Annotated in this window: 56 protein-coding genes and 1 riboswitch (2 of these 57 running past the window's edge); of the genes, 15 read left to right on the top strand and 41 right to left on the bottom strand. The window is 35.5% G+C overall.

The window, feature by feature from the left end; all coding sequences use genetic code 11:
* Positions 1 to 4,178, bottom strand: the 5' portion of a protein-coding gene (gltB, locus tag QN089_RS11470) for a glutamate synthase large subunit (RefSeq protein ID WP_285215342.1). 310 nt of this gene lie to the left of the window's left edge; only the first 4,178 of its 4,488 coding nucleotides appear in the window; the start codon lies at positions 4,176 to 4,178; its stop codon lies beyond the left edge, outside the window.
* A gap of 108 nt (positions 4,179 to 4,286) precedes the next feature.
* On the opposite strand from gltB, the gene gltC reads away from it, so the two are divergent.
* Positions 4,287 to 5,189 carry a glutamate biosynthesis transcriptional regulator GltC gene (gene gltC, locus QN089_RS11475; protein ID WP_068451423.1) on the top strand — a complete coding sequence of 301 codons (903 nt, stop codon included), beginning with the start codon at positions 4,287 to 4,289 and terminating at the stop codon, positions 5,187 to 5,189.
* A 169-nt stretch (positions 5,190 to 5,358) separates the two neighbouring features.
* Here the strand turns inward: gltC and QN089_RS11480 are convergent, their stop codons facing one another.
* From QN089_RS11480 to QN089_RS11530, 11 genes are all read right to left on the bottom strand, one after another.
* Positions 5,359 to 6,192: a MetQ/NlpA family ABC transporter substrate-binding protein gene (locus tag QN089_RS11480; RefSeq protein WP_087680025.1), complete on the bottom strand. Its 834-nt coding sequence runs from the start codon at positions 6,190 to 6,192 to the stop codon at positions 5,359 to 5,361.
* 24 nt (positions 6,193 to 6,216) lie between these two features.
* Positions 6,217 to 6,894: a methionine ABC transporter permease gene (locus QN089_RS11485; protein WP_068451418.1), complete on the bottom strand. Its 678-nt coding sequence runs from the start codon at positions 6,892 to 6,894 to the stop codon at positions 6,217 to 6,219.
* Positions 6,887 to 7,912, bottom strand: a complete 1,026-nt coding sequence (locus QN089_RS11490) for a methionine ABC transporter ATP-binding protein (RefSeq protein WP_068451415.1) — start codon at positions 7,910 to 7,912, stop codon at positions 6,887 to 6,889. The genes QN089_RS11485 and QN089_RS11490 overlap by 8 nt, the downstream gene beginning before the upstream one ends.
* Before the next feature lie 94 nt (positions 7,913 to 8,006).
* Positions 8,007 to 8,116: riboswitch (SAM riboswitch) on the bottom strand.
* Between the two features lie 57 nt (positions 8,117 to 8,173).
* Positions 8,174 to 8,482: a thioredoxin family protein gene (locus QN089_RS11495; RefSeq protein ID WP_285215343.1), complete on the bottom strand. Its 309-nt coding sequence runs from the start codon at positions 8,480 to 8,482 to the stop codon at positions 8,174 to 8,176.
* A 5-nt stretch (positions 8,483 to 8,487) separates the two neighbouring features.
* Positions 8,488 to 8,841 carry a toprim domain-containing protein gene (locus QN089_RS11500; protein WP_197409937.1) on the bottom strand — a complete coding sequence of 118 codons (354 nt, stop codon included), beginning with the start codon at positions 8,839 to 8,841 and terminating at the stop codon, positions 8,488 to 8,490.
* Positions 8,842 to 9,058: 217 nt separating this feature from the next.
* The gene (gene gcvH / locus QN089_RS11505; RefSeq protein ID WP_068451409.1) at positions 9,059 to 9,439 is read right to left on the bottom strand and encodes a glycine cleavage system protein GcvH; all 381 of its coding nucleotides are present in this window, start codon (positions 9,437 to 9,439) and stop codon (positions 9,059 to 9,061) included.
* Positions 9,440 to 9,521: 82 nt separating this feature from the next.
* Positions 9,522 to 9,881, bottom strand: coding sequence for an arsenate reductase family protein (locus tag QN089_RS11510; RefSeq protein WP_285215344.1), 360 nt, complete (start codon positions 9,879 to 9,881; stop codon positions 9,522 to 9,524).
* 328 nt (positions 9,882 to 10,209) lie between these two features.
* Positions 10,210 to 11,130, bottom strand: a complete 921-nt coding sequence (locus tag QN089_RS11515; RefSeq protein WP_285215345.1) for a methyl-accepting chemotaxis protein — start codon at positions 11,128 to 11,130, stop codon at positions 10,210 to 10,212.
* 244 nt (positions 11,131 to 11,374) lie between these two features.
* Entirely contained in the window at positions 11,375 to 13,162 is a 1,788-nt protein-coding gene (locus QN089_RS11520; protein WP_068451400.1) for an acyl-CoA dehydrogenase family protein, read from the bottom strand.
* 24 nt (positions 13,163 to 13,186) lie between these two features.
* Positions 13,187 to 14,359 carry an acetyl-CoA C-acetyltransferase gene (locus tag QN089_RS11525; RefSeq protein WP_068451398.1) on the bottom strand — a complete coding sequence of 391 codons (1,173 nt, stop codon included), beginning with the start codon at positions 14,357 to 14,359 and terminating at the stop codon, positions 13,187 to 13,189.
* A 17-nt stretch (positions 14,360 to 14,376) separates the two neighbouring features.
* The gene (locus QN089_RS11530; RefSeq protein ID WP_068451396.1) at positions 14,377 to 16,767 is read right to left on the bottom strand and encodes a 3-hydroxyacyl-CoA dehydrogenase/enoyl-CoA hydratase family protein; all 2,391 of its coding nucleotides are present in this window, start codon (positions 16,765 to 16,767) and stop codon (positions 14,377 to 14,379) included.
* Positions 16,768 to 17,017: 250 nt separating this feature from the next.
* Between QN089_RS11530 and QN089_RS11535 the strand changes: the two genes are divergently transcribed.
* The 5 genes from QN089_RS11535 to QN089_RS11555 all read left to right on the top strand — a co-directional run bounded on the left by QN089_RS11535 (position 17,018) and on the right by QN089_RS11555 (position 19,368).
* Positions 17,018 to 17,335, top strand: a complete 318-nt coding sequence (locus QN089_RS11535; protein ID WP_068451393.1) for a thioredoxin family protein — start codon at positions 17,018 to 17,020, stop codon at positions 17,333 to 17,335.
* 174 nt (positions 17,336 to 17,509) lie between these two features.
* Complete coding sequence (locus tag QN089_RS11540; protein ID WP_068451390.1) at positions 17,510 to 17,992, top strand: STAS domain-containing protein; 483 nt, start codon at positions 17,510 to 17,512, stop codon at positions 17,990 to 17,992.
* Positions 17,982 to 18,485: a C39 family peptidase gene (locus QN089_RS11545; protein WP_068451387.1), complete on the top strand. Its 504-nt coding sequence runs from the start codon at positions 17,982 to 17,984 to the stop codon at positions 18,483 to 18,485. The genes QN089_RS11540 and QN089_RS11545 overlap by 11 nt, the downstream gene beginning before the upstream one ends.
* Before the next feature lie 62 nt (positions 18,486 to 18,547).
* Positions 18,548 to 18,949, top strand: coding sequence for a PH domain-containing protein (locus tag QN089_RS11550; RefSeq protein WP_068451384.1), 402 nt, complete (start codon positions 18,548 to 18,550; stop codon positions 18,947 to 18,949).
* A gap of 89 nt (positions 18,950 to 19,038) precedes the next feature.
* Positions 19,039 to 19,368 (top strand): PH domain-containing protein, encoded by a 330-nt coding sequence (locus tag QN089_RS11555; RefSeq protein ID WP_068451381.1) that lies wholly within the window; start codon positions 19,039 to 19,041, stop codon positions 19,366 to 19,368.
* Positions 19,369 to 19,429: 61 nt separating this feature from the next.
* Here the strand turns inward: QN089_RS11555 and QN089_RS11560 are convergent, their stop codons facing one another.
* The 8 genes from QN089_RS11560 to QN089_RS11595 form a co-directional block, all read right to left on the bottom strand.
* Positions 19,430 to 19,660: a hypothetical protein gene (locus QN089_RS11560; RefSeq protein ID WP_068451378.1), complete on the bottom strand. Its 231-nt coding sequence runs from the start codon at positions 19,658 to 19,660 to the stop codon at positions 19,430 to 19,432.
* 15 nt (positions 19,661 to 19,675) lie between these two features.
* On the bottom strand, positions 19,676 to 20,554 hold the full coding sequence (locus QN089_RS11565) for a 5'-3' exonuclease (protein ID WP_068451375.1): 879 nt from the start codon (positions 20,552 to 20,554) through the stop codon (positions 19,676 to 19,678).
* A 76-nt stretch (positions 20,555 to 20,630) separates the two neighbouring features.
* The gene (locus QN089_RS11570) at positions 20,631 to 21,083 is read right to left on the bottom strand and encodes an OsmC family protein (RefSeq protein ID WP_087680018.1); all 453 of its coding nucleotides are present in this window, start codon (positions 21,081 to 21,083) and stop codon (positions 20,631 to 20,633) included.
* Positions 21,084 to 21,095: 12 nt separating this feature from the next.
* Positions 21,096 to 21,593: a hypothetical protein gene (locus QN089_RS11575; RefSeq protein WP_231726977.1), complete on the bottom strand. Its 498-nt coding sequence runs from the start codon at positions 21,591 to 21,593 to the stop codon at positions 21,096 to 21,098.
* 219 nt (positions 21,594 to 21,812) lie between these two features.
* Positions 21,813 to 22,280 (bottom strand): DinB family protein, encoded by a 468-nt coding sequence (locus QN089_RS11580; RefSeq protein WP_068451369.1) that lies wholly within the window; start codon positions 22,278 to 22,280, stop codon positions 21,813 to 21,815.
* Positions 22,281 to 22,351: 71 nt separating this feature from the next.
* Positions 22,352 to 23,062, bottom strand: coding sequence for an exonuclease domain-containing protein (locus tag QN089_RS11585; protein ID WP_068451367.1), 711 nt, complete (start codon positions 23,060 to 23,062; stop codon positions 22,352 to 22,354).
* Positions 23,062 to 23,889 carry a DUF294 nucleotidyltransferase-like domain-containing protein gene (locus QN089_RS11590; protein ID WP_068451364.1) on the bottom strand — a complete coding sequence of 276 codons (828 nt, stop codon included), beginning with the start codon at positions 23,887 to 23,889 and terminating at the stop codon, positions 23,062 to 23,064. Before QN089_RS11590 ends, QN089_RS11585 begins: the two co-directional genes overlap by 1 nt.
* Positions 23,867 to 25,159 (bottom strand): ammonium transporter, encoded by a 1,293-nt coding sequence (locus QN089_RS11595; RefSeq protein WP_087680017.1) that lies wholly within the window; start codon positions 25,157 to 25,159, stop codon positions 23,867 to 23,869. The genes QN089_RS11590 and QN089_RS11595 overlap by 23 nt, the downstream gene beginning before the upstream one ends.
* Positions 25,160 to 25,488: 329 nt before the next feature.
* Here QN089_RS11595 and QN089_RS11600 point away from each other — a divergent pair, with 329 nt between their 5' ends.
* Complete coding sequence (locus QN089_RS11600) at positions 25,489 to 25,830, top strand: DUF3817 domain-containing protein (protein ID WP_231726976.1); 342 nt, start codon at positions 25,489 to 25,491, stop codon at positions 25,828 to 25,830.
* Between the two features lie 49 nt (positions 25,831 to 25,879).
* Here QN089_RS11600 and QN089_RS11605 read toward each other — a convergent pair whose 3' ends face one another.
* On the bottom strand, positions 25,880 to 27,265 hold the full coding sequence (locus QN089_RS11605) for an NAD-dependent succinate-semialdehyde dehydrogenase (RefSeq protein ID WP_121176960.1): 1,386 nt from the start codon (positions 27,263 to 27,265) through the stop codon (positions 25,880 to 25,882).
* A gap of 3 nt (positions 27,266 to 27,268) precedes the next feature.
* Positions 27,269 to 28,579, bottom strand: a complete 1,311-nt coding sequence (gene gabT, locus QN089_RS11610) for a 4-aminobutyrate--2-oxoglutarate transaminase (RefSeq protein WP_068451355.1) — start codon at positions 28,577 to 28,579, stop codon at positions 27,269 to 27,271.
* 91 nt (positions 28,580 to 28,670) lie between these two features.
* Here gabT and gabR point away from each other — a divergent pair, with 91 nt between their 5' ends.
* A complete protein-coding gene (gene gabR / locus QN089_RS11615; RefSeq protein ID WP_481810436.1) occupies positions 28,671 to 30,080 on the top strand; it encodes a MocR-like transcriptional regulator GabR in 1,410 nt (469 codons plus the stop codon).
* Between the two features lie 79 nt (positions 30,081 to 30,159).
* Here gabR and QN089_RS11620 read toward each other — a convergent pair whose 3' ends face one another.
* Both QN089_RS11620 and QN089_RS11625 read right to left on the bottom strand, forming a co-directional pair.
* Positions 30,160 to 30,324: an aminotransferase class III-fold pyridoxal phosphate-dependent enzyme gene (locus tag QN089_RS11620; protein WP_156422328.1), complete on the bottom strand. Its 165-nt coding sequence runs from the start codon at positions 30,322 to 30,324 to the stop codon at positions 30,160 to 30,162.
* Between the two features lie 262 nt (positions 30,325 to 30,586).
* Entirely contained in the window at positions 30,587 to 31,462 is an 876-nt protein-coding gene (locus tag QN089_RS11625) for an alpha/beta hydrolase (protein ID WP_285215347.1), read from the bottom strand.
* A 282-nt stretch (positions 31,463 to 31,744) separates the two neighbouring features.
* On the opposite strand from QN089_RS11625, the gene QN089_RS11630 reads away from it, so the two are divergent.
* Complete coding sequence (locus QN089_RS11630; protein WP_068451347.1) at positions 31,745 to 32,722, top strand: tRNA dihydrouridine synthase; 978 nt, start codon at positions 31,745 to 31,747, stop codon at positions 32,720 to 32,722.
* 21 nt (positions 32,723 to 32,743) lie between these two features.
* On the opposite strand, the gene QN089_RS11635 is transcribed toward QN089_RS11630, so the two are convergent.
* A complete protein-coding gene (locus tag QN089_RS11635) occupies positions 32,744 to 32,911 on the bottom strand; it encodes a hypothetical protein (protein ID WP_285215348.1) in 168 nt (55 codons plus the stop codon).
* A 217-nt stretch (positions 32,912 to 33,128) separates the two neighbouring features.
* Between QN089_RS11635 and QN089_RS11640 the strand changes: the two genes are divergently transcribed.
* Positions 33,129 to 33,866 (top strand): hypothetical protein, encoded by a 738-nt coding sequence (locus QN089_RS11640; protein WP_068451344.1) that lies wholly within the window; start codon positions 33,129 to 33,131, stop codon positions 33,864 to 33,866.
* Between the two features lie 43 nt (positions 33,867 to 33,909).
* Here the strand turns inward: QN089_RS11640 and QN089_RS11645 are convergent, their stop codons facing one another.
* From QN089_RS11645 to QN089_RS11655, 3 genes are all read right to left on the bottom strand, one after another.
* Positions 33,910 to 34,215, bottom strand: coding sequence for an excinuclease (locus QN089_RS11645; protein WP_285215349.1), 306 nt, complete (start codon positions 34,213 to 34,215; stop codon positions 33,910 to 33,912).
* Positions 34,216 to 34,280: 65 nt separating this feature from the next.
* Complete coding sequence (locus QN089_RS11650) at positions 34,281 to 34,853, bottom strand: hypothetical protein (RefSeq protein WP_068451338.1); 573 nt, start codon at positions 34,851 to 34,853, stop codon at positions 34,281 to 34,283.
* A gap of 53 nt (positions 34,854 to 34,906) precedes the next feature.
* Positions 34,907 to 35,890 carry a helix-turn-helix transcriptional regulator gene (locus tag QN089_RS11655; protein WP_285215350.1) on the bottom strand — a complete coding sequence of 328 codons (984 nt, stop codon included), beginning with the start codon at positions 35,888 to 35,890 and terminating at the stop codon, positions 34,907 to 34,909.
* 375 nt (positions 35,891 to 36,265) lie between these two features.
* Here QN089_RS11655 and QN089_RS11660 point away from each other — a divergent pair, with 375 nt between their 5' ends.
* On the top strand, positions 36,266 to 36,811 hold the full coding sequence (locus QN089_RS11660) for a glutathione peroxidase (RefSeq protein ID WP_285215351.1): 546 nt from the start codon (positions 36,266 to 36,268) through the stop codon (positions 36,809 to 36,811).
* A 50-nt stretch (positions 36,812 to 36,861) separates the two neighbouring features.
* On the opposite strand, the gene QN089_RS11665 is transcribed toward QN089_RS11660, so the two are convergent.
* From QN089_RS11665 to QN089_RS11680, 4 genes are all read right to left on the bottom strand, one after another.
* Positions 36,862 to 37,467: a hypothetical protein gene (locus tag QN089_RS11665; RefSeq protein WP_141273209.1), complete on the bottom strand. Its 606-nt coding sequence runs from the start codon at positions 37,465 to 37,467 to the stop codon at positions 36,862 to 36,864.
* Positions 37,460 to 37,960 (bottom strand): SH3 domain-containing protein, encoded by a 501-nt coding sequence (locus QN089_RS11670; RefSeq protein ID WP_285215352.1) that lies wholly within the window; start codon positions 37,958 to 37,960, stop codon positions 37,460 to 37,462. Before QN089_RS11670 ends, QN089_RS11665 begins: the two co-directional genes overlap by 8 nt.
* Before the next feature lie 19 nt (positions 37,961 to 37,979).
* Positions 37,980 to 38,435 carry a hypothetical protein gene (locus QN089_RS11675; RefSeq protein ID WP_285215353.1) on the bottom strand — a complete coding sequence of 152 codons (456 nt, stop codon included), beginning with the start codon at positions 38,433 to 38,435 and terminating at the stop codon, positions 37,980 to 37,982.
* Positions 38,436 to 38,582: 147 nt separating this feature from the next.
* Positions 38,583 to 40,010: a transglutaminase domain-containing protein gene (locus QN089_RS11680; RefSeq protein WP_285215354.1), complete on the bottom strand. Its 1,428-nt coding sequence runs from the start codon at positions 40,008 to 40,010 to the stop codon at positions 38,583 to 38,585.
* Between the two features lie 129 nt (positions 40,011 to 40,139).
* Here QN089_RS11680 and QN089_RS11685 point away from each other — a divergent pair, with 129 nt between their 5' ends.
* Complete coding sequence (locus QN089_RS11685) at positions 40,140 to 40,709, top strand: hypothetical protein (protein ID WP_285215355.1); 570 nt, start codon at positions 40,140 to 40,142, stop codon at positions 40,707 to 40,709.
* 66 nt (positions 40,710 to 40,775) lie between these two features.
* Here QN089_RS11685 and QN089_RS11690 read toward each other — a convergent pair whose 3' ends face one another.
* The 6 genes from QN089_RS11690 to QN089_RS11715 form a co-directional block, all read right to left on the bottom strand.
* Positions 40,776 to 42,218, bottom strand: a complete 1,443-nt coding sequence (locus tag QN089_RS11690; protein WP_285215356.1) for a DUF6056 family protein — start codon at positions 42,216 to 42,218, stop codon at positions 40,776 to 40,778.
* A complete protein-coding gene (locus QN089_RS11695) occupies positions 42,215 to 42,733 on the bottom strand; it encodes a GtrA family protein (protein WP_285215357.1) in 519 nt (172 codons plus the stop codon). The genes QN089_RS11690 and QN089_RS11695 overlap by 4 nt, the downstream gene beginning before the upstream one ends.
* Positions 42,734 to 42,738: 5 nt before the next feature.
* Positions 42,739 to 43,731: a glycosyltransferase family 2 protein gene (locus QN089_RS11700; protein ID WP_285215358.1), complete on the bottom strand. Its 993-nt coding sequence runs from the start codon at positions 43,729 to 43,731 to the stop codon at positions 42,739 to 42,741.
* Between the two features lie 134 nt (positions 43,732 to 43,865).
* Positions 43,866 to 44,930 (bottom strand): DmpA family aminopeptidase, encoded by a 1,065-nt coding sequence (locus QN089_RS11705; RefSeq protein WP_285215359.1) that lies wholly within the window; start codon positions 44,928 to 44,930, stop codon positions 43,866 to 43,868.
* Between the two features lie 39 nt (positions 44,931 to 44,969).
* Complete coding sequence (locus tag QN089_RS11710) at positions 44,970 to 45,806, bottom strand: M23 family metallopeptidase (RefSeq protein ID WP_285215360.1); 837 nt, start codon at positions 45,804 to 45,806, stop codon at positions 44,970 to 44,972.
* The gene (locus tag QN089_RS11715) at positions 45,807 to 46,658 is read right to left on the bottom strand and encodes a LysR family transcriptional regulator (protein ID WP_285215361.1); all 852 of its coding nucleotides are present in this window, start codon (positions 46,656 to 46,658) and stop codon (positions 45,807 to 45,809) included. It abuts the gene before it with no gap.
* A gap of 121 nt (positions 46,659 to 46,779) precedes the next feature.
* Between QN089_RS11715 and QN089_RS11720 the strand changes: the two genes are divergently transcribed.
* Complete coding sequence (locus QN089_RS11720; protein ID WP_350310895.1) at positions 46,780 to 47,541, top strand: class I SAM-dependent methyltransferase; 762 nt, start codon at positions 46,780 to 46,782, stop codon at positions 47,539 to 47,541.
* A 140-nt stretch (positions 47,542 to 47,681) separates the two neighbouring features.
* Here QN089_RS11720 and QN089_RS11725 read toward each other — a convergent pair whose 3' ends face one another.
* From QN089_RS11725 to QN089_RS11735, 3 genes are all read right to left on the bottom strand, one after another.
* Positions 47,682 to 48,131, bottom strand: coding sequence for a hypothetical protein (locus QN089_RS11725; protein WP_285215363.1), 450 nt, complete (start codon positions 48,129 to 48,131; stop codon positions 47,682 to 47,684).
* 173 nt (positions 48,132 to 48,304) lie between these two features.
* Positions 48,305 to 49,501: an IS256 family transposase gene (locus QN089_RS11730; RefSeq protein ID WP_285215039.1), complete on the bottom strand. Its 1,197-nt coding sequence runs from the start codon at positions 49,499 to 49,501 to the stop codon at positions 48,305 to 48,307.
* 442 nt (positions 49,502 to 49,943) lie between these two features.
* On the bottom strand, positions 49,944 to 50,450 hold the full coding sequence (locus QN089_RS11735; protein ID WP_285215364.1) for a hypothetical protein: 507 nt from the start codon (positions 50,448 to 50,450) through the stop codon (positions 49,944 to 49,946).
* A gap of 991 nt (positions 50,451 to 51,441) precedes the next feature.
* On the opposite strand from QN089_RS11735, the gene QN089_RS11740 reads away from it, so the two are divergent.
* Together QN089_RS11740 and QN089_RS11745 are read left to right on the top strand one after the other, a co-directional pair.
* The gene (locus tag QN089_RS11740) at positions 51,442 to 54,552 is read left to right on the top strand and encodes an Eco57I restriction-modification methylase domain-containing protein (RefSeq protein ID WP_285215365.1); all 3,111 of its coding nucleotides are present in this window, start codon (positions 51,442 to 51,444) and stop codon (positions 54,550 to 54,552) included.
* Positions 54,553 to 54,570: 18 nt separating this feature from the next.
* Positions 54,571 to 57,671 carry the 5' portion of a helicase-related protein gene (locus QN089_RS11745; RefSeq protein ID WP_285215366.1) on the top strand. It continues 19 nt past the right edge of the window, so only the first 3,101 of its 3,120 coding nucleotides appear in the window; its start codon is at positions 54,571 to 54,573; its stop codon lies beyond the right edge, outside the window.

Genomic DNA, 57,671 nt, shown 5'->3' on the forward strand with positions numbered 1-57,671 from the left:
ACACCACCAGACATACCTGCTGCAAAGTTTTTACCGACATCACCTAAAATGACTACATGACCACCTGTCATATATTCACAGCCATGATCGCCTATTCCTTCTACCACGATATCAGCGCCGCTATTTCGAACTGCAAAACGTTCACCTGCTCGACCATTAATTAGCGCTTGACCACCTGTTGCACCGTAAAGACAGACATTCCCTGCAACAACATTTTCCTCGGCCTGCCCTTTCAATGGTGAGATGACAGCCGCTGTACCACCTGATAGCCCTTTTGCAAAGTAATCATTCGCATCACCTTCTACAGTCATCAACATTCCTTTTGGCATGAAAGCACCGAAACTTTGACCTGCACTTCCTTTAAAATGCAGTTGAATCAGTTGGTCTGGTAATCCTTTTGCACCGTATCTTTTTGAGATTTCGCTACCAACTATTGTCCCCACTACACGGTCTACGTTTCGAATTGGTGAAGTGACTTGGATGGCTGTTTTTGTTTGAATTGCGTAATCAACTTGTCTGAACAATGAACGCATATCAAGTGATTGATCTAAATGATGATTTTGTTCTACTTGTTTCGTACGCGGTCCTTCTACTTGCACAAGCAGTTTCGATAAATCTAAGTGGCGTGCTTTCCAATGCTCTTGCCCTTTCTTTCCTTGTTCGAGTATATCTGTACGTCCAACCATTTCGTCAAATGTACGGAAACCTAATTTCGACATCCACAAGCGAACATCTTCTGCAATAAAGTACATGAAGTTGACTACATGTTCTGGTTTTCCCATGAACTTTTCACGAAGCGCTGGATTTTGTGTAGCTACCCCTACAGGACATGTATCTAAGTGACATGCACGCATCATGACACATCCAAGTGCAATCAGAGGCGCGGTCGCAAAGCCAAATTCTTCTGCACCAAGTAATGCTGCTAGAATTACGTCTTTCCCTGTCATAAGTTTACCGTCTGTTTCCAATGTGACACGCTCACGTAAATGATTCAACATCAATGTTTGATGTGCTTCTGCTAAACCAAGCTCCCACGGTAAGCCCGTATGTTGAATACTCGTCTTAGGTGAAGCACCTGTTCCACCATCGTATCCACTAATAACAATTTTATCGGCTGCACCTTTTGCTACACCTGCTGCAATCGTCCCAACACCTGTTTTCGCTACTAGCTTCACGCTAATACTTGCTTCTCTGTTCGCATTCTTTAAGTCGTGAATCAATTCAGCCATATCTTCAATTGAATAAATATCATGATGTGGTGGAGGTGAAATTAATCCAACACCAGGTGTTGCACCGCGTACTTTCGCAACCCATGGATATACTTTATTCCCTGGTAACTGACCACCTTCACCGGGTTTTGCACCTTGCGCCATTTTAATTTGTAATTCATCTGCATTAACTAAATAATGCGAACTGACACCAAAACGTCCTGAAGCAATTTGCTTAATCGCACTTCTTCTTAATTGTCCTTTTTCATCGACTTCAAAGCGTTCTGGAGATTCTCCTCCCTCACCTGAGTTGCTGCGACCTCCAATTTGATTCATCGCAATCGCTAGTGCTTCATGTGCTTCTTCAGAAATTGAACCATAAGACATAGCACCTGTTTTAAATCGTTTGACAATCGATTGTGCTGATTCTACTTCTTCTAACGGAATTGATTGTAAGTCTTCTTTGAATGTGAATAAATGGCGTAAAAATCCGATTTGTTCTTCATTCGCCATCTCTGCATATTGATAATACAGTCCAGCATCATTCTTTCTTACTGCCCATTGTAATGTGTGAATTGTTTTCGGATTAAAGGCATGATGTTCCCCACCTGAACGCCATTGATATTCACTTCCTGATTCTAATAATAAAGAATTAACTTCAACTGCTTCATGGAATCGTTTTTCAGCTTCTAATTGAATCGTCGCTAAATCAATACCACTCAGCTGTGATTTCGTACCTGTGAAATGTTGAGCAATCACATCCGTATGAATCCCTACTGCTTCAAAAATCTGGGCACCGCGATAACTTTGTACCGTTGAAATCCCCATTTTCGCCATTACTTTAACAATTCCATCTGTCATCGCTTTTCGGTAACATGCGAAAGCTTCTGATAACGTTTGTGACAATTTTTCTGTATGCACTAGTTCCTCTACTGTTGCATAAGCCAAACTTGGATAGATTGCATCTACACCGTAACCGATAAGCGTTGCAAAATGATGAACTTCTCGCACTTCTAGCGACTGTACAACTATGCTGACACGTGTACGTCTACCTGTTCGAATTAAATGATGATGTACGCTACTTGCTGCTAATAAAATAGGTACTGTCGGTGTGATAGTGTGTAGGTCATCTGATAATATGATAATTTCAGCACCATCTTGAATTGCTTCATCTACTTGTTTTGCTAAATTTTTCAATATTTTTTCTAAATCTTCTGTCATTTTAAGAGAGATTGTCGCGATGCGGAATTGATTTTGCTTTTGTAACGCCAACCATTCTCCTGGTGTCAAAATCGGTGAGTCTAATTGAATGCGACGACTATTATTTTCCGATGGATGTAATAAGTCACCCTCTTTACCAAGCAACGTCATCGTACTTGTTACAATATGTTCTCGAATTGAATCAATTGGCGGATTCGTCACTTGCGCAAATAATTGTTTAAAGTAATGGAATAACGACTGTGGTTTTTCCGATAAAACAGCGAGTGGTGCATCATTCCCCATCGAACCAATCGGATCTTTTCCTTCTTGTAAAACAGGTAACAGATATTTTTTCGTATTTTCATATGTGTAGCCATGAATTTTTTGGCGTAATCTTATTTCATTTATTTGCACTTCATCTTCCAGTGCTGTCAATTTAACAAGGGACTCATCCAACCACTGGCCATATGGTTTTTCTGTCGCCATTTGATGTTTCAGCTCATCATCCGCAATTACGCGACCTTCTTCTAAATCAATTAATAACATCTTCCCTGGACTTAAACGCTCTTTATACAGAACATCTTCTTCTTTTACATCCACTACACCTACTTCAGAAGAAAAGATCATATAGTCATCTTTCGTTACATAATAACGCGCTGGTCGTAAACCATTTCGATCTAAAATCGCTCCAATTTGTTTTCCATCTGTAAAACAAATGGCTGTTGGACCATCCCAAGGTTCCATTAATGTACTGTGATAATTGTAAAAAGCTTTTTTCTCTTTTGAAATATGTGGATTTTCTGTCCAAGGCTCTGGAATCATCATCATCGCTGTTTGTGCTGGTGTACGTCCTGCTAAAACGAAGAACTCAAATGCATTATCTAACATAGAGGAGTCACTACCACTCTCATCAATAATCGGTAAGACTTTTTGTAAATCGTCTCCAAATGCATCTGAAATAAATTGTTGTTCACGCGCTTTCATCCAGTTAACATTTCCTTGTAATGTATTGATTTCACCGTTATGAATCAAGTAACGATTTGGATGTGCTCGTTCCCATGAAGGAAATGTATTCGTACTATAGCGTGAATGGACCATTGAAAAGGCCGAAGTAAAGTGAGGTTGTTGCAAGTCCTTATAAAAAACAGCTACTTCTTCAGGTGCTAATAGACCCTTAAAAACCATTGTTTTACTTGATAGACTCGCACAATAAAATGAGATGTTTTTTGCTTTCGCAAATCGTTCCGTCTGTTTACGAATAAGATATAGTTTACGCTCAAAAGCGAGATTGACTGTTTGTGGGTTTGCTTGAATAAATAATTGTCGAACAACTGGTGCAGTCTTTTTCGCTGTATCACTCAATGTCGACGCATCAACTGGAACTGTTCGGAATCCTAGAACAGTTTGTCCTTCTGCTTCTGCATATTTTTTCATTTGTTCTTCAACTACTTGTTGACCTTTTGCATCGTCTTGCGAAAAGAATAGCATGCCTACACCATACATACCTTCTACCGGTAATTGAAAAGCAGTTATTTCTTGACGAAAGAAATCATGTGGGATTTGTACCATCAGTCCTGAACCATCACCTGTTTTCCCGTCGCTCCCTCTACCCGCACGATGATCTAGACGACATAACATTTCCAATCCTTTTTCAACGATTTCATGTGTTTTTTTTCCTTTTAAATTAACATATAGACCGATACCGCATGCATCATGCTCGTCTCTCGGTGAATATAAACCTTGCTCTTTTGGTAATAAATGAAATGACATATCGATTCCTCCCTTGTATTTTATATTTTAAATTCACAAATTCATATAAACAATATATAATTTATATAGAATCAATCGTTTTTTTAGATGAATAGGGGATGTATAACTATGGAATTAAGACAACTACGCTACTTTGTAGCTGTTGCGGAAAGAGAACACATATCAGAGGCTGCTGAATCTTTACATGTCGCACAGTCAGCAGTCAGTCGACAAATTTCGAATTTAGAAACAGAACTTGGTACAGAATTATTCGAACGTATCGGACGAAATGTTAAACTAACACCAATCGGTAAAATCTTTTTAGAACACGCTCTCATTGCGCTTGAAGCCATCGACTTCGCTGCCAAACAAGTCGAAGAATACTTAGATCCTGAACAAGGAACAATTAAAATCGGCTTCCCAACAAGTCTTGCAAGCTTCTTATTACCAACCGTCATTTCAGCATTTAAAAAAGAGCATCCGAATGTATCTTTTCACTTGCGTCAAGGTTCATATCGCTATCTCATCAATGCGGTGAAAAATCGTGAATTGAATCTTGTTTTTTTAGGACCTGTCCCTAAAAAAGATGAAATCATTGATACAAAAATTCTGTTTACAGAAAAAATATCTGCACTTTTACCTGCTACACACCCACTTGCAACCAAAAAAGAAATTCAACTAGCAGATCTTCGTAACGAACCTTTTGTTTTATTCCCAGATGGCTTTATTCTAAATAAAGTCGTAGTGGACGCTTGTAAGTCGGTTGGGTACACACCAATCGTTAGTTCTGAAGGAGAAGATATGGATGCTCTAAAAGGGCTTGTAGCAGCTGGAATGGGTGTTACATTACTTCCTGAGAGTGCATTTTATGATTCGACACCGAGACGTACGGTGCGCTTGCCATTATCTGAGCCAAGCTTCACACGTAATGTAGGCGTTGTGTTCCCACATAACCGTGAATTAGCACCATCTGAAAAAATCTTTTTAGAATTCGTGAGCACCTTCTTCTCACGTCTTACACAATTCATCTAGTTGTATGAATACCCGAACCTCACATCATCTATACACACCTTAGAAAATGGGATATTAACCGAATGTAAAATAAAAGCTCGGAAAGCTGTGTCATTACACATGCTACTCCGAGCTTTTTCATGTAAAAAAATAAAGAGCATCGCCTAAACTGGCAATACCCTTTAGTTCATTATTGGTTCACAGGAACAACTGAACCTTTCCACTCTTTGTTGATGTAGTCTTGGATTTCTTTTGAGTGTAAAACTTTCATTAATTCTTTGATTTCTTCTTTATCTTTGTCACCTTTACGAACTGCTACTACATTTACATATGGTGAGTTTGAATCTTCAATTGCGATTGCATCTTTTGTAGGAACTAAACCTGCATCAATTGCATAGTTTGAGTTGATAATCACAGCATCACCTTCGTTATTTTTGTACATTTGTACTAATAATTCTGGTGCTGTTTTTGTATCGATTTTTAAGTTTTTAGGGTTTTTATCAATATCTTTTAATTGTGCTGTTGATTTTTTAACGCCGTCTTTTAACGTGATTAAGCCTTTTGCTTCAAGTAATGTTAAAATACGACCTTGGTCTGCTACAGAGTTTGATACTAGAATTGTCGCGCCTTTAGGAAGGTCTTCTAATTTTTTATACTTTTGAGAGTAGATACCGATTGGCTCGATGTGTACGCCACCAGCACTTTCAAAATCATAACCATTTGATTTGATTTGATCTTCTAAATACGGAATGTGCTGGAAGAAGTTCGCATCTAAATCTTTTGAATCTAAATCTTTATTCGGTAAGATGTAATCTTGGTATGGTTCGATTTCTAATTTGATGCCTTCTTTTTCAAGAATTGGTTCTGCTTGTTCAAGAATTTTAGCGTGTGGTACGTTTGAAGCACCGATTTTAATTACTTTTTCATCGCCGTCTCCTGATTTTTCTGAAGAACCACATGCTGCTAAACTAAGTGCTAGTGCTGCTGTTAAAAGACCTGCTACTAATTTTTTTGATGTTTTCATGATTCATTTCCCCTTTTCTTTGCTTTATCGTTTATCAATTTTTGCTGTAATCAAATCTCCAATGAATTGAATGATGAATACAACAACTAATACCAATACTGTTGCGACGAATGTTACGTCGTTTTGACTACGTTGGAAACCATCTTGGAAGGCTAGGTAACCTAGACCACCCGCACCAATGATGCCCGCCATCGCTGTATAACCTACTAAAGCAACTGCCGTCACTGTAATCCCTGAAATTAACGCTGGTAAAGACTCTGGAATGAGTACTTTCCAAATGATTGTTCCTGTTGTTGCTCCCATTGAACGAGCTGCTTCAATCACACCACGATCAATCTCTTTTAATGCAATCAATACCATACGTGCATAGAATGGTGCAGCACCGATAATAAGTGCTGGTAATGCTGCATTTGCACCACGCATTGTTCCCATTAAGAAAATTGTAAATGGAATTAATAAGATAACTAAAATAACGAACGGAATCGAACGGAAAATATTCACGATTGCTCCTGTTAAAAAGTTCACAACCTTATTCGCCCATAATTGGTGCGGTGCTGTTAAGAATAAAATAATCCCTAGCACTAGACCTAAAATAAATGTAATAATTGTTGAAACACCTGTCATATAAAGTGTTTCTAGCGTGGCTTGCCACATTCCTTCCCAATCAACATTTGGGAATAATCCTGTTGCCTCATTATTCATGTGACATCACCTCCGACTTAATTCCTTCAGCAGTTAAATAAGCTACTGCCTTTTCAACTTCTTCATCTGTTCCAGCAAGTTGTACGATTAACGTACCGTATGGACCACTTTTTGTCGGAGATATATTGCCATGTACAATATTTACATCGACATTAAACTGACGAATGAGTTGTGTCATAATCGGTTGCTCTGTTTTTGAGCCGACAAAGAATAATTTAATTAACTTTCCATGTTGGTATTGTTCTTTAATTTGTTCAATCGACTCTTGTTGCCCTACTGTATTCGTTACTTGTTGAACGAATCGTTGTGTAACAGGTGCTTGTGGTGCGTCGAATACTTGAAGAACATCGCCTTCTTCTACGACTTTCCCTTGCTCCATTACGGCTACACGATGACAGATTTTACGAATAACGTGCATCTCATGTGTAATTAAAATAATCGTAATACCGAGTTTTTCATTTACACTGCGTAATAAGTCTAAAATTGAATCCGTTGTTTCAGGGTCTAATGCTGATGTAGCTTCATCACAGAGTAATACTTCTGGGTCATTTGCAAGTGCACGCGCAATCCCTACACGTTGTTTTTGACCACCTGATAATTGTGATGGATAAGCCTTTTCGCGTCCTGTTAACCCAACAAGTTCAATTAATTCAGCTACTTTCTTCTTTTTCGCAGCTGAATCAATACCTGCAATTTCTAAAGGAAAAGCGATATTCTCTTCTACTGTTCTTGACCAAAGTAGATTGAAATGTTGGAATACCATACTAATTTTATGACGTGCTGCACGAAGTTTAGCGCCTTTAATTTTTGAAATATCTTCACCATTTACAATTACAGAACCACTTGTTGGTTTCTCTAAGCCATTAAATAAACGAATCATCGTACTCTTACCAGCACCACTGTAACCGATAATACCGAAGATTTCACCATCTTGGATAGTTAAGTTTACTTGATCGACAGCTGTGAGGGGACCATTTGAAGTTTTATATTGTTTTGTCACATTGCTGAGTTGAATCAAATTGTTTCCCACCTTTTTCGAACTTTATTCATAAAAAAACCCCTTCTGTCAGACAACAGAAGGGTTTAAACATCATAAAATATGCTAAACCGTTCTCTCATCTCTCAAAGACCATACAGTCCTTGCGTGAATTGGCACCTTTTCACATAATGTGATGGTTGCCGGGCTTCATAGGGCACTTCCCTCCACCTCTCTTTATAAGAGCAACGAATTAAGTTCATTTAGTTATTGTAGATACTTTATCACTTCTAAATTGAAAGGTCAATACTTCTTTAAAATTTTTTCAAATAAATGTGGTACTGACTGAAAGGCATAAATTTTCTCTACTAACTCGCCATTTTGCGTAATAAGAAGGCAAGGTACACTTTCAATTTCAAAGTCATACGCTAATTGCTCCATATAATTTAAGTTGGCTTTTCCCATTGAAACATGTTCGATTGCTTGCTCCGTTACATCCATCATTCTTAATGCAACTTGGCAAGTTCCACACATTGGTGTATAGAGGTAAAAAGCTGTTTTTTCTTGGGACTTCACTTGTTCTTCCCATTGTTCACGTGTCCATTCTTGCATTATTGTCATCCTTTATCTAATAAGTAACCTGACTTAATCTTAAATTTAGCTCCTTGTAACACTTTTGCTAAATGATAACGCGGCGTGCGTTCAACACCACCGTAACGCGGTAATGTATAAAGATGATGTGTATTGGGATATTCTTGTTGTACAAGCTTACGAAGTTTCTCGCCCATATCATCTGCATCGAAAAATGCATAAAAATCACAACTCTCATAAGGTTGTAATAGTTCATCTAAACGATGAGGACTTACAGTTCCGTTTGTACAGACAATCTCAACAGGTTCATTCAAAATAGGCTTTAACTGTAAACAATCTTGTCTACCTTCTACAATGAGGACTTTCTCAATAATCTTCATACACACCATCCCATCTGATTCCTTATTCTTTTTTCTGTTCTTTCTTACTTTATTTATACCATATTTTCGGTATATTTTTGTAGGAATAGTGCTTATAAAAAAAGCGCATAGAAAAAACTTTACATACTTTACAAAAAATAAAAAAAGAAGACAACTGAAATCAGTGTCTTCTAATCAAATCGGCATGAAAACGCGCACCTACATGAAAGGGGTGCTATTAACCTGCGACTACTTCTTCATATTGTTCAGCAGTTAATAAAGCTTCTAGTTGTGCAGCGTCAGAAGGTTTTACGACAACCATCCAAGCTTTTTCGTAAGGTGATTCGTTTACTAGCTCTGGGCTATCTTCTAACTCCTCATTTACTTCTACTACTTCACCTGAAAGTGGTGCATATAGCTCAGAAACTGTTTTTACAGACTCAACGCTACCGAATGGTTGATCGATTGTTAATTCATCGCCTACAGATGGTAGTTCAACGAATACGATGTCACCTAGTTCAGATTGTGCAAATTCTGTAATACCGATACGTACTGTACCGTCTTCTTGTAAAACCCACTCATGCTCTTTTGAATAACGTAAATTAGTTGGAATGCTCATTTTTTTACCCCTCCATGAAATATGTAATGTTAATTTCATCTATAGTGTTACATATTTTTTCTGCAAATACAAGTCATTTTAGTTATTTTTTCCAATTTTCAATAAATTTATTTTCATTGAAGCCGACTGTGACACGCTCTCCATCGTACGTAATTGGGCGTTTAATCAACATGCCATCGCTTGCTAATAACTCTAATTGTTCGGATTCTGACATTTCTGCCAAACGATCTTTTAATCCTAACTCCCGATATTTCATACCCGATGTATTAAAGAATTTTTTAAGCGGTAAACCACTTTTTTCTTGCATCTCTTTTACTTCTTCAGCTGTTGGTGTTTCTGTCACAAGATCTTTTGTATCAAATGCAACGCCTTCTGCCTTTAACCAAGCAATTGCTTTTTTACAAGTTGTACATTTTGGATAATGATACACGGTGATTGTCACGATCATTCACTCCATTCTTATTGAATATCCTTATTGTATAAATCTATTAGAAAAGGTGCAACCTATTTCATCACAGATTCATCTATAAATTCCATACTAGATGTACAATTACCAATTGTAAAGGACAAGCTATGTTTATCATTGAGTTTCTACCTATATAATATAGAAGAAATACAATTGATTAAAACGCTTTTTACTGCAAGACAACTAATTGTGAACATTCTGAATGATTTTGTCACTACGTACAACTCTTTCTTTTCTATTTTAATCTTCGAAGCAACAAAAAAGAACCACATCATACTATGCGATTCTCTTTCTAGTTAATTACTTATTTTTTAATAAATTCATCAAATGTTTCTGTTTGTTTGTTTAACAATTCTGCACGATTTTGAATAGAGTCATAATCACTCACTACTTCGCCAATAAATGCTTGATTCAAATCTACTGTCTTTGAAATGGTATCTCCGGCCTTTTCAATTACTTCGATTTGTTTGGTTACATCTTCAATCATCGTACGAATATCCACAATTGATTTATCGACACTTTGCGACAATTTTCGCACTTCCGTCGCCACAACATTAAATCCAAACCCATATTCCCCAGCACGTGCTGCTTCAATCCCAGCATTTAATGCGAGTAAATTTGTTTGTTTCGCAATATGCTGAATCACTTTTACTATCTCTTGAATAGCATCTGTCTTTTCAATTAATTGATGAACAGATTGCTGATTTTGATTTGAAATTTCAACAACTGTATGAAAATTTTCATTCAAATTAGCTACATGATCTTTACCCGCATCAGATAAAACATTCAGATCATCTGACATGTTTTTTAAGGCCGTCGCTAAATCAATCATTTGATTATTTCTCTCTGTAATATCAAATGCAATTTTCATAATGCCAATTAATTTAAAACGTTCATCACGAATTGGCATATATGTTGCTTCTAACCAGACACTTTTTCCGTTCGCATTTTTTCTTTCTACTTTATCTTGAAAGCTTTTCCCAGATAGCAAATTACGCCAAAATTTTTCATACTCAAAACTATTTGCAAACTCTGTTAAACATAACTCAGCATGTTTTTTACCGATTAATTCCTCTACCGAATACCCCATAGCTTCTGCAAATGGCTTACTTGCATATGTAACATTGCGATTCGTATCAAAGCGAATCACAGCTAAATTTGATTCTAATGCTTTCATCAATAAATCATTCATCGTCACTCGTTCACGTTCTTGTAACTCTCCCATTAAGATGAGACCCCCATTAATTGTAATACTCACATTATACTTTTCCACACAACAAAAACACAGATTTTTCAGTTCTTTTATCACAATCCATTTAAAAACATATGTCTAAAATTTCACTAATAATGATTTTTGAAGCAGTGTAAAGTATGAAAATAAGGAAAAATTGATAATTATTACTGAAAAGTTAATTAAAAAACCTTAGAGTACGACATCATACTCTAAGGTTACTATTTACGTAAGAATATTAAACAATATACTTTTCATTTTCAATTAATTTGCCTGTAGCTTCGCGTTTTTTCGCGACAATATTGTACGGTGTGTGACGTCCTAATTTACGTAGTGCCGATAATAACATACGTAACTCGTCTCCTTCAGTCGCTGTTAGCAATGTTTCTTTTGCTTCTTTTTCGATTTCAGCAAATGCTTCTTGTACAAAAATTTCTGTATATAATACTTTTTGATTTGCTTTTGCTTCACCATCACGTGCAATGGCTTTTTCGGTACGTAATACTACTGACTCCATTGCAAATAATTGATTTGCGATATTTGCGATATTCACTAATACTTCTTGCTCATTTTCAAGTTTTGGACCATATTTCATTGCCGCTGTACCTGCTGCAAGAAGAGCGATTTTCTTCGCCATCTTCACAAGATATTTTTCCTGGGCTAATGTTTCTGTGCCGATTTCTTCTGGCATCATTGAAAGTAGCTCAGCTTGTAATGCTTGTGCTTGTTGTAGAAGTGGTAATTCACCTTTCATCGCTTTCTTCATAAATGTTCCTGGTACAATCAGACGGTTAATTTCGTTTGTACCTTCGAAAATACGGTTAATACGTGAATCGCGGTAAATACGTTCTACTTCGTATTCTTGCATATAACCATATCCACCGTGTAACTGAACTGCTTCATCTACCACATAATCAAGTGTTTCTGAACCAAACACTTTATTGATTGAACATTCAATCGCATACTCTGCAATCGCAGCTGCTACTTCTTTACCGTCTTTTATTTCTGCTTCTGTTAATTGGCTCATACGATCTTCAAAGTAGCCTACTGTACGATAGATTAATGATTCAGACGCATAAATTTGTGCTGCCATTGTCGCTAATTTTTCTTTTGTTAGGTTAAATGAAGAAATAGCTGTACCAAATTGTTTACGCTCATTCGTATATTTAATTGCTAACTCTAATGCGCGTTTTGAAGCACCCACTGTACCTACCCCAAGTTTATAACGTCCAATATTTAGAATGTTGAATGCAATCACATGACCACGTCCAACTTCACCTAGTAAGTTTTCAATAGGAACTGCAACATCTTCTAAAATCAATGTACGTGTTGAAGATGATTTAATCCCCATCTTCTTCTCTTCTGCACCTGTTGAAACACCGTCATACTCACGTTCTACAATAAACGCTGAGAATTTATCACCATCGACTTTTGCATAGACAATGAAAACATCTGCAAATGCTGAATTTGTAATCCATTGTTTTTCACCATTTAGTACGTAATGTGTACCTGCTTCATTTAAACGAGCTACTGTTTTCGCACCTAGTGCATCTGATCCTGAACCTGGCTCTGTTAACGCATAAGCTGCTAATAATTCACCTGATGCTAACTTCGGTAAATATTTCGACTTTTGTTCTTCATTACCGAACAACACGATTGGTAATGAACCAATTCCGACATGCGCACCATGCGTAATCGAGAAGCCACCAGCTGGGGAAATCTTTTCAGCGATTAATGCTGAAGATACTTTATCCAGTCCAAGACCACCATATTCTTCTGGTACATCGGCAGCAAGTAGACCTAAATCGCCTGCTTTTTTCAGTAGTTTTACTGAATGTTCAAACTCATGATTTTCTAGATTTGGTACGACTGGTAACACTTCATTATGCAAATAATCTTCCGTTGTTTTCGCAATCATTAACTGTTCATCTGTAAAATCTTCTGGTGTAAAGATATGTTGGAACTCTGCATCCTCCGTTAAAAAACTACCGCCTTTTACTACGTGCTTTTGTGTGTTTTCTGTCATAATCAATTCCTCCTCATATGTTTGTTAGATCATTTCAAATACGCCTGCTGCACCCATACCGCCACCGATACACATTGTCACAACACCATATTTTTTCCCTTGTCTTTTTAGTTCATGTAATAGTTTTAATGTTAAAATCGCTCCTGTTGCGCCAAGTGGATGTCCAAGCGCAATTGCACCACCATTAACATTCACTTTTTCAAGATCAATTCCTAGCTCTTTTACTACTTGAATCGACTGTGAAGCAAACGCCTCATTTATCTCCCACAAATCAATATCTTCAATCGTTAAGCCTGCAATTTTTAAAGCTTTTGGTACCGCAACTACAGGACCAATTCCCATAATTTCAGGTGGTACACCGCCAACAGCAAACCCTAAAAACTTCGCCATTGGTTGTAACCCTTGCGCCTCTGCTTCCTCGCGGTCCATCACGAGTACAGCTGCTGCTCCGTCCGATGTTTGAGAAGCATTCCCTGCTGTAACACTCCCTTTCACATGAAAGGCTGGACGCAATTTTTGTAACGTTTCAACACTCGTTCCTTGTCTAACGCCTTCATCCATTTTGAAAGTGAATGTCTTTTCTTGTAGTTTATTTTGCTCATCTACAAAACGTTCCGTTACTTCTACTGGTACGATTTCATCATTAAATTTGCCTTCAGCAATTGCCTGTGCCGCTCTTTCGTGTGAACGTACAGCAAACGCATCTTGTTCTTCTCGCGTCACACCATACTTACTTGCAACAGCTTCTGCTGTATGCCCCATTCCGATATAATACTCAGGCGCTTCCTCTGCTAATTTCGCATTTGGTCGAATAACATTCCCCATCATTGGCACCATACTCATCGATTCAATTCCACCAGCTACAATGGCTTTTGCATGTCCGAGCATAATTTTTTCAGCTGCATATGCAATCGCTTGTAAACCTGATGAACAGAAGCGGTTCACTGTAATAGCTGAAGTTGTATCAGGCAATCCTGCCAACGCACCGATATTACGTGCTACATTTAGCCCTTGTTCTGCTTCTGGCATGGCACAACCGATAATTAAATCTTCCACTTCACCTGTATAATTTGCTCGTTTTAGAGCTTCTTTCACAACAAGTCCACCTAAATCATCTGGTCTTACTTGCTTTAACGAGCCTTTTTTTGCTTTTCCAATTGGTGTTCTAGCACCTGCTACGATGACTGCTTCACGCATAATTCAGATCCCCCCTCTTAGTTTCTTAGTGGCTTACCTTTGATTAACATATGCTGCATACGCGCCTGTGTTTTTGGCTGTGCAACAAGTGATAAAAAGGCTTCGCGCTCTAAGTCTAATAAATATTCTTCATCTACAAGAGAACCATATGGTACGAGTCCGCCTGCTAATACATGTGCAATTTTTTTCGCAATTTCTAAATCATATGGCGAGATATAACCTGATTTCAACATGGCATCTGCTCCTAGTAATAAGGCTGCATACCCTGGCGCACCCGATACAGGCACTTTTTCTCGCACTGGCGCTTGATAACCAGCTTGAACTAAACCAAGTACGGCTTGTTTGGCATCATATAATTGATGATCTGGATTCACACTGACAGCGTCTGCTTGATTTAAGAAACCTAAGTCACGTGCTTCTTCACCTGAAGTAGAGGTTTTCGCTGTTGCAATTTTTTCGAATACCGATGCTGCCACTTGTACATAGTCAACTGCTACATCTTTCGGTAAACCTTTTAAGTGCTTCATGTATAATTCTTTATTACCGCCACCGCCTGGTAGCAAGCCCACACCTGCTTCAACAAGCCCCATATACGTTTCTGTTGTCGCTTGAATATGTGCTGCTGGTAAACATACTTCTGTTCCACCACCGAGCGTCATGCCGAATGGTGCTGCAACAACAGGCTTTTTACTATATTTCATACGAAGTGTACCTTGTTGGAATTGGCGCACGATATAATCTAATTCGAATAGAGCATCGTCTTCTGCTTCCATTAAAATCATGGCAAGGTTCGCACCAACTGAGAAGTTTTTACCTTGATTCCCAATCACAAGTCCTTTGTAATCGTCTGATGTATCTAATAAATCAAGTGCATGTGTTAGCATTTGCATAATGTCTAATCCGAGTGCATTTGATTTCGAGTGGAATTCTAGTAGTAATACACCATCTCCAAAATCGATTACGCTTGCACCAGCATTCGACTTTAATACACCATGCTGTTTTTTATATGTTTTTAAATTGATTTCTTTTTCATTCTTTGGAACAGCTACATACGTTTCACCATTATAGTAGTGTAGTACATGATCAATCTCTTTATAGAAAGTTTGATGTCCTTCTGCTAATAGTTGTTGAACGAAAGTCGGAATTTTTTGTCCTTGTTCTTCCAATCTTTGAACTGCGCGTTCAACACCGATTGCATCCCACATCTCAAATGGTCCTTGCGACCAACCGAACCCCCAGCGCATTGCTTCATCAATCGCTACGATATCATCTGCAATTTCACCATGTTTTTCAGCTGCATATACAAGTGTTGGACTAATAATCTTCCATAATAATTCACCCGCACGATCCTCTGCATAAATTAAATGTTTTAAACGATTCGATAAGCCTTTTAGTTGTTTACTTTGTTCAATTGAAGGAGCTTGCAATTTAGTTGTTGGTACATATTCAAATGTTTCAATGTTCAACTCTAAAATCTCTTTTCCTTGTTTTACAAAGTATCCTTTACCTGATTTCGCTCCTAAGTGACCTGCATCGACCATCTTCTGCATATGTGCCGGTACTTCAAATACACGCTGTTCTTCACCGTCTGTTTTGTGATACACCGTATTCGCTACATGGATAAATGTATCCAGACCTACAACATCTAATGTACGAAGTGTCGCTGATTTTGGTCGTCCAATTAGTGGTCCTGTTACGGAATCCACTTCACCAACTGAATAACCGTCTTCTAGCATGACTTGTAATGTTTTTAGCAGCCCATATGTGCCAATACGATTTGCGATAAAGTTCGGTGTATCTTTTGCAATAACAACACCTTTTCCTAATACATCTTCTCCGAATGTTTTCATAAATTGAACAATCGACTCATCTGTATAAGAGGATGGTACGACTTCAAGTAATTTTAGGTAGCGAGGTGGATTGAAGAAATGTGTTCCTAAAAAATGCTTTTTGAAATCATCTGAACGTCCATCTGCCATGGTATCAATACTAATTCCCGATGTATTTGAACTAACAATCGTTCCTTCTTTTCGAACAGCATCGATTTTTGTATAGAGTGCTTTTTTAATCTCTAAATTTTCAGTTACAACTTCGATAATCCAATCAACTTCGCCTAAGCGATGAGCATCATCTTCTAAATTCCCCGTTGTAATTCTCTGTAGACTTCTCTTGGTTGTAAGTGGTGCAGGTTTTTGCTTTTGTAACTTCTGAATTGCCGTATTAGCAAATTTATTTCGAAACGCTGGATGTTCAACAGTGAACCCCTTCGCCTGATCTTCTTCTGTTAATGTCGGTGGTACGATATCGAATAAGTAGGTATCAATCCCACAATTCGCTAAGTGTGCTGCAATTCCTGAACCCATGACGCCCGAACCAAGAACAGCTGCTTTTTGAATACGTCTTACCATGAACAACTCGCCCCTTCCACATTGAATGAATAACCATTCATTTTTTGATTAAAAAAAATAGCCATTGGCTTATAAACCCATTCTATGCCAATCTAAAAATGATTGCAACGAAAAAATACGATTTTTCTAATAAAAGTATATTTTTTCTTTATTATACACATTTTCTGTCCTTTATTCCGTACTCGGTACAACATACTATGCGTTTTCTCTAAAAAATTGTAGAATAATAATACATAGGAGGGATTTCATAATGAAACCAATTACAACTGTTGAACAATTCAACGAACTTATTTCGACTGACAAAAAAGTGCTTGTTAAATTTTACGCAGGCTGGTGCCCAGACTGTACACGTATGAACATGTTCATCGATCCAATCATCGAAAAGTACACACAATTTGACTGGTATGAATTAAATCGTGATGAACTACCTGAATTAGCTGAAAAATATGATGTAATGGGTATTCCTAGTTTACTAATCTTCCAAAATGGTGAAAAACTAGCACACTTACACAGTGCAAATGCTAAATCACCTGAACAAGTAACTGAATACTTAGATGCAAATATCTAATGAGTGATGAAGTTAATCACTCCAAACTAGCGTGAATTTTCATCATGCTAGTTTTTTTCTTTCTGAACAATCCATTTTTCTACTTAAAAACTTTTATTTGTCATATTACTATATTTACCCAACTACTACTTTTCGGCTATACTTAAGAAAATCAGTTAGAGGATGTGATGATGGGTGGCACAGAATTTAGAAGATCAAATTACTTTACTACGTCATGAAATAGCGCAGTACAAATCGATTATTAAAGAAATGTCTGTTCCATTAATCGAATCCAGCTTAAACAATACATTGCTCATGCCTTTAAGTGGTCATTTATTTCAAGAGCGCATTACACAAATTGAAGCAAAGTTATTCAACTACTTACAAGAACATCGCCATGTAAAAACCGTCATTATGGACTTCACAGGAATTTCGCACAAAAATACGATTATGATGTCGACCGATGAATTATCGGATGCTTTACGTAATCTACACACGACTTTAACTGTTGTAGGAATTCGCGTTGTTTATACAGGATTTCAACCTGAAGTGATTTTCAATTTTGTTAAATCTGGTTTTAATGAGCAGTTGGAGACTTATCCAACATATCGCCTAGCTCTTGAACATCTTTATAAAGAACTACATTTTTTTACAGAGAATTTAAAAAATGAAGATTAATTTTGATTGTCCCGTCTATTCACAATATGATTCAAATGTTAAAAAATCTTATCGTTCTTCCGCTTGTGGTCCTACTGCAGTTGCTTCGATTCTACATTTTTATAAAGATGATGCTCTGTCTATTAATCAACTTTACAAAGCACTACATTGTACAAAGATTGGATTACCTGCTGCTTTTATTCATTGGTTTTTACCGAGGGCTGTGCAGGGCAACTATTCAGTTCGAACATTACGGCTCTTTGAAGCTATACATTGGATTCAACAAAAACAGCCAGTAGCTGTTAAATTCGACCGCTATTTTACTTGGAAATTAAATCGCCCTTCTTATTTTAAATATCATTGGACGGTTATGACGGGATTCTATTGGAAACGAGATGGTCTTTATTTAATCGTTGAAGATTTAGGTACACCGAATCGAGCTAGTCGAACACATGAAATTCCTTATGCACCAAATGCACATGCACTCACATTTATAGGAATTCGGCCAAAATAGTGTTTTATTTTACTTTCTTCGTGGTATAAATTTTAAAATTGAATGTAGGAAGGTGCACCTTTATGGACATATATGCACAGGAAGCGCTCTATAAAACGTTATTACCACACGAAAAGATTGAATATTCTTTAAATGGTCTTCATGCAGATGAGAAAATGAATCGTTTGTTTAAATGTTCGACTTTAGTAGCTGCTACAACCGAACATATTTACTTGTGCATGACAGATGATGAAAGCTATCAGATTCGCAGTATTTCATACGAACAGATTGAAGCTATTTATCAGCGAAATCGAGTGTTAAGCGGTCGTGAAATTATTATTTTAACCAAAAATAAAAGATACTCCATTTCACATATCGAAGAAGCGAATTTACATCATTTTATGCAATTTGTTCAATCAGCTTGGAAGAAGAAATCAGCATACCGTCTATTTCAAGAACAAGAATCTGAAGAAACAGGGGCTTAAATGTCCCTTTTCTTTTAACATATGAGGTTTACATAGACGGTATAAAAGGTATACGGATATATAATATAAAAATAAGCGAGGTGCTTCATATGGAAAATACAACATCAATCTCTACACACTTACATGCTTTTTTAAATAAAAATGAACGTGTTCAAGTGCAATTAGTTGGGAATTTCGCTTATGTCCACGCGGAGACAAAAGGGACTTTATTTGCAACAAACGAACGCATCTGTTTTTATGCGCACGATGATTCAGCATTTTTAACATTTGATTATTATGAAATTGATGCAGTCATCTTACATCCCGACGAAGTGATTTTTTATAACCAAGGTGAACGTCATATTTTATCAGATATCGAACAAGGCAATGTAGAAGAATTTAATCAATTCGTCATTGACCGCATGCAAATTAAATCATAAAAAAACCGTTCGACTACCTCTTCTATTTTTTGTAGAATCCGTAGTCAACGGTTTTTTTATTTTATAGAAATACGCCTATTGCTGTAAAAACAAAAATAATAACTGCCGCTAAGATCAAAATCCATACCGTCGTCAAATCTTTTCGCTCTTTATACTCTCGATATGCAAGCATAAGAAACACGATACACATAAAGACATTGACTAAAGGTAAATATTGAAATTGCTTTGTCAGTAGCATGAAAACACCTAGTGCTGCACTACATACACATAGAATCATGACCGAAATTCTCATGTTGCTCACTCCTATCTAACGCATTAATGATGTTATATGTCTTACTACCAAACTATACTCCTCTGCCATTAAGCGCTCAAATTTCTCTTCATTCCAAGTTGGTAAAGCTAATTCATCGACTGTTGTTTCAATCATCAAATCTGTTTTTATACGTGCTAATTGTAGCGATAGTTTCAACATTTCTTCATCTGCTTCAATTTTTTTTCGTTGTCCTGGTGTTAATTCGTCAATCGAAGCTAAAACTCCTTCTACTGTTCCATACTTTTGAATGAGTTGAAGAGCTGTTTTTGGTCCAATCCCTTTTACACCTGGATATCCATCACCCGAATCACCCATAAATGCTTTTACATCTGCAAAACGTTCTGGTGCAATCGCATACTCTTCTTCAAAACGTTCAATTGTGTAAGGATTATATTCTGAATAACCTTTTTTTGTTAAAGCAATCGTTGTATTTGGGTTTAATAGTTGCAATAAATCTTTATCACCGCTAATAACTGTAATCTTCGCATCAGACTTCCATTTTTCAACGAGCGATCCAATCGTATCGTCTGCTTCCATTCCTACTTGACCAAAACTTTTCCAACCAATTAAATCTGAAATTTGGCGCGCCAAATCAAATTGTGGTTTCATCTCCTCAGGTGGTTCCGGACGATGTGCTTTATAGCCTTCAAATAAGTCGTTACGAAATGTTTGCGACCCCATATCCCAGCAAATTGCGAGGTGGGTCGGATTCATAATCGATTGCGCACTTAGCACATGTCTCGCAAATCCTTGAACACCATTCGTTGGTGTACCATCTTTTTTTCTAAAAAATTGATTCATTGGTGCTGTCGCATGGTATGAGCGGAATAGTAATGCCATACCATCCACAAGCATAATATGTGGTTGTGTCATGTAATATCTCCTCTATTCTTTCTTCTAGTATAACAAAAAAAGTGCTCAAAGAAGATTTCTTTGAACACGCTCTTCGCTATTCATTCGCAAATTGAATCGTTACATTTAGCGCTAATTCGACATTTCCACGAATCGCCTTTGAAATCATACACGTTTTTTCGGCTTTTTCAGCTAATCGTTGTACCATTCGCTGCGTGCGCTCATCTGTATTTTTTTCTAACAAAATAGTTGGATGATGTGTGATTTTTTCATATGTGAAAACACCATTTGTCACATCGACAATTCCTTCTGATGATAGCGTTAAATCAACAGGAATAATTTTCGCGCGTTCCAACATCGCTGCATAGGAAATCAAATAACATGTAGCTGCAGCACCTAACAACATCTCATCTGGATTCGTGCCCACTCCAGGTCCATCCATCTCTTTTGGTATCGAAATTTTCGTTTGGAGCTGACCCGAAGAAATTGTTCCCACTTCATTTCTACCACCAGGCCACTGCGCTTCCAATATAAAGCGATGCGCTGTCATCTAATTCTCCCCTTACTTAGAAAAAGAATAGTATTGTTGATTATCTGGGTCAAACGCATAACGGTATACACGATCACCTTTTTCAACAGCAACTAAATACACTTCTTTTCCTTCATATGTTTTAATCACATTTGCATAATCTCGGTCTTTAATCACTTTACCACCTTCAGTTCGTACAATAAGAGCTTGTGCTTCTTCCACTTTTGTTTGTGGCATTTTTGAATGAAAAAAGAATGGCGCTGCTAATAATAACGCGTAGGCTGCAGCAAATAACATATATTTTTTTCGGAATTGATTCCCATCAATTAACACAAAATACACAACAAAAAAAGCGATATTCCCTACTATAATATAATCAATTAAATCATCTAAACCATTCACATAATTATAAGGTTTTCCCATGAAGTAGAAATAAATAATTTCGATTAACGATAAAATAATAACACCTAGTAGTAGACGTGTACGCTTATTCATTTTTTTGCGATCTTGTCTTCTCTGTTCTGCATCCATGTAAATCCTCCTTTATCATTGCTTCTATTATACATCATTTGATTTATTCAATATGACCGCATATGAGGACGGTTCACCCATCCAAATGGTTCCATTTAAGTAATACGAATGATTCGTTTAAATTGTTTCATTTATGTATACCTTTTTACCGCGCCCTCTAAATACATAACAAAATAAAAAAAGAAGCTACATCACATCGATGCAACTTCTATTTTTTAATTAAGCTTGCTCAATTGTTGGTCCCATAATTGGTGGAACAGGTAGTTCAGCTTGACGAATTAACACCGTCATCTGTCCACGGTGATGCGTTTGGTGGTCAATCATACTACGAAGCACTTGTCCAACAGGCATATTTTTTCCGAAAGCTTCTACTCTGCGCTCTAAATCGTGATCAGATAGTTTTGTTGCTTCTTCTTCTACTTTCGCTGCTTTTTTCTTATAAGCTTCTTCTAGTTCTTTTACCGTTGTTGGTTTTTCACCTTCTGGAATAGACGGTACATCAAGCCCTGCTAATCCACCGAAGAAACTCGGTGCATCTACTAAATGACTACTTAACCACCCTAATGTATTATGCCCTTCAACAATTGCTTGATCGAGTTTATCATCTTCTAATGCCTCAATCGCTTTTAAAGTTCCTGCTGCTGAATAGTTCCAATCTCGAATAAAATCATCTACTTTACGATACATACTCGCATCTCTCCTTTAGTTATAGTTCCCTTTTATCGTATACACCATAACCAAAAAACACAAATTTTAACCTACCTTTGAATATATTGACTATAGAGTTGTTCTAATGTATTGATGTCATATTCCTGTAATTGTTCGACTAAAGCAAGCCAGAGCTGCGCTGTTAACTGTGCATCTCCTAAAGCATGATGACGATTTTTAATCGGCACTTGATAATGTGTACATGCTTCATCTAATGTTATAACAGAAGACGTTACATCACATACTTGCAGTGCGATATGCGTATCAATAATGCGATGTTGGAATTTCTTTTGAAAACATTTTAAATAATACGTTTCTAAAAAATCACGTTCATGTTGGGCATGATGAGCAATCAAAGGTCGGTGTCCGATAAATCGCATAAATTGTTCCAATACATCCCTTAACGGAAATGCATTTGCAATCTCTTTATTTGTGATTCCCGTCAGTTCTTCTACCTCTTTTGAAATCCACCCTTGAATTTTCGTCAGCGCATAAAATTGCTCCGTTGTTACCTTATTTCCCCTTACTTTAATGGCACCAATCGATAAGATTTCATCTCCTCTTAATGCCTCAAAACCTGTTGTCTCGATATCCAATATGACAAATTCATTTTGATGAAAAGGTTGGTCAAAATCACGTGCTAATCGAACCGTTTTCTCTAGTCTTCGTAAATAAGCCATTTGCTCTTTCGAAGCGACTTCATTCGTTAGTCCCGTATGTCCACGCCCAACGAGCTGACGAAATAAGGTTGAAAAATTCATTATGAACACCCGATTCCAATTTTTTCTCTCACATCATTGTGTAATTTACGAACCGATTTCACAAGTTCTTTTATAGCTTTTCGATTGGATGGCTGAATTTCGACGAAAGAAGGCTCTGTCATTCGAATTTCCATAATGGCATCATATAGTTTACAATCTTGTTGCATGCCCGCCATCTTTTGTAATCTTCTACTATTGATGTAAGGTACATATACTGCATTTTTAAAATCGAAATATTTCGATTTTTCTAAAATCAATTTCCCTAATGGTGTCATACTTTTTTTCACCCACGTCGTTGTACAAATATATTTTTCAAGTTGTTCATGACTTTGAGGTTCCGTCCAGTTTTTCACCATCTGTTCATATGATTTATCCCCATAGACAATGCGTAAATCATAAAGCATTTGCAAATGACGAGTCGCTGTTATGTCATCACTGCAATACCATTCCATGAGTTGTTTTTGCCATTCATTTAGCGAACGACACCATGCACGTTCACTCGCCATAACACCGCCATCACAGTAAGAAAAGCCAATTTGGTGTAGACCATCTGCAATCTCTTGTCCTAATTGTTGAAAATAGCGCTCATGTCCATCCTCTCTATACATAATGCCGTGGTCTTGATCACTTGTTGGAACTAATTCTCTGCGTCCACCACTACCGATTACAAACCATGCGAAGTGACAAGGTGGCTCAGGGTATTTTTTTAGTGCAATTCGAATGACTTGAATCATCGCCCGATCATATAGACCATTTAAAGAACGAATGCCGAGCTCATCTTGCTGAACATCTTCTAACCATTCTTTAATTTCTGTGTAGCTTCTCATCGACTTCACTCCACACTTCTTGTTCACGACGCTTCATATGTTCTGGATAACCAAAACTACCATGTTCACTTAAATCAAGTCCCATAATTTCTTCCTCTTGTGTCACACGTAAAGTTCCCATGATTTTTTTCATGATATACAAGATGATATATGACCCGAAGAATGCAAAAGCACCACATGTCACAACACCTAATGTTTGAACCCATAATTGTTCGAAACCACCACCATAGAATAAACCCGCTTTGCCGACTACAGCTAATTCAGGTGTTGCAAAGAATCCAGTTGATAGCGTTCCCCAAATCCCTGGTACACCATGCACAGATAATGCAAAAATCGGATCATCAATACGTCGCGCTTCCAAGAAACGAGCGCTATAGAAACAAACGATTCCAGCGATAAAACCGATGATGACAGATGCATATACGTCAACGAACGCACAAGCAGCTGTAATAGCGACTAACCCAGCTAATGCTCCGTTTAAAATAGACGGAATATCCGGTTTGCCAAGTACTACCCATGAAATTAAAGTTGCAGCAACAGCACCTGCTGCGGCAGCTAAGTTCGTATTTACAGCTACAAATCCGAAGAAAGCTTCATCTACTGATACAGTTGAACCTGCATTAAAACCAAACCAACCTACCCATAAAATCAAAACAGCAAGTGCTGTATAAACTTGGTTATGACCAGTAATACGATTAGCTGAGCCATCTTTATTAAATTTACCAATACGTGGTTTTAAGAGCATTGTTGCAGCAAGTGCCGCCATCGCTCCAGTTAAATGGACGACTGTTGAACCAGCGAAATCTTGTTCACCGCGTTCTGCTAACCAGCCACCACCCCAAATCCAATGTGCGATGACAGGATAGATAAGTGCGCTAAATAGAATAGTGAAGATGACATATACAGAGAACTTTGCTCTTTCTGCAAAACCACCGAGTGCGACGGTTACAGAAATCCCTGCAAAAGCAAGTTGGAATAAAAAGAAGACGGTTGTAGAAAGGCTCGCATCTTTAATTTGCTCACCTGAAAAGAAGAAGTCGGTCATACCGACGAAGAAGTTTGCATTACTACCGAATATAAAAGCGTAACCTACTGCCCAAAATACGAGTGAAGCGAGACCAAATGTAAAGACTGTCTTACTCGCAACATGTCCTGCATTTTTCATGCGAGTTGACCCTGCTTCTAATAAGATAAAACCACCAATCATAAATACGACTAAAATTGCACCTAACATTGTCCACAAACTGTTCATTAAAAAAGAAACATCCATTGCATAACCTCCCAAATTTTATTCATGTTAGTTTTCCTCACATGAAAGTTTTATATTTCATATTTTACAGAAAAAAATGATGTAGTCAAATGTTTTTTCTGAATATTCTTTTTAATATGTCAGTTTTCCTCACATAAAAAATCTTCAAAAGCTTTATTTATTCTACATTTCTTATCTTTTTTATATTTATTAAATTTTTTTCTGGAAACGCTTCCTAATTTCTTTTTAAAACAATGTTTTTTCGCTAAATTGGTATTTTTAACCTTTTTCTGTTCATATTCTATTCATATTCACCCGACATACTAGAAGAAAAGTGGAGGTGTTCATGTTTGGAAAGAAAAGAGATTAAATTTTTACGTACAATGGGCATTTGGGATGGTATTTCATTATTAGTCTTACTCGGTATTGCGATGCCGTTAAAATATTTTGCAGATCTGCCAATCGCAGTTCGTATTACAGGTAGTGTGCATGGCGCAATCTTTATTACATATGCAATTGCAATTCTTATCGTGCAATTGCGTGTAAAATGGGCATTTTTCTACAGTGTTATTGCAGGTGCAGTAGCCTTTATTCCTTTTGGTAACTTTGTATTTGATAAGCACATCAAAAGGTATAGTGATTCATTACAAGCAAAAGAGAAAAAAGCAGTTCAAAACACAGAAGTTGTTTAAAATGAAAAGAGGTCAGGGAAAAATTCCCTTGACCTCTTTGTTATGTGGTTTATAAGCCTATTGAGATATATTTTGTTTCTAAATACGGCTCAATTCCTTCGACGCCACCTTCACGTCCAATACCTGATTCCTTCATACCACCGAATGGAATATGCGCACCAGACGGCGCACCATCATTCCAACCGACAATACCATATTGTAAGTTTTCACTGAAGTATAGTCCTGTTTTATAGCTTTCTGTGAAGAAGTATGTCGCTAAACCATATGGCGTATCATTCGCAATTTGAATCGCTTCATCAAATGACTCAAAAGTAGTAATCGGAATGACTGGCCCAAATGTTTCTTCATGCATAATTTGAGAAGATAGATCCACATTTGTTAGGACAGTTGGCTCTACGAAATAGTAACCTTTTTCATCATCAAAATCATATTGATTACCGCAAAGAACTTCCGCACCTTTTGAAGTGGCTTCTTCAATTTGTTGTTTGATTTTATCGAAGCCTTTTTTATTAATGATTGGACCTAGATCCACATCGGCCTCTAAACCATTACCCATCTTCAACTTACGAACGCGTTCTACCAACTTCTCTGTAAACGCTTCTACAACATTCTCATGTACGATGAGACGATTCGGTGAGACACATGTCTGACCTGCATTACGGAACTTTGCCATAACCGTTTGCTGTACAGCTAAATCTAAATTTGCATCTTCTGCTACAATAATTGGCGCATGACCACCTAATTCCATTGTTGCATGCTTCACTGTATCCGCACATTTTTGCATGAGTAGTTTGCCAATTGGTGTCGAACCTGTAAATGTAATTTTACGAATCGCTGGATGTGACGTAAATACGTCGCCTACCATTGGCGCATCACCTAATACGTATTGTACAGCATCTTCTGGAATCCCTGCTTTATGCGCTAATTCGATTAAACGAATCGTTGTCAGCGGTGTTTCCTCTGCTGGTTTCACAATGAATGTACAACCTGCTGCGAGTGCTGGTGCTGCTTTACGCGTCATCATCGCTGCTGGGAAGTTCCATGGCGTAATCGCTGCTACGACACCAATCGGTTCTTTCGTTACAACAATACGTTTGTTTTGTACATGCGCCGGAACCGTACGTCCATATACACGTTTCGCTTCTTCCGCATACCAATCAATATAACTCACTGCGTAGTCTACTTCACCTAGCGCTTCTGCTAATGGTTTTCCATTCTCTAATGTGATGAGTTCACCTAGTTCTTGGCGATTTGTGCGAATCATCGCTGCCCATTTCATTAAAAGAGCTGAACGTTCATGCGCACTTAACTTCTTCCATGACGTGTAAGCTTCTTTAGCACGATCTACTTTTTCAACTACTTCTGCTTCTTCACTTCGTGTTAGCGTATGAATAATTTCACCCGTTGCAGGGTTCGTTACTTGAATTGTTGTCATCGGTTACGCCTCCTTCGCTGCTGCTTCGAATGCACGATCTAAAATCGCTAAACCTTTTTCTAATTCTTCATCTGTAATAACAAGTGGTGATAAGAAGCGAATGACATTTCCTTTAATACCTGCTGTTAATAACAGTAATCCATTGTCATTTGCATATTTTGCAATTGCTGTTGCTGCTGCTTTATTTGGCGCTTTATGCTCATCTACTAATTCCACTGCTACCATCGCACCTAGACCACGAATATCGCCTACAAATGCATATTTTTCTGCATAGCCATGTAAGTGTTTTGTTAACTTGTCACCTAAAACTTGTGCTTTTTCGCATAATTTTTCATCTTCAATAATATCAATTACTGCAAGTGCCGCTTCACATGCTACTGGACTTCCTGCATATGTACCGCCTAATTCACCTGCTGTTGAAACTTCCATCATCTCTTTACGACCAACAACCCCACTAAGTGGTAGACCTGCCGCTAGTGATTTCGATACCGTCATTAAATCTGGCTCTACATCAAATTGCTCAATCGCAAATAATGTGCCTGTACGTGCAAAACCTGTTTGAATTTCATCTGCTACAAAAACAATATTGTTTTCTTTACAGAAGTTCGCAACGGCTTGTACGAATTTTTTCGGCGGTACGATAAATCCACCTTCACCTTGAATTGGTTCCATGACAACACACGCCACCATCTCCGGTGCAATTGTCGAGATAAAGAAGTCATGGAATTGCTCGATAATATGATCTACATAAGCTTCATCTGTAATGCCTTCTGGTTTACGGTACATGTATGGATAAGGCGCTTTATAAATTTCAGGCGCAAATGGTCCAAATTCATATTTATAAGGCTTCACTTTTGACGTCATACCCATTGTTAAGTTGGTACGACCGTGATAACCGTTTGTAAAAGCTACAACGGCTTGTTTTTTCGTATATTTACGTGCAATTTTCACTGCGTTTTCAACTGCTTCTGCACCTGAGTTTAATAAAACGACTTGTTTTTCAAAACTTCCTGGTGTAATTTCTGCTAATTTTTCTGCTAAACGAATATAAGAATCATACATAATGACATTGAAACCAGGGTGTAAGAATTTTTCTACTTGGTCTTTGACAGCTGATACTACTTTCGGATGACTATGACCTACGTTTAATGTACCAATGGCTGCTGCGAAATCAATCCAGTCATTACCTTCAATATCGACGATTGTTGCCCCTTTTGCTTCTTTCGCAACCGCAAGATTTCCGTTACTTACCCCTTGTACTACGTATTGCTTGCGTTTTTCAACTAATTCTTTTGTTTGATTTGTTTGTAACATTTCATTTCCTCCTTCGTTTCTTTTTTCTAATTATGCCCTTTTTTGGTACAATAAAAAGCACCAAGTTTATAAAAAAAAGGTACCAGAGGTGATGAGATTGCAGATTCAAGTAAACTCAAAAGGAAAAGGGCGCTTTATTTACCAACAAATTTACCGTCAAATTAAGGAACAAATTCTAAGTCATCAAGTACGTGCGCATCACAAATTACCACCAAAACGTGAACTCGCAAAATCACTTGCTGTTAGTACGAATTCAGTTGCGACAGCTTACGACCAGCTTTTGGCTGAAGGATATATTTATACAATTGAACGACTTGGCTATTTTGTAGAGGAAATTCAGCGCTTTGATATTAACGACCAGATTACGCCCTCATTCCCTGAAATACTAAGAGAAGAAGAAAGTTCGCGTGAGGGATGGATTTCGCTCTCTCATATGAATGCAAATCCGAAATTATTCCCTTTTCGTAAGTGGCTGAATTGTCAGGCGAAAATTTATGAGGAACATATGGATGAATTAAGTGAAATGCCACATACACAAGGACCTTACATACTACGGAAAAATATTGCGAATTTTATTTATGCGACGCGTGGTGTGAAGTGCGAACCTGAACAAATTATTATTCACGCAACAAGTCAGGGGTTAATGGAACGTCTCTTAATGTTGCAGACAACTAAAACAGCTTTTGCAGTCGAGAATCCGGGCTATGCAAGATACTATCAACTTCTACAACGACATCAGTTTAAAACACACCTCATTCCACTTGATGATCACGGGATTGATGTAAAGTATATTGAGCAGACGAATGCACAGTTTGTCATCACGACACCTTCTCATCAGTTTCCAACAGGTATTATTATGCCAATTTCAAGACGTGTTGAATTACTCAACTGGGCTTCACGCGATGAACAGCGCTATATTATAGAGGATGATTATGATAGTGAGTTTAAATACCAAACGGACAATGTTCCTTCGCTTCAAAGTTTGGATTATAACCGAAAAGTCATTTATATGGGGACGTTCTCAAAAACATTGTTACCTGGAATGCGTATTAGTTATATGGTACTTCCAACAAAACTATTGGCAGCTTATCAAGAAGCTTTTCCACTTGAGATTCAACCAGCGAATAATTTAGCACTTTATACGTTGAATGAATTTATCGAGAGTGGGCAATATGAAAAACATATTCGAAAGATGACGAAACATTATGAGGAGATTCGAACCGCATTAATTGAAGCACTCTCTAACAATTTGACGCGTGATCTTATGATTTACGATATTCCTGCTGGACTTCACTTTTTAATTGAAGTACCTACATCAAAATCTTATGAAGAAATCGAACAAGCAGCACAACAAGAGAAGTTAGAACTTTATACATTAAAACGTTTTTCATTAAATCCACTACCACTTATTCAGCGCAATCGTTTACTTGTGATTGGTTTCGCAAATATTCAAATGGAGGAAGTAGACGAAGCCATTCAACGACTGGCGCGCTGTATTTAAATATAAATCTATAGGCTTTAAAAAAACGAAATCGCTTCACACAATGCGATTTCGTTTTGATGTTATACGTGTCCTTTCATTATTTCGCCACTTCTTCAAATGCTCGACCTAAAATGACCAACCCTTTTTCACATAACTTTTCTTCATGTACATTAAACCCAGGTAATAAAAACTTCTCTGCTTGCTCTTTTACAGCAGCTACAACTTCCGGGTGATTATGCCCAACATTTAATACACCAATCATAGATACAAAATCACTCTACTGTTTACCACCTAAATCCGTAACCGTTGCGCCTTTTGACAATCGCTAAATTCCCATTACTTACACCACGTACAATATATTGTTTTCTTTTTTCAATCCATTCATTCGTTTATTCTGACTAAGACATACAATTTCCTCCTTTGATTTATAAAGATTCCTTCTACACTCATTTGCACCTATACCCTTTTTAATAATGAAAAAAGCAAACTAGACAATGTATGCACTAGTTTGCTTTAATGTTTATTTACTTGAATGTATTTAGTTGATTTGTTTGCAAGAATTTTGTCACTGCATTCGTTACTTGAATCGCTTCTGCATTTTCATTCGTTCCAATCAAACCCGTTAAGTCCGAATGAGATAATTCATGTGTTGTGAGTAAATCAACTGGTTCGCCTAGTTTTTTTGCAGCCTTTACAAATTTCGTAGTTGATGCGTCCTCTCTTGAGATAATTAACATCGGCGGAACTGCTTGCTGACCAAGATAAGTACTAGGTGAAGCTGCTTTCCATACATTCGGATTTTTTCCGTAAACTGATTTATATTTCGGGACTTCTTTAATAAAGTCGCTCATATCAAGTGGTCCTTCAATATTAATAACACCGCGTATCGTATGAAGTGGTAATCCTACTTCTTTTAAGTATTGAGGATCTAATGCAACCAATGAGGCCAAATGTCCTCCTGCTGAATGCCCCATCAATGTAATTTGATTGGCATCTAAATGATATTGATCCGCATGATCGACAATCCACTTCATCGCAGCTGCTACATCATTCGCTTGGTCTTGATAATTGCCTACCGGTGATAAGCGATAATTCATCGAAATAAAGGTGTAACCCTTTTTGTTAAAATAACCTGGTTTTTTACCTACATTCGCTTTATCTCCTGCATACCAACCACCGCCATGTATATACAGTACAACAGGCGTTTTCTCTCCTTTTTTTAACCCTTTTTGATAAATTTTTAAGTCTTGATTCGCCTGTTCTCCATATGAAAACTCGTGCTTTGCATCAAATAATTCTGCACTTGTATAGTCGGCCCTCATTGAAAATACACCTACACTAATGACAAGTAATAATAATACAAATAACGGGATAAAGATTTTTTTATTCAGTTTTCCCAAATCGAACACCTCTTTACAAAATTTATATTTTATAAAAAATGTCATTTCGTAAGATTTTTACTATCATAAATAATTGTAATTTTAAATAAAGTACCCTTTTTTATGGTTATTAATATATCACCTTTATTCAAACATCGCACGTAAGTTGTCTTGTCAGATAACAAGATAAAGAAGATTTTTAAATTCTGATTTTACGAAGATTATTTTTGTGCAGGATGCGCGAATAAATGATACTATTTAGGATAGTGAAAATTTTATAGAAGTATGCAAGGAGAAGATACGATGAGTAAGCAATCAGAAAACTTTTGGCAAGATTTACCGAAGCCATTTTTTATATTAGCACCGATGGAAGACGTAACAGACGTTGTATTCCGTCATGTAATTAGTGAAGCAGGTCGTCCTGATGTGTTCTTTACTGAGTTCACAAATACAGAGAGCTTCTGCCACCCTGAAGGTATTTATAGTGTACGCGGTCGTCTTACTTATACAGAAGATGAACAACCTCTTGTTGCACATATTTGGGGAAATAAACCAGAGATGTTCAAAGAGATGAGCATCGGTATGAAAGAGATGGGCTTTAAAGGGGTCGACTTGAATATGGGTTGTCCTGTGGCGAATGTTGCTTCACGTGGTAAAGGTTCAGGTCTGATTAATCACCCTGAAACAGCTGCGGAAATTATCCAAGCCGCAAAAGCTGGTGGATTACCAGTTAGCGTAAAAACACGTCTTGGTTATACAGATGTGAATGAATGGCGCGAATGGTTAACACATGTTTTAAAACAAGATATCGCGAACTTAACGATTCATTTACGCACACGTAAAGAGATGAGTAAAGTGCCTGCTCACTGGGATTTGATTCCTGAAATCAAACAATTACGCGATGAGATTGCACCGAATACATTATTAACGATTAATGGTGATATTCCTGATCGTAAAGTCGGCTTAGAATTAGCTGAAAAATACGGCATTGATGGTGTCATGATTGGCCGTGGAGTATTCACAAACCCATTCGCATTTAGCGAAGATCCACGCGAACGTAGTGTAGAAGAATATTTAAATCTTCTATTGCTACAACTTGAACTATATGAAAAATATGCAGAAGAAACACAACGCCCTTATAATCATCTACATCGCTTCTTTAAAATCTATGTACGTGGGTTTAGCGGCGCAGCTGAATTACGTAACAGCTTAATGCAAACCAAGTCAGTTGAAGAAGCACGCAGTATGGTGGAAGCTGTACTAGCGAGTGAAGTAATCTAATATATGAAACCCGAATGCCCATCATTCGGGTTTTTTTGTGCCTTTTATCATCGCCTTCACCTTACAAACTTTGCATTGTTGTGGAAGCAAATCACTTACTTGATGAGGCAAAATCACATCGCCCATCCGAACTTTTTTAATTTTTTTATGACATGTATCACAATAAATAACTTTGGTTTGAGACTGCATATAATCCCCTCCTATAAGACAATGTTACCATTCGTCCTGTACATTTTAATGCACACTTCAGCAATCCAATTTATTATATTTTTGATTAAAATATCATTTTTTCGCGTTAAACTACTCTTTTTTTCAATATGATTCAATGTCAAAATAGGATTTAATCCATATATTACCTTTCGTATTCATTAGGGTATAATAGGATGGATTGGAGGTTTTAGACAAAATGAAATTAAAATTAACTTGGAGTCTATTCATCATTTTAGCAGGGTCTTTATTCTTTTCCGCACAGGTCGACGCCAAATCGACTACTTATTATGCAAAGCCTGATACGTATTTATATGCAAAACAAAGCAAGTCATCTACGAAATTAACTACATTAAAACAGAACCAAAAATTCACAACAACATCGAAAGCATCTGCAACTTATTACAAAGTGAAGATTGGAACAAAAACGGGTTATATCCCAAAATCCAAAGCGTTAAAAAAGAAAACATGGTATTACTATGCAGATCGAGCGAATCTATCAGGTTACCATAAGAGAAGTTTCCAAGCGACTTCAACAACCTTAACAAATAAAAAAGGAACACTATTCACATCAAACGAAACCCCAAAAGCTACAAAAAATATTTCTTCTGCCCAAAATTTAATTCCTATTACGTATAAAGGAAAAAAATACTATGTACCTTTTATGTATTTGAATATAGGAAAGACCGAAAAACAATTGCGTTCTTATTTTACGAATATTCATAAAGGCAAAGATTACGCATTCCAAGGTTCGTATTTTGACACGTACACATTCTACGACGCAAAACGTGCCAAGACAATGCAAAACTATATTGAACGAAAAGGATTCGTAAAAGCCAGCCCAACCCTTTCTTTCTTCAATCCCTACACATACACCTATAAATTTGAACAGTTTGGTTCGTATAAATATTACACTTTGAAAGTGAATAAAAAGTAAAAAAGAGGAGGTATCGCCATCGCGATACCTCCTCTTCTTTATCCTAGCCTTCTACATATACTGCATCAAGTGCAGCCGCAATTTCTTTCATCTTTTCTTCTATGACTGGATGGGAAATTGCTACATAGAGTTCTCCATCGAAGAAACGAAATGGTACTTTCACTTGATCGACATGCCACATAAAAAAGTCACCTTTGATCCTCATCTCAACGCCTTCTTGATTGCGTGACACAAATGCATCTTCATACGTAAAATCAGATTGTGTAGAAAAGAATTGTTGGAAATCTTCCAATGTTAACATTGGCTCCTCTTGCTCATTCAAACGTGTAATTTTATAACGTGTATTCATCGTAAACTCCTTTAACATAGTCGTTACTTATATTATAAAGCTTTGAAAGCTATTCGCAAAGTAACCTATTTAATGACAATCCGATGAATCGTCTTATTCGTCTTTGTATCGACTAGACGAAGCACACCTTTCTCGATTACCGCATCATGCTCTAAATACCAAATCGCCATACCTTCCAGACGATATTTTTTTACAACTTCTTTTGGCAACTCATCTAAATTTAAAAATGTTGCTTGTTGTTTATTAAAGTAGACAGCGTGATTTTTTGTATTTTTCAATAGACCATACATGAGCTGTCCTTCGTATTCTTGATAACCTGTTAGCTTTTCGGAAGTATTTCGATCATCATGAATTTTTGTCCAAATAATACCACGTGTTTTCCAACCCCACATCCCTTTTTGAGCGTAGGTTACACCATACTTATAGTCATCCTTCACAAAAAAGTACAGTGCTTGGTTGTCTGTCTGATGAGCAGGAATCAATGTTAAATTCTTTTCAGCTGCACGAATCGCCTGCTCGGGCTTTTCATACGATGTATTCTTTAAATAAAATAACCATATCACAGCTAATACAAGCACAATAATGCCCACAATCGTGACAGACTTTTTATTAAGAATACCTTCTTTTCGCTGATGCACAGGCAACACCTCGTTTTTACAAGTTATTCCCTATTCATCATAAATAACACGCCTTACTTGACTGGTTGGTATATCTCATATAAATGTTCAAATGTTTTTAAAAACTCCTCACGGAAGGCTTTCGGCTCTAATACCTCTACATGTTCACCTTGACTCATTAACCACATTTTAATTCCTTTACCGAACACTTCTGCTTCAAAAATCCAACCATCATCAATCGCCATGACCTCTTTTGCTGTTGGTAAACGATCTAATACAGCTTGTTTAGAAGCTCCTGTGAACTTAAACTTCACTTTTAATAAATCTCCTGTATACATAAACTGCACACGTTTACGGAATTCTCCCTCTTGGAATCGTTCTGAATAAGGGATTTTGAAAGATACCTGTTCCGCTTTAATCGACTTAATACGATCAATTCGGTAAATAATTGGATAATCAATTTCTTTATTTGCAGGGTATGCAAGTAAATAGAAATAGTACTCTGAAAAAATAATGCCAACCGGTTTAACAAGATGCTCTTTTTCAGCGTCTGCTAGTTCACGCTGATATGTAATCGTCATGATGTGTTGATTCTGGATATGCTCTGATAACGTCCAGATTTTTTCAATCACTGCTTGCCCATGCGATAAATCGGTATAGAGAAGTCTTTCATTCCCTGTCATTTTCTTTAAAATTTCTTGATCCTTTTTATTTACAAGCATTAATAACTTACTTACAATGCTGTCCATCTCATCTTTTTTAAATGCCCTTGAATCCATTAAAACTTTTAAAATCGCTAAGATATGTTGACTATTCAAACGAATTTCATCTTCACCTATACTCAACTGATACACTTTTTCTTTACGATTATAGTCTAAGTATGCATTATTTTTTTCCAATTCTAAAAATCTTCGAATATGATCAATATCACGTTGAATTGATTTCTCACTCGTTTGGAATCTTTGAGATTCTTCCTTCTTTACAAGTTTTTCACCTTTTTCCAGTCGATCATACATCGATAAAATACGATGTATTTGTGTTTCTTTTTCTCGACTCATAACATCACCTCTTTACACTCTATCTTACATAGGTCAATGGTCGTTATATGACCATTCAAAAAATATATAACTAAAATAATTATAACATTTTTCCCCTCAAAAAAGGACTTTATATCTAATGATCGAACTGTTTTTGAATTAAAAACAACAAAAAAAGTTATTTTTAGTATTTATGATTCACATGAAAAATGATTTCACAAAAATTTTAGCAGTTAGATAAGTAAAACAGTATTATTTCCTCTTAAAAATAATCTTAAATAACTATTGCATACAAATCCTAATTTTTCTTTTCAAATCAAATCATTCGTTCTTTTGTTTTATTTCCTTATATAATAACAGTATAAAAACCCTATATAGAAGGAGGACTACTTACTTATGAGTATTTATAATTATTTAGTAAAGAAACCGAACGGTGAAATTTTATCGATGGAAACTTATCGTGGAAAAACAATGTTAATCGTCAATTCCGCAAGTCAATGTATGTTTACATATCAATACGAAGACTTACAAAAGCTCTATGCAAAATATAAAAATCGCGACTTCGTTGTACTCGCCTTCCCGACGAATCAGTTCGGTGAACAAAACCCTGAAGATGGTGTCACAACGATGACAACATGTAAAACTCACTTTGGCGTAGAGTATCCTGTATTTGATTTAATTGAAGTGAATGGTGAACGCACTGCTCCACTATTCAATTACTTAAAACACGAAGTCGATGTACGCGATGTCGATCAATCAAATATGCAAGAGATGATGGTCATGGAACGCGTAAAACGTGATTACCCAGACTATTTAATTGGACGTAATATTCGCTGGAACTTCACAAAATTCTTAGTCGATGCAAATGGTCAAGTGATTTCACGCTTCGAACCAACTGATTCACTACTTGATTTAGAACAAGCGATTGAAAAAGTATTATAATAAAAAAAGAACATCCTGTATGATTTACCACATACAAGATGTTTTTTTATTTATTTTTTTAAAGCTACTAATTCAGATGACTTTGTAATTTCACCTTCATTTATGTCTTCGCTTTTAATCATGCCATAGCCTTTAGCATAGTAATCTATAGACTGCATGCTTAAATCTGGTGTTGAAATCCAAATTTTCAATACATTTTTAAAAGTTTTTGCTGGTGTTCGAACTGTTGTATTTGTGGATAAAACTTTATATTTATGACGATCATTATAAGCAGCATCGCCCATATAACCTTTCGCACCCTTTTTTAAATTTCGCGGTAAAATTTGAGAACTTATAATACGTTCACCCGTTTTGTGCTTATAAACAGCTGTGCCATAGACACCTGTTGAATCGCTGCCATAATCAACATACCAGTTTTCATTATTAATTCTCCACATATCTTTGTAAGGACCTTTTAACATATAACGATATGTGACAATTTTAGCTTTTTTACCTTTTTCATAACTTTTAAAAACATATGTTTTATACGTACTTGAGCGTTTATATTTTTCATGATTATATTTTACTTTTGCTTCGACAGTTGAAATCGGACTGTTTCCACTTCCCCATATTAATAAGCCAATTAGGAAAAATAAAATGTATTTTCTTTTACCCATGAATCGCACCTGTTTTACAATTCACACGTCCGATTGTATACCATGTACCATTCCATTTGTGCTGAATGCTATAGTAACCATCTTTACCGTATTTTTTACTTTTCACAAAACGGTATGGATCGTTATCTGCGTAACTTTTTGCATATTTCTTCGCTTTTGCTTTTACGCCTGGAACCCAACTATAAGCACTTGTAAAATTTAAATTACCTTGTGCCACATAGCCCTTTTTATTTTTGTATGTGATTTTATAAAAACCAAATTGATCAGCAATCGGCCAATAGTATTGATCCGAACCTACATCTACGCCACCAATTACTTTAACTGCTTTTCCTTTTGGTACAGTGTACGCTACTTTATAAGATGTACCAGCCTTCACATACACTTTGACTGTTTTTGCTGTTTTAGCGCGTTCATACGAAGCCGCAGAAGCTTGTGTTGACCAGACACTACTAACTAACATTAAAACAAATACCATACTTAGAATTTTTTTCATTTGAATTCCCTCCTCTTATTTATAAACCAATGGATACAATAAACTGCTCATTTTGAATCGCAATTTCTTTAATATGTCCAATGGGAATAGCCTTCACCTTATCAAATGCATTAAGATCAATTTGAATCATGCGCTCATCGTATGTCACAACGGGCGGCTTATGAAAAATCTTTTTATGCACTGCACTAAAATCAAGCGGCTTCATCTTTTTCAACTCAAACTGTAGCGCACGCCCTTCTGCATGAACAGGCTTTAAAGAAAGCGTGAAGTGAATATTTTTCGATATACCAAATTTCTTCACTTTCGTATCCTCTTCTAAAATAAGAAGCCCTTCCTCAATCTTCACTTGAAGATCCTCTACCCCTTCAATAGATTGACGCTCTAAAATCTTTTCAAACACAGACGCATTTAACGGTAAATCCACTGCCTTCTTTTCTTTGAAGTCCATAAACCCTGCTTTTAATTGGTCGAACATCTAAAAACCTCACTTCATTTATTTGTAATATCTACCTTCTTTTACAGTATAGAGTTTGTATTGGACGAAATATGACCAATTTAACAAATTAAAAAATACCTTTACCGACTATTATGAAGGCAAAGATATTTTATCTATTATTAAATCTCACAACACCATTTCAAAATCTTCTTCAATTTCTAATACTTTTCGACCGACGCGTGTCGCAATATCGGGTGGCAGTGTCACGATGACAGGGTGTTCTGCTTTCAATGGCTTTTGATTCGCTGTTAGTTGAATTTGCAGTGAATCGTGACATAAGAAATCGACGGTCACTTGTTTGTAGGCATCAGCAATAAGTAGCTCCAACCCTTCATCACTAATGAAGCGAAGTGGTTTTGCCTTCCCTTTATATTCGCCAAACCAGCTATTTCCGTACCCTGTAAGTATGACTTCATGTGCTTCTGGTACGGGTTTTGGTTCGATTGTTGCACGTTCTTTTAAGTAAATGGGTTCTCCTTGATGGAAGTGAACAATCGTTTCATGAACCGTCTGATGAATCGACTGTACTTGGCGTTCTTCGACACATATTAATTGTTTCGTATCAACTTCAAAAGCGTATAAATGCCAATCTCGGTCCACACAGCTCATATAGAGTCGCCCTTGTTCAAACGTACAAAACTGCACACGTTCTTCTAAATGAAGTGTTTCAGTTCTCGATAAAACATCGAAGGACATGAGTGAAGCAGTTTTTGGTTTTGGATAGTAAATATTTTTACCATGTGATGCGACATCATAAAGGTTCGTAAAGTATTGATAACGCTCGCTCAAACATTGCGGGTAATTCGCTTCATTCCACTGATGATCTTTTTTCATAAAAGCATCTGAACGGAGCAGATAGCGATAGCGAATTTCATGATTTTTCATTTTCGAACCGACATCATTCCACGTCGCATCGATATGATACCAATCGTCATCTAATTTGACCATATTCCATGCATGTCCTAAATCACTCTCACCGTCTGCTTGACCAATAACGTAATAACAAGGAATTTTTAGCTCCTCCATCATTTTTTCGAACAGTAGTGCATACGCCATACAGACGCCCTGCTTCTCATGCATAAATGTATAGACCGTAAACGGTGAACCAGTCGTATTCATCTCATATTGGTGATTGCGTACAATATAGTCATGAACAGCAATCACTTTTTCTACATCACTCATCGTATTCGTTATGAGGTCTTTTAAAATTAATTGAATCTCTTGTATCACCCATTGTTGTTCTTCTCTCGTCATACGATAGGTCATCGAAAAATTCATCTTAATACGGTTCTTCGATACATATTTGAACGAGCTCTCCTGTCTCGCACAATGTTGCGTATAAAAAGGCTCTTGTAAGTGCAGCAGTGAAAAAGCTTCTTGTAATAAATCTGGTACAGACTTTGGTAGACGTCCTTGTAAGTAGAGTGAAAACTGACGGTCGCCACGCTTCATATGTGTAACCATCGCTGGTAGTAATTGTTTCGCTGTAATCGTTGTTTGTTTTAAACCACCATCTTTTTGAAACATCTCCATTGACTCAAAATAGATGCCCATGTGTTCCCCCTACATTCGTATTTTCATTCATTATACACTAGTTCTTTTATAAAGACTTTTTCCAATATTAGGTTGTTTTTAAAATCAACTTCAAGTAAGCTAGAAGTTAAATGGAAAGGAGCTATTACTATGAAAAAAATCATCGTTCTTTTCATCGCCATATGCTGCATCATGAATCTTACTACCCTGAATGCCGATGCAAAAACAAAAAACATCACATTACAAGAAGTTAAAAAACAAGTGAAACAAAATAAATTACCTTATGCTCTCGCAAAGATTGGTGATCCGTATAAAAAGTTTAAAGGAAAAAAACATGCGGGGTTGCCTTATTACGCTAAAGAACGTGACGCAAAATTAAATGTATACGGTTATGCGAACAATAAATATTTTAAAACGAAAGATACAATTTTTACGTATATTCTAAACGGGAAGCAAAAAACAAACAAAGCGACGGATAAAGTGCGTGGTATGCTGCTCTCGACTCCTCAAAAATTCACGAAAAAACAAGTGACACAAACTTTCGGAAAGCCTGTTGAATATGAAGCGTCAAAAAATGGAGCAAGTTATGTTTATTTTTACAATGCGAATATCTTAACAATCATTAGTGAATATGAAAAAGGAAAGCCCTATACGCGATTCTTACTTATTCCATTTAGTGAATTTTCACAAGGTGGAATCTTTGAAAGTTATCTTAAATAAACAACAAAAAGCCGAAATTGCCACAAGTGCGATTTCGACTTTTTTGTATGCTTAAGAACTATTTATCTACCTTAAATACTTCGGTTCGATTGGACCATACGGTGGTTCTGGCTCAATATGCACATAATTTGATAATCGAATGCGAATGTCTGGTGGTAAATTGTAATACTCAATTTGTCGTTGTCTTTGAAGGTTATTAAATCTTGGTGTTAAATCATGACCGATTTTTTCAAAAGGTAGTCTCGTTAATGTCGAGAACTTAGCGCCCGCTTCATATTCCTCGACTAATCGATCATAACGCGTATGATTTTCAATTTTATTTGCGCCATGCATTATAATGAATGTCATACAAACACCCATTACAGCTAAAACAACAAACTTGTTGCCTTTTCTCAGCCATTCTACGATTTTTTCATCACAAATTAGTAATAAACAAATGACTAGTAACATATAAGTTAACAGCATATTTCTTGGTCCAAATGGTGTAATTAATAAAAATGGACCTAATAAAATGATTGCATATAAAAAATATGTATAGAAATATCGTTTATTTTCATTTTTCACTTTTGATTTCCCTACTATGATTAATAGTGCAATCAAATAGATACACATTAAAATAAATTCCACTACTAGTAAGTAATAAGGTAGTGATGCGGGGCTTAATCCAACTAGATTTCTCATAATGAAATACATGGCAATTACTAGTATAGAACCTACTAAATACTTTTGCCCTTTACCGATTATTGCTAATACGATTGTAAACAATACGATGAGAATGAGATTATCTTTAAAATAAAATTCACTCCAGCTCGTGATCATCGTTGTGAATAATAACGTGAAGTCTAATCCTCCAACCTCGCGCATATTCCCTTCCGTATGATAGGCCGTATTAGAGAACATTATATAAGCGCCGACTGCTGCACCCATTAGCCACACAATGAATACAGCTTTCTTTTCTTTATAGAATAGTGCCAATAACAATCCAATCACTGCCATAACAACGCTAGCGACAGATACGTTTTCAACGAAAAATTGTCCTAAAAACGCGATGATCCCTACGAAAAACAACTCAATCATTTTCGGCTGTTTTTTCTTGGCAACATATAAAATATATAAAATTGCCAATAAGGAAGTATTGTAGTTTGCGAAGCCTGCTAACCAACCATATGTTTCACCATAAATTGAGATTGGCATAGATATAATAAGTAACATGATGAGTGGAATGCTAAATTTTCGATTTAGTAATAACCAAGTCACATATACGATTCCTGTATTGACTAAAGCATACATTGCAATTCTAAATAGTAGAGAGCGCGTAATAAAAATTTCAATTATATTCCCTAAGTAACGTCCGTTGTAATAATCGAATCTATTTTCAAGTCTTGACCATCCTTCTTCAGAACCCCATGCCCAATCATCACCTGACAGTATTAATAATGAGGCAATCACTGCATAGAATATAAAGATTGATAGCCAAATGTAACTTTTCTTAAAAGTTTTAGTAATCAATGCAACTGCTCCTTATTTACTCTTTCCGCTTTAAAAACGGCTTTTTTTGAAATAATATAGTTTATAATAATTGCTAATATTTGTACGATAAATACAAAAATAAATTCATTTAATAAAGTGGGCGAACCAATGAATCCTTTTGTTAATGCAGATGAGAAAAGAAGATTGTCGTAATTAATGGAATTCAAACCAAAGAAATAAATGATTTCTTTCGAATAGGCTACGACTGCAATATACGTAATCAGCAAGTCCAAACCAAATACGAATGCTCGACCGGCTATAAACCCTGTAAGTTGTTTTAATAAATCGATTGGCTTCCATTTTTGATCTTTAAAGACGAAAATTTTATTCGTAAAGTAAGCGAATAGAATTGCTGTAATTTGAGCTGTAATGACTGCCCACATTGAGTTTTCAGTTATGTTTACAATTAAAAATCTTGTCAAAAAATAGACTGCTGTCGTACCAATCCCAAATAGGAGATAGAGTATTTTTTCATTTTTAAATAATTTTTTCATTCTTTTTATACACTTTCTGTTTTCGCAAATCTTTGCGATAATTGAATTTTTTCTAGTTCAATTTTTTTACCTGTATATTCTTGAACAAAATAAAGCGGTCTGTTTTTCGTTTCATGAAAAATCTTCCCTAAGTATTCACCCATGATGCCTAATGAAATTAGTTGGAAACCACCAAGCAGTAAAATCAATGTGACGAGCGTTGGATAACCTGGTACACTCGTTCCGTAAATTAATGTCGTTATGAGAATATAAACCATATAAAGCATCGAACTGAATGAGAGAATTCCGCCCAATATACCTGCAATTTTAAGCGGGAATGTTGTGTTCGATGTTAAGCCATCAATACCAAGTTTTAATAAGTCCATGAATTTCCACTTCGTTTCTCCCGCAAATCTCTCCTCCGCATCGAAGTTGACTTCTTTTTTACGGAAACCAATCCACATATATAACCCTTTTGTATATCTTTGCGTTTCTTTCATTTTTCTAATACTGTCGATGCATACACGATCTAATAATCTATAATCACCTACGCCTGGCAATACTTCTACTTTTGAAAATTTAACGAGTAATTTATAGTAGATTTCGGACATTTTCTTTTTTAGAAAACTTTCGCCTTTTCGTTCATTCCTTTTTCCATATACATCAAGATAACCAGCTTCCCATTGTTCGACCATTTCAAGAATCACTTTAGGTGGATGTTGCAAATCTGCATCCATCGTAATCACTGCATCTCCTAAACAATAGTCAAAACCTGCCGCCATCGCAACTTCTTTCCCATAGTTTCTCGATAAATCGAGCAACTTCACCCTTGCATCTGCTAATGTTAAAGCTTTTACCTTTTTCACACTATGGTCGATACTTCCATCATTAATAAAAAGGAACTCAAAATCATATTTTTGAGTTAGAGGTCTAATCGTTGTTGTTAGTTGCTTATAAAATGCATCGATGTTTTCAGCTTCATTGTACATCGGCACACATATTGAAATAAGCTTTTTCACTACTTACACCCTTCCATATATTGTTATATTTTAATTCTGTACAATTTTAACATAAATTTGTTATAAATTATTATTTTTTCATTATTTAATAAAATATACATATATATGGTGTTTTATCTTATAAGTAAGTCACTTTACAGTAAGCTAATATTCCATTTCTCTAATAAGTCCTTCAAAGCAGGTCTTGAATTTCCATCGCGTCCTACGATTTCATGAGCAGTAATCATCGAGTTCAATACTGCTTCCTCAGTCGCTTCACCAACTGCTCTAAAAGCAACATCAATCACGTCTTCTGGAATTTGAGGAATCGTTATTAATTTCGTTTTTTCATCGTGTGAAATTCTTGTCGCAGTTGAAAAACCAAATACGACTTCTCCACTACCTGTTGTAATAATAGAACCTGTTCGTGATAGTCCTGTCACCGTTCTTTTCAAAATTCTTTGAAGTTGTCTTTCTGAAACGGGTAAGTCGGTCGCAACAATTGTTATGACAGAACCTTTATCTTCTTCCTTATACACTTCATCTAATTTTTGCTTTAATTGCTGACCAATTGGATTTCCTTGAATTATGAAGTCTTTCAATATGCCAAAGTTCGTCAATACGAGTACACCTAATGTATAAGAACCAAATTCAAAGTCCATTATTCTTGAAGCAGAGCCAATCCCACCTTTTAATGAATAGCAAAGCATACCCGTTCCCGCGCCGACTGCTCCCTCCTCAAATACCTCATCACAGTTATTCAATGCTTCTCGTATATGCTCGGGTTTTACAAATTTACCTCGAATATCGTTGATGATCATATCATTACACTCACCGATTACTGCATTCACCGTACCTGTCGTTCGTCCAATTTCAGGATTTTGTTCTAACATATAATCAATTAAAGTATCTGCTGCAATGCCTGTACTTAAAGTATTTGTCAAAATAATCGGTGTTTCAATCGTCCCAAGCTCCGCCAATTGAACCGTCCCCATCGACTTACCAAAACCATTAATGACATGACTTGAAGCGATTAATTTCTCCCTGAATACATTTCCACTATGCGGTAGAATTGCTGTGACACCCGTCTGCATATCCCCTTCGCTTAATGTGACATGTCCTACTTTTACCCCTTTAACATCTGTAATCGCATTTAAAGGACCTGTGCGCATTTCCCCAATCTCAATTCCGTAATCTCGCATTCTTTTTTTATGATGCATTTGAAGAACCCCTTTGGTTTATGTATTTTTGTTTCTCTTTTAAACTGTATCTCCTTGCACAGGCTCTACTCCACCTTCAAATCGAATGCGTAGCGAATTGGCTTGCTCTATATGTGGACAATCCATTACTTGAAAGTGAATATGAGCTTCAGAAGAATTCCCCGAGTTGCCACAAAGCGCAAGTAACTCACCACTCTTTACTACATCGCCTTGTTTCACTACGGTACTATATTGCTTCAAATGGGCAATCAAACTATATTCTCCTTCCGCATGTTCGAGAATGATATAGTTTCCTAAAAAATCTGCTTCATTCATCTCACCTACGGGTTGATCTGCAATATGCTGAATGACTTGAAGTACTTTTCCGTCTAATGGAGCCACTACTTTAGCTCCAAAAGCAAAATAATCTTCATTGTGTATTCCTTCATTTTTAAATGTTTGATGATCGACAACACGTATTAAATCATAGGCATAGCGCTGATGAGGATAGAGATAATGGTAGTTTTCAAATTCGTTCGTGCCACCCCAAAATACAAACCATTCGTCACAAATAGGCATGTGATATGTGTTTTTTGTCCACCGATGATCTGTGTCAAATTGATAGTAAGGACGCAATGTAAAGCCATGAATCGTCCCTTGTAAATCAGTCACGATATGAACTGCTTTTTCACACTGTTCATCAACAAAAAGAATTTGAATCGAATTCATTAGCTTTTTTTCGTATTGACGTTTTAATGTGGTGACACCTTTTAAAAAGCTGCGACACATTCTTCTAAAACGCCAATAGGAAATCTGCTTTTGAAAACTTTTTGATGTACACTTATAATATTTTTTCCATTCGCCTTGTACAAATTCCACTTCAAAGTTTGGTAACATTCACTTTCTTCCTTCCATTAAAAACTGAATAAACTTCTCTACTTCCACTGTGCTTACTTTGGTTAAAAGATAGGTCGTCGAAATCGGTGGTGAGATGGCTTGTGCTGGGATTGTCATGACTTCGTTCATTTCTTGAATCATCGAATACGGTAAATAGGCACTGCCAAGCCCTGCTTCAATGAATCGTTTTGTTACTTCAATTTGATTCACTGGCATCGTTCGAACGAGTGGATACGCGTGCTTTAGTTGCTGCAAAAATGCATCGCTACAATGCGGGTGATTATGCGTCATAATACGGTCTGTCTGCATAACTCGCTCCTCATCCCAAGTCCCTTGTCTTTTCTTCGACGTTAAAAGCATCGGTTCTTTATGTATGTGAAGTGCTTCAATACTCGGTTGAATCGGTAGAATACGTGCTAATCCAAGATCCGCTCGCCCTGAACTTACCTCTTGTCCCACGTCATAAGAAGAGACAATATTCGTTATGACCTCAATTGTTGGATTTTCAGCCATAAACTGCGCCAACCATGTCGGTAATAATGATGCCGCAATTTGAGGTGCAACTGCGATAACAAGCTTCTGTTCATATCCCTGTTTCCATGATTCAAAAGCTTCCATACCTGCTTCATATTCGGCGAGTAAATCATTCGCAAAGGTATAAAATCGCTTCCCCGCCGCTGTTAATGTGACGCGATTACTCGTGCGATGAAATAACGCTGTATGAATGACTTCTTCTAAACGCTGAATATGTTTTGTGACGGCTGGTTGCGTTAAAAATAATTGTTCCGATGCTTGCCTAAAATTTTCACACCTCGCTGTTACAACAAATGTTTGTAGCCATTTAATTTGCATAGAAACCCCTCTTTACGATAACGAATCGTTATACTAAAACGCTATTTTCTTGAATGTTCTTCGGTATATTTTTCCATTATACTCAAATGAATCACAGCGAATCAATAAGGAGATGGAAAAGATGACCAAACAAGATTATTGGAATGCGACGCGTTATGATACGCAACACGCCTTCGTTTCACACTACGGAAAAGATATTTTGTCACTATTACAACCACAGCAAGGCGAGACCATTGTAGATGTAGGTTGCGGTACAGGCGACTTAGCGCATGAACTTTCAAAACAAGGTGTTCATGTGATTGGCATTGATGCTTCACCGAATATGATTGCCACCGCAAAAGAAAAGTACCCACACATTCCATTCTATGTACAAAGCGCAACACAACTAACAGGCTTTTCAAATGTAGATGCCGTCTTTTCAAACGCGACACTACACTGGGTGAAACAACCACTCACTGCTCTACACAGTATGTACGCCATTTTAAAAACAGGTGGAAGATTCGTCGCTGAATTCGGCGGCGCACACAATGTCGAAACGATTACACATGCCATCATTGATGAAATCAGACATGCTGGATACCGATTTGACGATGCACAGTTCCCCTGGTATTACCCAAGTATCGCTGAATACACAACACTAATGGAAGCAGCAGGTTTTCACGTCACATTCGCCGAACATATCAATCGCCCGACACCACTACAAGGTGACGAAGGCTTGCGCAACTGGATGGGTATGTTTGCGGACGGATTATTTGAAGGAATTGAAGACGATGTGAAAGACAGAATTATTAAGAAGGTGGAAGAACGCTTGCGCGATGTACTGTGGCAAGACGGGAGATGGCTAGCAGATTATAAAAGGATTCGTGTGGTGGGAGTTAAGTAGATGGAGATGAAAAAAACAAGAATCGGATGAATGATTCTTATTTTTTTATGTTGGCAAAATTTGTTGTTATTTTTCTTTTAATATTATAATTATTTAAAATAATATATGGTGTTCTTCTAAAGTAAACGATTTAGCGTCTTTTATAAAACCCTATTTATTAAAAATGTATAAAAAATTCTTTTATTATTAAGGTTTTTTTCTAAATTCATAATACGAACATGTTGAACTACAAAATACATTGCAACTATTAAAAATAAAAAATTTGTTATGATAAAAGCTATATTCTTTTTATCTTCATCTCCTGAATAGATATTAGTAAAGATTGAAATACAGGTAGTTACTATTGCTAATATAAAACCTAGACTACTATACCATCCATTCATAGCTTCTTTATCTCTATTTTCACCTCTTTTAAAAGTTGAAAGCATCGCTTTAAGTTCTGTTTCTTCATAGTTAAGTCTTAATATTTCAACATAGTTATTTACTAGAATATCTTTATCTAATTCTTTAATTCCTAAATCACTTAGCTCATTGAAAATTTTCTTTTCATCATTTAATTGAAATAACCTTTTATTTAAATCATTAATCATATAAACTCCTCCTAATGGTACTGTCAATAATTTTGTGTAAATGACCATTCACCCATTCAAGGTAGCTCATCACCTGTGTATTCAATTGTACTTGTTCGAAGTGTTGATTTGAGTGTGTAGGAAAGGGCTAGCCCTTTCCTACACACTCAAATTTCGCGCTGGCGCGTTCCGGTTTAGTTTGCCGGTTCGTGCAGCTGCTCAAACATCTCTTCTAGCTCCGCACGGGCCTGATTGAAGCCAATGTGGCAGCGTGTGGCGAAACGTTGATTATAGTCCTCGAACTGCGTCACTAAAAAGCGTTCCAACGATTCTTCACTCGGGAACTGTTCCTTGCGCTTCGTGTATTTCTTGATTTGTTTATTAAACGACTCGATTAAATTCGTCGAGTAGATACTTCGCCAAATCGCCTTTGGAAAGCTGTAAAACGTCAGTAAATACGGGTTTTCTCGTACGCCTTGTGCGACCTTTATATACGATTTGCCCCATTTTTCGCAGAACGTCTCGAGCGCTTCTTTCGCTGCTTCGGCGTCCTTTGCTTGGTGAATCGTTTTAAAATCCTCGCATACTTCCTTGCGATCTTCTACGCGTACTTTATGCATGATATTGCGCGCCACATGGACAAGGCACACCTGATATTTTGCCTTTGGAAACACGTTGAACACAGCGTCTGCCATGCCTTTTAAGCCGTCTGATACGAATAACAGCACGTCTTTTACACCACGGTCCGTCAGCTCTTCTAATAGCTCCTGCCAGTTGTAAGCAGATTCCGTTGGGGCAATCGTATAACCAAGCACTTCTTTCGAGCCGTCTTCACGAATGCCGACCGCAATATAGACCGCCTCTTTTGACACCGTATCACGACGCACGGCAATATAGGTCGCGTCTAAATACACGACTACGTAACGATTGTGCAACGGACGGTTATTAAAGGCTTCTACCGTTTCTGAAACAGCCTTTGTCATATTCGAAATCGTTTGAGGCGTATAGTGATGCCCATACATTTTCTCGATTAATTGCGCAATTTCCGCCATCGTAATTCCTTTTTTGAACAGGTGAATCACGGTTTCTTCCAGCGTATCGTTCGAGCGCTTATACGGTGCCACTGTCTGTTGCTTGAACTCACCGTTGCGATCACGCGGGATTTGAAGCGTTAAATCGCCGTACTCCGTGTGAAGTGTACGCGAATAAGACCCATTGCGAGAATTGCCTGAGTTGAACCCGATACGATCGTATTTTTCATAATCCAAAAATTCCGTCAGCTCTGTCGCCAGTAGCGAGTTGATCGCCATTTCCAAGTGCGAACGAAAAACCTCGGTAATATCTTGTTTTTTGACTAGTGCATCGACAATTTCTGTTGTAAACTGATTCATAGGGAAGACCTCTTTTCTAGGATTGGTTGTGGTGACTTAATTCTACCAAGAAAGGGTCTTCCTTTTTACATGGAATTTTCTATTTACACAAAATATTTTATACTCTCCTCCTAATACACCAGTATTAAAATACTTTAACACTCTTTTTATACTATTATTGTAATATTAGTGTCTATTATATATTTGATGATTTTATTAACAAATATATGAGAAAGGTGCACTAAACTAGATAGGATAAATGAATTCTTTCATTATCATTTGATTCTCCAAGATATCTTTTGAAGCTTCTTTCGTACGAAGTCAATTGACTAATCCTGACTTTATTGTATGACTGGAGCTTTTTATCCATAGCTAAAAGCTTTTTAGCCCCCTCGCATAGTAAGGGGATTCATTTATACAAAAAACAAACTCTACAATATATGTAAAGTTCGTTCTATCTAACCTATCGTTCAATATCCACATTAAATAACGGCATGAGCTTACCGATCGTATAATCTTCTAAATAAAAGCGATTCACGACATGTTCTAGACCGTGCAAAGGAATGTAGCTAAAATCCACATGGTTCACGATGATATCCGCTGTATTCGCATGCGATTGAAATAACCGTTCCATCCCTCTACGCAATTGATCAGACGTTGTTTTCTCTGTATATTTTGCTTGATGAATTTGCAGATGCAGCGCCATTCGCTTCAAAATACTATCCGCACTTTTCCCAACATACAATGGAATATGCCCTTGATACTGTGTGAGCCACGCATCCGTCCACTCAATCTCCACTGAATGATACGCATCCGATGCATCTTCACCTACTGCCTTCTTCCCCTTCACCGAATAAGTCCGTGTACAATCTGGCGCAAAAAGTGGTTGAAAGCTATCTGGAGAATCATTCAACCACCAAAAGACATAGATGCCCCCACGGTCAAGATTTCTAAGTGAAGGTGTGTCCATCACCCTCTTAAACTTCCAACCTGAAGGATCATTTTTGTTCAGCTTACCATTTTTATTCTTCAACTCGAGTAAAAGGTTCGTGATAGGCTACGGCTCTGTTGCACACAGCTCAGTATATAATTGTTCGATGTTTTGGTTAGTGACGGCTTGAGGACCTCTAGAGTAATTTAGATTTTCAAATAAGTAAATATAGGGTGTTTGAATAATTATATTCGATAAATGTGAAGGTTATTAAGAATTAAAAACTACTCAGACCTTTATTTATGAAAGAGTTGAGTAGTTTTGTATGGAGACGGCAGGTGTTCGTCTATAAAAAAAACAAACCTTATTATATCAACGTTTGAAGAGCTTTTTCGAAGGTCAAAAATAGCTCTTACAAAGGAATTAATAGGGTTTGATAAAAATTACTTATGAAGACACTTATTTAAATCTCTACTTTATTTTGAAACAACTGTAGTAGATTTTTTAATTTATATATTCAACAAACAGTTTCCCTATTTTAAATCACGTATAATCTTCCGAATTCATTAAAGGTATATATTATTATCATCTTTGCTAAACAGTTTTATAATAAATGCTACCGGTCCTATTAAATATATGCAATTGAAGAAACTATTTATAGTTTCTTCAGTTGCTCTTATGATTTCTGTAATAATCAACTTTTGTAAATATAAATATCATTCATTTATGAATTCTTGGAATTGTCCATTTAAATCTTCTTAAATAGACTCAACATATGTTTTTAAATTTTTTGAATCTAACTCATTATGTTGCATAGAATTTCTATAAACTCTTAACCTATTCAGTTCCTTAAAGAGTTTAGGGAACTGTTGTTTTAATTTATTAAAAATATAATTATTTATTTCTTGAGATTCCTCAACTTTATTAATAATTTCAACTCTTAATTTTTTTAATAGGAGACGCTAGTTATCAATCAATTAAAGAATAGATATGATATATTTAATATGACAATATCTTTGGAGGAGAACTAATGATTAATTTACTAAGTAAAGAAAATATACAAAAATACTTTTCAAAAATAGGTTATGAAGATAACCCAATTTTTGCATTTGATAAAGCAAAACTTGATTTCACATATGAGTGGATAGAAAACGTACATTTAATAAGTAATACTGATGACTTTAAAATATGGTTATTTGAAATAGACCAACTAAAGATTGAGTTGATGAATACAATAGCCCATCGTTTATATCGTAGAAATCCTTTTGATTATAATTTACTAATATTTACCACGGTTGATTATAATAATACAGTTTTTTTACATTATCATAGAGATAACGACGGGAAAATTAAAATTAGACGTTTAAAAATTGAAAAAAATAAGTTAACTGCTACTGATGTTAGAATACTATCCGAAATTAAACTTAGCGGAAAAGACATCATAGATGATTTAGATATTGCAAAAATTCATAAAGATGCATTTGATATAGAACGTGTCACAGGTAAATTCTTTGAGGAATTTAAAATTCAAATTGAATATTTTTCTGAAAACATTAAAGGAATGGAATTAAAAAGAGATAGAAAAAATTACGCACTACTCATTCTGAGTAGATTAATTTTTTTATACTTTATTCAACAAAAAGGATGGCTTAATGGCGTACAAAATTATCTTTATGATAGATTTCAATATTGCTTATTAAATAACAAAAATTATTATGAAGATATTTTAAAACCGTTATTTTTCGAATGTTTAAATACCCCATTCGAAGATAATTTATTTACTAAAAATAAAAGATCTCAAAAAGCAAGGAGTTTATACGAAAACTATGAGCCAGTTTTAGATGATATTGAAATTATTGAAAATTTTTACGGAATACCATATTTAAATGGAGGTCTATTTGAGGCAAACCCATATTACGAGGTTAATAAAAGGATTGAAATTTCCAATGATATTTTCCAAAGTATATTCGAAAATCTCTTAAATAAATACAATTTTACTGTTAGAGAAGATCTCGGTTACGATACTGACATAGCAGTTGATCCCGAACTATTAGGTAGGATTTTTGAAAATATGATTATTGAAGAAGAGCGTTCAAGTACAGGAAGCTTTTACACTCCAAGAAATATTATCAATGAAATATGTAAGACTTCTTTAAAAAAGTATTTTAGCAATAAATTAGAATCTTCTCTTTACAAAAAATTCGAATATTTAATTCATTACCTAGAGGATGAAAACCTATATTCAAAACAAAAAAAGTTGATTATTGATAATCAAAACACTAGAATACAAGATTGCTCTATTTATAAATTAACCTCGACGGAAGCAATAAAAGTTCTAAATGTACTTAATCAATTAAAAGTATGTGATCCAGCAGTAGGTTCAGGTGCTTTCATTTTAGGAATGCTCCATATATTAATTGAGATTAAACGAAAAATTTCATTACATTCAATGTCATCAAGAATAAATATTTTTGATAGCAAAAAGGAAATCATCAAAGAGAATTTATATGGTGTTGATCGCGAAGAAGGAGCAATAGATATTGCGCAATTAAGACTTTGGCTATCACTATCCGTTGAACATAATGCTAATTCAATTGATGAAATCAAACCCCTTCCAAACTTGGCATATAAAATTATTCAAGGTAACAGTTTATTATCTACAATTGCCGGAATAGATTTAGATGAAGAATTTTCTAAATTGGGTTATGGACAAATATCGTTATTTGAAGAGAAAAGTAAATTGCATTCAATAATTGATGAAATAATTTCTAAAAAAAATGAATATTTTCATGCTACAGTTAATAAACAAGAAATTAAAAATTCAATTAAGGAATTAGAAAGTAATTTACTTCAGTCATTTACCACAGATAAAAAGTGGATTCCAGATAGTTTAAATAGTAGAGAATTGTTCTCATGGAAAATTAATTTCCCGGAAATATTTGAAAATCAAGGTTTTGATATTATTATAGGAAATCCACCTTATGGAGCTGAATTTAATAATTATGAAAAAACATTCCTAAAAAATAAATACCCCAATGTAGCTGACTATGAATCATCACAATATTTTTATTTAAGAGGATTAGAACTCTTGAAACCAAACGGAATTATAAGTTATATCACTACAAATTCATTTCTATTTAATATTCATGCAAAAAATTTCAGAAACGAGATTATCACAGAATCTATATTAGATGGAATTTTTGATTTAACTGAAGTGAATGTTTTTAAAAAGGCAAAAGTAAGAACTGTAATTAAATATGGAATAAAAAACACGTTAAAGAATTATGATTTAAAATATTATAATTTCGATCAAGAAATAGAGCGTTTCTACTACAAGAATAAAAAATCCATAAAAGATCTTATCAAAAATGATAAAAATTGGTTATTCATGATGAGATTTACTGAGGACCAAGAACAGCTTATAAAAAAAATTGCTTCAAAAGGAAAGCCTCTTGAAAATGATTTTTATGTAAGTCAAGGATTAATTGCCTATGATAAATATAGAGGTCATTCGCCAGAAACAATAAAAAATAGAATCTGGCATGCCAATTATCCAAAAAATGAAACTTATAAACCTGAATTAAAGGGTGAAGATGTAAAAAGATACGTAGTAAAATGGAATGAAAAGGTTTGGATTAGTTATGGTAATTGGTTAGGTGCACCAAGAGAGCAAAAGTATTTTATTGGATCGCGAGTTTTAGTACGAGAAATTGTTAATAAACAAACCGGTAGGCTTAATGCTGGTTACACAGAAAATGAATATTATAATACTCCAAGTATAATAAATATCATTCCAAAAGAAGGAAATAGCGTTTCTCTTATTTATATTTTGGGTTTATTGAACTCAAAATTATTTGCTATATACAACTATGGAACTTCTCCAAAAGCTAAAAAAGGGCTTTTCCCCAAAATACTGGTTACTGACGTGAGAACATTGCCAATTAAATTAGGTAATAAAGAACAAACTTATAAAGTGGAATCAATAGTTAATAGTATTTTGAGCTTAATTAATAAAAAAGAAATTGAAAAAGAAATTGAAAAAGAAATTGAAAAAGCACAAATTGAGATTGATCGATTAGTTTATGAAATTTACGGATTATCTGATGATGATATTAAAACATTGTTAAGTATTATAGATTAGAATTGGAGTGAGGTAGTTTTGCCTGAAATACCTGAAATAATTGATAATAGAACTAGTTTGTTAAAAGATACCATTAATAATTTAATAAAATATGCTGATAAGGTAGATATAGCTGCTGGCTATTTCTACCTAAACGGCTTTAACTTAATAAAAGAAAATATTAATGAAAATTGTACTATAAATATAGTAATTGGAAATGAAACAAATGCTGTGACCGCAAGTGAAATTTCCAGTGGTTATGATTTAAAGCGTAATTTAATACTACGTTCAATGGAAAGAGACTTATGTTATTTAGACAATAATCAAAAACAAGAAGTTTATGAATTATCTGAGCTTATTCGAGATGGGAAAGTTAATTTTAAAGTTTTCGTAAAAGATAAATTTCATTCTAAAGCCTATATTTTTGATGTTTCATATAATAATGGAGATATCAAAGAACAATATGCAATAGTTGGATCCAGTAACTTTACAAAAAGTGGTTTAGGTGATCCTAATGCAATTAAATTTAACACCGAGTTAAATGCTGTATTACGTCAACCCTCTGCTATACAAGAAGTAAAAAATTGGTTTACCGAAATATGGAATGAAGCAGATGATTTCAATGAACAGTTGCTAAAAATTATTGATAATAATATTCAAGTTGAAAAATTAGAATATTCCCCTTTTGATATTTTACTAAAAGTTCTTTTTGAATATTTAAAGGATGATACAACATTTAAAGAAATACAGTCCTTAAAACTTGATGATTTAACTGAGTTTCAAGTCTTTGCTGTGAGAAAATCCATACAGATTTTAGAAAAATATAATGGGGTAATTATTGCAGATAGCGTGGGTTTAGGAAAAACCTATATAGCCAAGGGTCTTTTAAGGTATTTTTCATTGCAAGGGATGAATACCTTAATTATTTGCCCTGCTTCATTAAAGACCATGTGGGAACAGCAAGCAAATGAATTAAATATACCAATTACTTTATTAACTCAAGAGAACATCGGTAAAAACGGTATACCATTAAATGAAATACAAAAAATTAATAATATTATTATTGATGAAGCTCACAATTTCCGTAATGATAATGCAAATAGGTATAAAGAATTGATTCAAGTAACAATGGGCAAAAAAATAGTCCAATTAACAGCTACTCCTGTAAATAATTCAATTTATGATTTATATAATCTTCTCACACTGTTTTTAAAAGACGATGATTTTAAAAATAAGTTTGGTATTGCTAAATTAAAAAATGTTTTTAACAACTATGAAGAAATGGAAGATCAAGTAACAAATATTTTAAATGAAGTTATGATTAGAAGAAGTAGGACTTTTATTAAGAAAAAATATGTAAATAATAACAAAAATTTATATATTAATAGTAAAAAAATCAAGTTCCCTAAAAGGCACTTAAAAAAAATAAGCTATAGCATTTCCGATTTATATGGTGAAGATATATTCATAGAAATAGCAAGTATAATTGAACATTTGAACTTGCCAATAATAAGTGAAGAATCTTTTTCGGAAAAACTCCAATTCAATAACAATGCTCTTGTTAAAACAATATTATTAAAACGCTTTGAAAGCTCAGTAGAAGCGTTCAGAAACTCTATAATGAAGCAAATTCAATACTGTAATTTACTTCTTTCATCAATTGAAGCAGGTTTTCTTATTACAAAAAAAGATGTGATGGACGAATTAGACTCAGATAACTTTGATATTTTAAACAATATAACTAAAATAAATTTATCTGATTATCAAGGAAATCTTGAAGATTTATTATTCAAAATTACGGATGATAAAGAAAGTCTAAATAAAATCTTAATAATGATAGAAGATATAGATTCAGAAAGAGATGTTAAACTTCAAGCATTAATTAGTCATATAAAATTAACTTATCACAAAAATAATCAACAAAAGCTATTAGTATTCACTCAATTTAAAGACACGGCACGATATATCTATAAACATCTTCTTGATACTAATTTTGGTATTGTAAGTGAGATCGATAGTAAAAACAATCAAAATAATAGAAAAGAAAAATTAGTTGCTCAATTTTCTCCAAATGCAAATCCAGAACTATTTGATCCAGAAAAACCTGAAATAAATATTCTAATTTCCACTGATATTTTATCAGAAGGTCAAAATTTACAAGATTGTAATACAATTATTAACTATGATTTAACCTGGAACCCCGTTAAAATTATTCAACGAGAAGGTAGAATTGATCGTATTACTACTGAATACAATAATATATATATATATAATTTTATTCCAGATGATAGATTGGATTCGATTTTAAATTTAACCAAAAGATTATCTGAAAAAATAAAATATATTAATGAAACTATTGGTAATGAAAGTCGGATTATCTCAGAAGATGAAATTTTAATTGATAAAATTTTTAATGAGAAAGATCAAGATCAAATTTTAAGAATAAATAATGAAGATCAATCTTTATTAGATGAACTTGAACGTGAGAGAGAGGAAATTGTAATCTCAGACGAATATATTTACGAGGATTATAAAGAATTAATTTTCAATAATGAGGAGAATAAAAAGTTAGTTTCTAATTTTCCAGATGGTATTTTTTCTATTAAAAAATCAGAGTCACACAAAGGAATATTTATGTATTTTAAAGTATCTAAAGAAAGTTACTGGTTATTTTATGATATCAATTCAAAAGAGATTAAAACAAGTAAGGCAGAGATATATAAAATTCTTTCTTCTGGAAATTTCCTAACTAACAAACCTATTAAAAGAGATATTAATTATAATATAAATCTCTTGTTAGAAATGGGAGAAAAATATGTAGCCGATCAATTAAATGATATTAATCAAATTCAGGCTACATCTTCAGAAATTGATAAAGTACAGAAAGAAATCGCAGAAAGATTAGAGAGAATTTTTTCAAAAACAAAGTTTAGAAATAGAATAACACGTGAACAGCGAAAAATAAGAAAAAAGTTAAAGAATCCACTGCACAAAGGAACAATTAGTAAATTAAAAACTATTGAAATTTCCTTACTTTCAGATGAAGAGCTAATTAATAAATTAGATGAAATTTTAGAGTATATCGACCTAGAAAGTACTGCTGTAATTTCCAATTTAAACAATGAAATTAAGTTAATTTG

The organism is Kurthia sp. YJT4, assembly GCF_030219945.1.
GTDB classification, from domain to species: Bacteria; Bacillota; Bacilli; order Bacillales_A; family Planococcaceae; genus Kurthia; species Kurthia gibsonii.

Coding starts and splice junctions, on each gene's coding strand:
- gltC (WP_068451423.1), top strand. CDS start 4,287: ATGGAATTAAGACAACTACGCTACTTTGTAGCTGTTGCGGAAAGAGAA.
- QN089_RS11480 (WP_087680025.1), bottom strand. CDS start 6,192: ATGAAAACATCAAAAAAATTAGTAGCAGGTCTTTTAACAGCAGCACTA.
- QN089_RS11485 (WP_068451418.1), bottom strand. CDS start 6,894: ATGAATAATGAGGCAACAGGATTATTCCCAAATGTTGATTGGGAAGGA.
- QN089_RS11495 (WP_285215343.1), bottom strand. CDS start 8,482: ATGCAAGAATGGACACGTGAACAATGGGAAGAACAAGTGAAGTCCCAA.
- QN089_RS11500 (WP_197409937.1), bottom strand. CDS start 8,841: ATGAAGATTATTGAGAAAGTCCTCATTGTAGAAGGTAGACAAGATTGT.
- gcvH (WP_068451409.1), bottom strand. CDS start 9,439: ATGAGCATTCCAACTAATTTACGTTATTCAAAAGAGCATGAGTGGGTT.
- QN089_RS11515 (WP_285215345.1), bottom strand. CDS start 11,130: ATGGGAGAGTTACAAGAACGTGAACGAGTGACGATGAATGATTTATTG.
- QN089_RS11520 (WP_068451400.1), bottom strand. CDS start 13,162: ATGACAGAAAACACACAAAAGCACGTAGTAAAAGGCGGTAGTTTTTTA.
- QN089_RS11525 (WP_068451398.1), bottom strand. CDS start 14,359: ATGCGTGAAGCAGTCATCGTAGCAGGTGCTAGAACACCAATTGGAAAA.
- QN089_RS11530 (WP_068451396.1), bottom strand. CDS start 16,767: ATGGTAAGACGTATTCAAAAAGCAGCTGTTCTTGGTTCGGGCGTCATG.
- QN089_RS11535 (WP_068451393.1), top strand. CDS start 17,018: ATGAAACCAATTACAACTGTTGAACAATTCAACGAACTTATTTCGACT.
- QN089_RS11545 (WP_068451387.1), top strand. CDS start 17,982: ATGAAGATTAATTTTGATTGTCCCGTCTATTCACAATATGATTCAAAT.
- QN089_RS11550 (WP_068451384.1), top strand. CDS start 18,548: ATGGACATATATGCACAGGAAGCGCTCTATAAAACGTTATTACCACAC.
- QN089_RS11555 (WP_068451381.1), top strand. CDS start 19,039: ATGGAAAATACAACATCAATCTCTACACACTTACATGCTTTTTTAAAT.
- QN089_RS11560 (WP_068451378.1), bottom strand. CDS start 19,660: ATGAGAATTTCGGTCATGATTCTATGTGTATGTAGTGCAGCACTAGGT.
- QN089_RS11565 (WP_068451375.1), bottom strand. CDS start 20,554: ATGACACAACCACATATTATGCTTGTGGATGGTATGGCATTACTATTC.
- QN089_RS11570 (WP_087680018.1), bottom strand. CDS start 21,083: ATGACAGCGCATCGCTTTATATTGGAAGCGCAGTGGCCTGGTGGTAGA.
- QN089_RS11575 (WP_231726977.1), bottom strand. CDS start 21,593: ATGGATGCAGAACAGAGAAGACAAGATCGCAAAAAAATGAATAAGCGT.
- QN089_RS11580 (WP_068451369.1), bottom strand. CDS start 22,280: ATGTATCGTAAAGTAGATGATTTTATTCGAGATTGGAACTATTCAGCA.
- QN089_RS11585 (WP_068451367.1), bottom strand. CDS start 23,062: ATGAATTTTTCAACCTTATTTCGTCAGCTCGTTGGGCGTGGACATACG.
- QN089_RS11590 (WP_068451364.1), bottom strand. CDS start 23,889: ATGAGAAGCTACACAGAAATTAAAGAATGGTTAGAAGATGTTCAGCAA.
- QN089_RS11595 (WP_087680017.1), bottom strand. CDS start 25,159: ATGGATGTTTCTTTTTTAATGAACAGTTTGTGGACAATGTTAGGTGCA.
- QN089_RS11605 (WP_121176960.1), bottom strand. CDS start 27,265: ATGACAACAATTCAAGTAACGAACCCTGCAACGGGTGAAATTATTCAT.
- gabT (WP_068451355.1), bottom strand. CDS start 28,579: ATGTTACAAACAAATCAAACAAAAGAATTAGTTGAAAAACGCAAGCAA.
- gabR (WP_481810436.1), top strand. CDS start 28,671: ATGAGATTGCAGATTCAAGTAAACTCAAAAGGAAAAGGGCGCTTTATT.
- QN089_RS11620 (WP_156422328.1), bottom strand. CDS start 30,324: ATGATTGGTGTATTAAATGTTGGGCATAATCACCCGGAAGTTGTAGCT.
- QN089_RS11630 (WP_068451347.1), top strand. CDS start 31,745: ATGAGTAAGCAATCAGAAAACTTTTGGCAAGATTTACCGAAGCCATTT.
- QN089_RS11635 (WP_285215348.1), bottom strand. CDS start 32,911: ATGCAGTCTCAAACCAAAGTTATTTATTGTGATACATGTCATAAAAAA.
- QN089_RS11640 (WP_068451344.1), top strand. CDS start 33,129: ATGAAATTAAAATTAACTTGGAGTCTATTCATCATTTTAGCAGGGTCT.
- QN089_RS11645 (WP_285215349.1), bottom strand. CDS start 34,215: ATGAATACACGTTATAAAATTACACGTTTGAATGAGCAAGAGGAGCCA.
- QN089_RS11655 (WP_285215350.1), bottom strand. CDS start 35,890: ATGAGTCGAGAAAAAGAAACACAAATACATCGTATTTTATCGATGTAT.
- QN089_RS11660 (WP_285215351.1), top strand. CDS start 36,266: ATGAGTATTTATAATTATTTAGTAAAGAAACCGAACGGTGAAATTTTA.
- QN089_RS11665 (WP_141273209.1), bottom strand. CDS start 37,467: ATGGGTAAAAGAAAATACATTTTATTTTTCCTAATTGGCTTATTAATA.
- QN089_RS11670 (WP_285215352.1), bottom strand. CDS start 37,960: ATGAAAAAAATTCTAAGTATGGTATTTGTTTTAATGTTAGTTAGTAGT.
- QN089_RS11675 (WP_285215353.1), bottom strand. CDS start 38,435: ATGTTCGACCAATTAAAAGCAGGGTTTATGGACTTCAAAGAAAAGAAG.
- QN089_RS11680 (WP_285215354.1), bottom strand. CDS start 40,010: ATGGGCATCTATTTTGAGTCAATGGAGATGTTTCAAAAAGATGGTGGT.
- QN089_RS11685 (WP_285215355.1), top strand. CDS start 40,140: ATGAAAAAAATCATCGTTCTTTTCATCGCCATATGCTGCATCATGAAT.
- QN089_RS11695 (WP_285215357.1), bottom strand. CDS start 42,733: ATGAAAAAATTATTTAAAAATGAAAAAATACTCTATCTCCTATTTGGG.
- QN089_RS11705 (WP_285215359.1), bottom strand. CDS start 44,930: ATGCATCATAAAAAAAGAATGCGAGATTACGGAATTGAGATTGGGGAA.
- QN089_RS11710 (WP_285215360.1), bottom strand. CDS start 45,806: ATGTTACCAAACTTTGAAGTGGAATTTGTACAAGGCGAATGGAAAAAA.
- QN089_RS11715 (WP_285215361.1), bottom strand. CDS start 46,658: ATGCAAATTAAATGGCTACAAACATTTGTTGTAACAGCGAGGTGTGAA.
- QN089_RS11720 (WP_350310895.1), top strand. CDS start 46,780: ATGACCAAACAAGATTATTGGAATGCGACGCGTTATGATACGCAACAC.
- QN089_RS11725 (WP_285215363.1), bottom strand. CDS start 48,131: ATGATTAATGATTTAAATAAAAGGTTATTTCAATTAAATGATGAAAAG.
- QN089_RS11730 (WP_285215039.1), bottom strand. CDS start 49,501: ATGAATCAGTTTACAACAGAAATTGTCGATGCACTAGTCAAAAAACAA.
- QN089_RS11735 (WP_285215364.1), bottom strand. CDS start 50,450: ATGGACACACCTTCACTTAGAAATCTTGACCGTGGGGGCATCTATGTC.
- QN089_RS11740 (WP_285215365.1), top strand. CDS start 51,442: ATGATTAATTTACTAAGTAAAGAAAATATACAAAAATACTTTTCAAAA.